The organism is Azospirillum sp. TSH100, from assembly GCF_004923295.1.
GTDB lineage: Bacteria > Pseudomonadota > Alphaproteobacteria > Azospirillales > Azospirillaceae > Azospirillum.
Genome location: NZ_CP039638.1, coordinates 57,672 through 112,708, shown reverse-complemented (window position 1 = coordinate 112,708; position 55,037 = coordinate 57,672). Strand labels below are relative to the sequence as shown.

Sequence of the window (55,037 nt, the reverse complement as noted above, 5' to 3'; positions counted from 1 at the left end):
AAGCCGAGGAAACCGAAATTTCCGGGATAGCGGACGACGGATAACGAGGCCACCGGCTGCCCGTCCAGCAGCCCGACCAGAAAGCCCGCCGGATCGACGGCATGGAAGGCGCCGGCATCATGCAGTCCGGGGTTCCACCCCTCCAACCGCGCCCAGTCCGCCGCCAGATCAAGCTCGGCCCGGCTCATCACGCGAACCCGGTAGCCGTCGGTCCCCTGCGCCTCGCTGCGCTCCATCTTCGCCCCCCTTCGACGAGTCCCGGCAGGAAGCGTAACCGTCAGCGTCGCCTCAACGCAATCGACGGCAACCGTCGCCCTCTCCCGCCCCCCGCACAAACTTTGTTTGTGCTGACGGCGTCAGGCGGGGCGAAGATCCGCTGAGAGCACTGGGAGAGGGAGCCCATGCGACCCGTTCCTCCCGCGATTTTCACCCACCCTTTCCCCACGCCTGCACAACCATGATAGGAATACCATCCTGCCAGCCAACAGGAAGGAACCTCATGCCCCGCCGGATGCCATTCACCGGATCTGCGTTCCCCACCAGTGGCTTCACCCCTGATGAAACAGTGGAACACCTCCGGAATCCTGTTTCACGCTGTTTCAAACGTCCAGTCCGGTCCCATCCCGCCGCCGCCCCGCCCTCGGATGAAACGATGGAACAGCCCCCCAGGACCTGTTCCACGGCGTTTCAAATGTTCAGCGGAGCCCTCAGCTCCCGCCAACCGCGCGTCGTTGCTTTCACAGCGGGAGTGCGGTTAAGTCCCCGCCGGTTTCCGCTGATCCGCGTCGAGTTCATGCCCGTCGACTCCCTGGACGCCCCCGCGTCGCGCCCCGCCCCCCCACCCTCCGCCCCCGCCGGCGGTGTCGATGCCGTGTTGCGCGGACTGGCCGGGATCGCTGCCCTGGCACTGGGGCCGCTGGCAGCCCTGGCGCCGCGCGGGCTGCCCGTCTGGGCCATCCTCATTCTCATTCTGTCGCTGGCGGGCCTGGCCCGGCGCGGCGCCCTCGGGCGCATCCTGCGGCTGACCCCGGCGGTCGCCGCCGTCGGCGCCTTCCTTCTGCTGGCCCTGGCCTCCACCCTGTGGAGCCCGTCGGACCGCTCGCTCGCGACGGTGCTGGAGATCGGCTACATCGCGCTCGGCGCGCTGACCGGCGGCGCCTGGATCGCCGGGCTGCCGACGGCCGACGCGCGGCGGCTGGCCGGGCTCTTCCTGGCCGGCGGGCTGGCCGGTGGATTGCTGTTCGCTGTGGAGGCGGCGATGGACTTCCCGCTGAACCGCTGGTGGAACGCCGTCCCCGACGACCAGCTGCCCAACCTGCTGAACGGCAATGTGCCGAAACGGACGGCGGCGCTGCTCTGCCTGCTGGTCTGGCCAGCCGCCCTGGCGGTGGACCGCTTCGGGCGCAGGGCTCTGGCCCCGCTGGTGCCGGTCGGCTATGCGCTGGCCTGCCTGCCGCTGACCAGCCGGTCGGCCATGCTGGGTATCGCCGCCGGGCTCGCCACACTGGCCGCCGCCCGCGTATCGGCCCGTTGGACCCGCAGGCTGTTCGCCGCCGTGGTGACCGCCGCCTTCCTGCTGGTGCTGCCGGCCGCCCTGCTGTTCTCCGGCCCGCTCGACCTCGACCATTCCAGCCTGCTTTTCCGCTCCGCCCAGCACCGGGTGGAGATCTGGGGTCATGCGGCGGACCGCGCCCTGCGCACGCCGGTATTCGGCCAGGGCATCGACGCCTCGCGCTCGCTGCCGCCGGAAGGGGCGGTGTCGGAGTTCTCGCCGATCGGCGACAGCCTGCTGCCGCTGCATCCCCACAACGCCTTCCTGCAGGTCTGGCTGGAAACCGGAGCGGTGGGTGCCGCGCTGGCGCTGGCTGTCCTGCTGATGCTGCTGGCCGCCACCACCCGGCTGGAGCGCCGCGACCACCCCTTTGCGCTTGCCCTGTTCGCCACGGCGATGGCGATGGGCAGCACCGCCTACGGCATCTGGCAGCCCTGGTGGATGGCAGGCTTCCTGTCGGCCGCGCTGATGCTGCGGCTGGCGACGCATATCGGGGGCCGCATCGGGGCCGGTACCGGGGAAAAGACACGATGAGCAAGCGCCAGCTCCGTATCCTGGTCATCAAGCTGGGCGCCTTCGGCGACTTCTTCCTGGCCCAGACAGCCTTCGCCGCCATCCGCCGCCACCATGCCGGCGACCGGCTGACGCTGCTGACTTTGCCCTCGCTGGCCCCGCTCGCCCGGATGAGCGGCCTGTTCGACGAGGTGCTGGAGGACCCGCGCGAGCGGTCGCTGTCCGCCTATCTGGCGATCCGCAGGATGCTGCGCGCCCACCGGTTCGACCGCGTTTACGACCTCCAGGCGCAGACCCGCACCGACCTCTATCACCGGCTGCTGTTCCCCGGCCCCTGGCCGGAATGGTCGGGCACCGCCCATGGCGCCTCGCATCCCGACCGCTACGAAGGCCGGCGCAAGGTGCCGGTGCGCGACCGTTATGTCCGCCAGCTCGCCCCGTTCGGCATCGTGCCGGACGAGACGCCGGACCTGTCCTGGCTCGACGCCGACATCTCCGAATTCGGCCTTCCGGAGCGCTTCGCCCTGCTGGTTCCCGGCTCCTCGCCCGGACGGCCCGACAAGCGCTGGCCGGTCCGCCGCTATGCCGAGGTGGCGGCGGCGCTGGCCGAGCGCGGCATCGTTCCGGCGGTGATCGGCACCGGCATCGAGCGCGACCTCGCCCGTGGCATCGCCGACACCTGCCCACAGGCGGTCGACCTCACCGACCGCACCAGCGTGCCGGAACTGGGCGGGCTGGCGCGCCGGGCCTGGGGCGCGGTCGGCAACGACACCGGCCCGACCCACCTGATCGCCGCGGTCGGCTGTCCCACCGTGGTGGTGTTCTCCGACGCCTCCAACCCGATCCACAGCACCGGCCCGCGCGTGCTGATCCACCACCGCCCCGATTTCAACGACATCGACAGCGCCGGCGTCGTCGAGGCGCTGGACCGCGCGCGGGAGTTGGGAGGCTCCTAACGGCAGAAGGGAAACGGCGCCACCTTGGGCATGTAGATCGGGATCCACTCGCAATGGGTCACCGGGTTGGGCAGCTTGCGGGTCTCAATGATCGGCCAGGCATGGGCGGCGACCACCACCAGCGCCACGCCGCCCAGGATCCAGCGCCGCGACTTGGTCCGGTCCAGCAGCCCCGGCATCCGCGCCAGCACCCAGGCCGCCGACAGGATCGCCAGCGGGTCGGTATAGGCGGCATAGGCGCGCTGGAAGCCGCGCAGCGAGAACAGCGACTCCAGCCCCCAGGCGACCAGCAGCAGGAACAGGGCCTGCGCCGCCGCCAGCCTTTCCCCCCGCCGCCACAGCACCACCGCCCCGGCCAGGGCGAACCACTCCACGATGATGGTCTGCGGGATGTTGTCGGGATGCAGCACGATGGTGCGGATCGCCAGCGTCCTGCCGATGCCGGCCAGCAGCAGGCCCAGCGTCCCCTGCCCGACCACGTTCCCCTGGCCCTGCAACTCCGCCCCATGCCGCCAGGAGGAGAAGACGAACATGTGCTCGACGAAGTTCGCGACGGCGATGGCGTTCTGCTCGTTCCAGCGGATGTCGAGCGCCAGCAGCCCGACCGCCAGCCCCAGCAGCACCGCCGCCGCCCCGGCCATCGCGCGGGCCGCCGGCACCCGGTGGACCGCCGCATGGACCAGGATGCCGACCAGCACCCAGCCGGCGACGATGCTCTGATACCCGCCGCCCGACAACCCGCCGCCGACGGGAGTATAGGGATAGACCGCCCGCCCCCAGCCGGCCAGCCCGGCCCGGATCAGCCCGAAGGCCGGCTCTGCCGCCACGGCCGCCAGCAGCCCGGCCAGCACGGCAACGCCCCAGCCGGCTCCAGACGCAGGCTCCGGTTCCGACCGCCGCCCGAACAGGATCGCCGCCACCGGCAACCCCATCGCCAGGAACACCGCCTGCACCTTGGTCACCATGGCCAGCCCGACCAGCAGGCCGCCCAGTGCCAATTGAAGGAGCGACGCGCCGCCGCAGTTCCGCCCGTCCGCCGGCCGCACCGCTCGCAGGACCAGCAGCAGCCCCAGCACGACGAAACCGGCCGACAGCAGGTCGGTGCGCATCTGCCGCCCCTGCGCCGTCAGCCCGACGCCGAAGGCCAGCAGGATGCCGGCCAGCAACGCCACCCGCCGGTCCTCCACCAGCCCGCGCAGCAGCGTGGCGTAGCTGACGGCGAAGGCGGCGGTCAGCAGGATCGACAGCGCCCGCCCGGCCTGGACCAGCGACTGCCACACGGCTTCGGTCCCCGCGATATCGCTGCCCGGCGGCAGGGCCGACAGGCTGGCGACCGGCAGCAGCCCGACCGCATGCAGCAGCCGGTACCAGAGGTCGATCACCAGGAAATAGCCGTAGCCGGGATGGTCGAAATACTCCTGCGGCAGCCCGTCGCCGAACAGCAGCCCATGATAGGCCAGCACCAGGTCCTGGTCGGAATGCACCCAGTAAGGCAGCCGGAACCCGACCAGCAGGACCGACAGGGCCATCGCCGCCGCCAGCCCGGCGCAGAGCAGCCACCAGGGTGCCGCCGCGACGCGGTCGAGCAGAGAGGGACGGGAGGCGGAGGGTGCAGACATCATGATTGGCACGGCTCACGGTTCAGGTCGGCCGCCTTGTGGCATGGAACAGGTCGGTTGGGAACCATCTCCCGTTCCACCTGGGAACCAGACGCTTGCTCCGGTGTTGCCCTCATGGAACGGCGGAGTCGGGAGTCTCCGCCTCTTTCGTGGTGCCTCGCACGAGTGGCTTTGCAACGTTGGCGGGTCGCTGCCACAAAATACGGTATGGCAGACCCGTTGGGCAGACAATTGCCGGACAGACACATGGGGAACTCGATGGCCGATACCGACGATATCCAGGAGCGTATCCGACGCCGCGCCCACGAGTTGTGGGAGAGCGAGGGCCGTCCGCACGGCCGCGATTCCGACCATTGGACCCAGGCCGAAGCGGAAGTCCGCGGCGCCAGTGCGCTGGAGCCGACCGGCAAGGTCGCCGGCTCGCGCAAGAAGCCCCCGGTCTCCAAGGCCACTGTCAAGGCGGCCGGCAAGAGCACACGCGCCGCCGCCGAATCCCTGTCGGAGGTCGCGAGCGCCCCGGCGGAGAGCGCCAAATCGGAAGCCGCAAAACCTGCTAAGGCCAAGCCCGCTTCCTCCAAGGCAAAGGCGGACGACGTCCCCAAGCCCGCAGCTGGGAAGGCTGCTGCCAAATCCCCGGCCGCCAAGCCTCCGCGCGCCTCGAAGAAGGACGGCGGCAAAAGCGCCACGGCCAGCTGATCCCCGGCCTTCCCTACCGGAACCCTGCGGCCCCGGAGCCGGTTGTCAGGCCATCCCTGCAATTTTCTCCTGAGGAACCGTCATGGCCAGCATGCCGTCGATGGACGACTGCATCCGCAACTGCACCGACTGCCACACGATCTGCCTGGAAACCGTCGCCCACTGCCTCACCAAGGGCGGTGCGCATGCGGAGGCCGGGCATGTCCGCCTGCTGCTGGACTGCGTCGATATCTGCCGCACCAGCGCGGATTTCATGATCCGCGGCTCCCGCTTCCATCACCTCACCTGCGGTGCCTGCGCCGAGATCTGTGCGGCCTGCGCGTATCAGTGCGACCGCATGGCCGACGACGCGATGATGAAGCGATGCGCCGAGATGTGCCGCCGCTGCGCCGAAAGCTGCCGGGCAATGTCGCACATGGCCGCCTGACCGGGCCGCCTGACCGGGCCGCCTGATCCAGGCAGCGCCTACTCCATCACCGCCGCTTCCTCCGGTGCCGGGGCTCCCGCCTTCGGCCGCCGGAGCAGCAGCAGCATCGGAATGACCAGAAGCGCCACATACATCATCAGCTTGAAGTCGTCGATGTAGGCGATCATCGCCGCCTGCTGGGTGACCAGGGCGTTCAGCATTGCCAAGGCCTCGGGCGCGCCGGTCACCTGCTCCGTCATCATCGGCGAGAAGGGCGTCAGATGTGCGGCGAGGCTGGCGTGATTGACCTGGGTGTTCTGCGACAGCAGGGTCATCACCACCGAGATGCCGACGCCGCTGCCCAGGTTGCGGACCAAGCTGAACAGGCTGGCGGCATCGGTGCGCAGCCGCGGCTCCAGCGTGGCGAAGGCGATGGTGCTGAGCGGCACGAACACCAGCCCCAAGCCCAGCCCCTGCACCACGCCGCTGACGATGATCGGCTCGCGGTCCATCACGATGGTGAAGCCGGTCATGTACCACAAGGACCAGCTGGTCAGCAGCACGCCCGCCAGGATCAGCAGCCGGGCGTCCACCCGGCGCACCAGCCGGCCGACCGCCAGCATCGAGATCATCGTGCCGACGCCCCGCGGCGCCAGCACCAGCCCGGTGGTGACCGTGGGATAGCCCAGCAGGGTCTGCAGCATCGGCGGCAGCAGCGCCATGGTCGCCAGCAGGATCACGCCGATTACGAAGATCAGGATCAGCCCGGTGACGAAGTTGCGGTCGCGCAGCAGGGCCGGGTCGAGAAAGGGTTCGGTCTTTGTATTGCCATGGGCGGTGGCGATGTGGATGGCGAAGACCCAGAAGGCGCAGGCGGCCAGGGCCGTCTCGATCCAGATCTCGGTCGCGCCGAACCAGTCCAGCTGCTCGCCCCTGTCCAGCAGCATCTGGAAGGCGCCGACCGCCAAACCCAGCATGGCGAAGCCGAAGAAGTCGAAGCTGCGGAGGCGACCCTTGGTCTCGTGCAGGAAGACCGCCATGCCGGCGAAGGCCAGCAGCCCGACCGGCAGGTTGATGTAGAAGACCCAGCGCCAGCTGAAGCTGTCGGTCAGCCAGCCGCCCAGCGTCGGCCCGGCGATGGGGCCGACCATGATGCCGGCGCCCCACAGCGCCATCGCCTGCCCGTGCCGCTCCTTCGGGTTGATGTCCAGAAGCACCGATTGAGACAAGGGCACCAGCGCCGCGCCGAAGATGCCCTGCACCAGCCGGAAAGCCACCATCTGAGGCAGGCTGCCCGCCAGTCCGCACACCACCGAGGCGGCGGCGAAGCCGGCCACCGCGATCAGGAACAGCCGCTTGCGCCCGAACCGGTCGGCCATCCAGCCGGTGGCCGGCGTCGCGATGGCGGCAGCAACGATATAGGAGGTCAGCACCCAGGTGATGGTGTCCTGCGCCGCCCCCAGGCTGCCCTGCATGCTGGGCAGGGCGACGTTGGCAATGGTGGTGTCCAGCACCTGCATGATGGTGGCGAGCATGATCGACACGGTGATCATGCTGCGATGCTTCACCTCATGCGGGGCTCCGGGGGATTGGGGAGCGGCCATTGGGATGGCTTACCGGATCGCCGCGACCGCATTGCCGATGGCACCCGGCAATGGGCGGCGGTAATGGGTGTCGACCTCCACCTCGGCGCTCAGGCCGGTGCGCAGCGGCACGGCGTCGCCACCAGTCCCGTCGATGCGCAGGCGGACCGGCACGCGCTGCACCACCTTCACCCAGTTGCCGGTGGCGTTCTGCGCAGGCAGGATCGAGAATTCCGATCCGGTGCCGGCGCCGATGCTCTCGACATGGGCGGTCAGGATGCGGCCGGAATAGGCATCCAGCACCACGGTCGCGGTCTGGCCGACCGCCATATGGGTCAGGTCGGTCTCCTTGAAGTTGGCTTCGACCCAGCTCGACCCGCTCATCACCAGACTGACCGCCGACAGCCCGACCGAGGCATATTGCCCGACCTGAAGCCGGCCGGTCTGGCTGACCACGCCGTCGGCCGGTGCCGTCACCACGGTGTGGTCGAGATCGCGCTGCGCGGTCGCCTTCTTCGCCAGTGCCTCCAGCACCGTCGGATGTCGGTCGGTGGGAATGTCGGGATCGCCACCAAGGGCAGCGCGGGCGCTGATCACCGCCTGCTTTTCCGTGTTCAGATCCTGCTGCGCCGCCATCAGGTCGTGCCGCACCGAATCGTAGGTTGCACGCGCGGCGACGCCGGTCTTCAGCAGGTCCTGCTGGCGCTGGAACTCGCGCTGTTCGAAAGAGACTTTTCTTCCGCGGCGGCCTGCTTGGCCTGTGCCTCTCCCAGGTCGGCGCGCAGTTGCTCCACCTTCAGGCGGGCTGAGGCCAACGCCGCGTCCGCCTGCTGCAAAGCCAACCGGTAGGGCTCCTCGTCGATTCGGAACAGGAGGTCGCCGCGATGGACCGGCTGGTTCTCATGTACCGCCACCTCGACAATCCGGCCGGAGACATCCGGGCTGATCGTCACCTTGTCCTGCTGGACGTAGGCATTGTCGGTCGAGACATAGCGTCCGCCCATGACATACTCATACCCACCACCGACCGCCACCAGCAGCGGCAGGGCGGCCATCAGCAGCCAACGACGCCAGCGTGTCCTTCGGACAAGCTTGGCAGCCGGATTCTGAGCATCCGGGCGGGTATCGGTATCGCGGTCGGTCACGGCGGTCATTGCGGTCGGATCCCGAAGGAAAAGACGGGTGCGTCAGGCTTTGGCGGCGATCTTCTCGGCAGTGATCGTCCCGGACGGATCGGCGCGACGGTCGGACAGGTTGGCGCGCATGTGGGACAACATCTCGACCAGCTTGGCTTCGGCATCCGGCGGAAGGCCGGCCAGTGCCTCCGCATAGATGTCGGAGGCAAGCGCCCGACCCTGCTCAAGCACCGCATGCGCCTTCGGTGTCAAGTGTGGCAACCGGGCCCGTCGATCGGTCGGATCAGTGCGACGTTCGAGCCATCCGCCTTCTTCCATGCGGTCGATCTGTCGGCACAGCGTGATCGGTTCGATCTCCAGCAAATCGGCCAACGTCGCCTGCTTGATCCCCTCGTTGCGGGCCAGCGTGGCGATTACCGACCATTGTGCGCGGGTCAGACCAAGATGGCGGGCGCGCTGGTCGAAGCGGACGCGCATCATGCGCGCCGTATCGGTCAGAACAGCCCCCAGGCTCATCGAATAGGGATTTACGGATCGAGGGTCCATAGAAGAGGGCATCGGCAGATCATAAGCTTACTTATCAGTTTACCAAAAATAATAAGTCTGCTTATCTTCGGCAATCCTCACGGCGTGCATGGCAGGGCCACGCCGATGTCGCGCCTCCGGCGCCTGAGACAGGATCGCGCCTCTGGCGTGCGCGACAGGAGATTGCTAAGGTGCCCACCCGTTTCGTTCCATTCCTTTCGCCAATTCGCCCAAATCGACCAGCTGAGGACCGATCCATGCCGCACTACCGTTCCCGCACCTCCACCCACGGCCGCAACATGGCGGGCGCGCGCGGCCTGTGGCGGGCGACCGGCATGAAGGACGGCGATTTCGGCAAACCGATCATCGCCATCGCCAACTCCTTCACCCAGTTCGTCCCAGGCCACGTCCACCTGAAGGATCTGGGCCAGCTGGTGGCCCGCGAGATCGAGAAGGCCGGTGGCGTGGCGAAGGAGTTCAACACCATCGCGGTGGACGACGGCATCGCCATGGGCCATGGCGGCATGCTGTACAGCCTACCTTCGCGTGAGCTGATCGCCGACGCCGTCGAGTACATGGCGAACGCCCACTGCGCCGACGCGCTGGTCTGCATCTCCAACTGCGACAAGATCACCCCCGGCATGCTGATGGCCGCGATGCGGCTGAACATCCCGGCGGTCTTCGTGTCCGGCGGCCCGATGGAGGCCGGCAAGGTCAACTGGCGCGGCAAGGTGAAGTCGGTCGACCTGATCGACGCCATGGTCGCCGCCGCCGACCCGACCGTCTCCGACGAGGAGGCTGCCGAAATGGAACGCGGGTCCTGCCCGACCTGCGGCTCCTGCTCCGGCATGTTCACCGCCAACTCGATGAACTGCCTGACCGAGGCGCTCGGGCTGTCGCTGCCCGGCAACGGCACAATCCTGGCGACCCACGCCGACCGCAAGGAACTGTTCCTCGCCGCCGGTCGCCTCGCAGTCGACCTCTGCCGCCGCTGGTATCAGGAGGAGGACGCCACCGCACTGCCACGCGGCATCGCTACCAAGGAAGCGTTCGAGAACGCGATGACGCTGGACATCGCCATGGGCGGCTCGACCAACACCGTGCTGCACATCCTGGCGGCTGCGCAGGAAGGCGGCATCGACTTCACCATGGCCGACATCGACCGGCTGTCGCGCCGCGTCCCCAACGTCTGCAAGGTCGCTCCCGCCGTCTCGGACGTGCATATCGAGGACGTGCACCGGGCCGGCGGCATCTTCGGCATCCTGGGCGAATTGGACCGCGCCGGCCTGCTGAACCGTGATACCCCGACCGTGCATGCCCCGTCGCTGGGCGAGGCGCTGGACCGCTGGGACGTGATGCGCACCCAGGACCAGTCCGTCCACACCCTCTATCGCGCTGCCCCTGGCGGCATCCCAACCGTCGTGCCCTTCAGCCAGGAACGCCGCTGGCCGGAACTGGACCTCGACCGCGAGAAGGGCGTGATCCGCAAGGCCGAGAAGGCCTTCAGCCAGGACGGTGGCCTCGCCGTGCTCTACGGCAACATCGCGGAGAACGGCTGCATCGTGAAGACGGCGGGCGTCGACGCCTCCAACCTCGTCTTCGCCGGCCCGGCTCGGGTTTTTGAAAGCCAGGACGAGGCCGTCGCCGGTATCCTCGGCGACGTTGTCAAGGCGGGCGAGGTGGTCGTGATCCGTTATGAGGGTCCGCGTGGCGGTCCCGGCATGCAGGAGATGCTGTACCCGACCAGCTACCTGAAGTCGAAGGGGCTGGGCAAGGCCTGCGCCCTGGTCACCGACGGCCGCTTCTCCGGCGGCACCTCCGGGCTGTCGATCGGCCACGTCTCGCCGGAAGCGGCGCAGGGCGGCGCCATTGGTCTGGTGGAGAACGGCGACCGCATCGAGATCGACATCCCCAACCGCATCATCCGTCTCGCCGTCGATGATCAGGAGATGCGGCGCCGTCGTGACGCGATGAACGCCAAGGGCGTCGATGCCTGGAAGCCGGCCAGCCGCGAGCGTGTGGTTTCCCCGGCGCTCCGCGCCTATGCCGCCCTGACCACCAGCGCCGACCGTGGGGCCGTGCGCGACGTGACCCAAGTTGAGAACATCGCCGTCAGCCGCTGAATGCGGTTGATCGAAGAGCGCCGGCAACACTCGAGTCAGGCACAACCGACATTCATCACAAGTAACAATCAAGGCGCCGCGCAAGTCGCGGCGCTTTCTTTTTGCCAGAAATTACATACACAGATATGTCGGTTTCCGCCTGCGCGAAAATCTTCGGGTGTCGTATCGCTCGGATGTTCGCAAAATTCGAAATGCATGCTCTAATATGCCAACGCGAATTCCGCGAGGGGGGCGGACGTGGCGGACACCATGTTGGGCGCAGCGACGGACGAAGGCCGTCCCTGGCAGGAGGCATCTCGCCTGCCGGGCGATAAGCCGCGCGAACGCAAGGTGGTCACGGCGATGTTCGTCGACATCGTCCGCTCCTCCGCCATGGTGGCAGGCCGTGATCCGGAGGACGCGGACGACCTGCTCCTCTCGATCCTGAATCGTGTGACGGAGGCGGTGCCGCGCTTCGAAGGCACTGTCACCCAAATGCTGGGCGACGGTTTCCTGGCAACCTTCGGCGCCCCGGGCGCCAAGGAGGACCATGCGCTGCGTGCCTGTCTCGCCGCACAGGACATCCTCAGCGCCACCCGCGACGAACAGGGGCGGCCGCTCTTCCAAATCCGCATCGGCATCAGTTCGGGCGATGTCGTCGCCCATGTGGTGAGCAACGGCCTGTGGACCGATTATCGCGCGGTCGGTGAATGCGTCCATATGGCCGCCAAGCTGCAACAGCGTGCGGCTTCCGACACCGCGCAGCTCAGCCGGGACACGCTGGACCTCATCCCGGTCGGCGTGGCGGTGCGCCCGATGGGAAGCCTGCGGCTGTCCGACGAGGTGGAGCCAATGCCGGCCTTCCTGCTCGACGGGGCCCGTGCGGTCCGCCGAACCGCCACCGATCTGCTATCCGCCACCGATGCCCATTATGTCGGCCGGGAGCAGGAGGTGGCGACCCTCTTCGCCATCGCCGACTCAGTGGAAGCCGGAGCACCCGCCCAGCTTCTGCTGCAGGGTGACGCCGGGATCGGCAAGTCCCGCCTCGTCGGCGAATTTCTGCGCGACCCGCGCAGCCGACGCTGGACGTTGCTGCAATGGCCGCAGATGCCGATCCGCCGGCTGGCTGATCCCGACGACCTCGAGGCGGTGGCGTTGAGCTTGGCCGAACAGGTGGCCGGTTGCGCCTGCGAGGAAGGCATCAGCTGGGTCTGTGAGGCAGCGCGCCGCCGGTCTGGTTCACTGGCAGGCGATGCCGTACGTGCGCTGTTCGGCCGGCCTGGAATAGACCCGCTGTGGAGCGGTCTGGACGCGGCGCAACGTCTGTCGTTGGGCATTGAGGGCTTGGTGGGGGCGACGCTCGAATTGGCGACCCCGTCCGAAGCCGGCAGCGGAAACGCCACGAGATGCGAGACGACGATCGAAGAGGCAAGCGGTGCGGTAGGCCGGCCGCTGCTGGTCTTGGTCGAGGATGCCCATTGGGCCCGCCCGGTCATGGTGCGGTTGCTGGACCGGCTGGCGGAGGCATTGCCGGGTTCGGAAGCCCGCCTGCTGCTGCTCGCCACCCGGCGTCCGCCCCCACTGGGGCCGGAGTCGGAGGAACGGGGTTGGAAAGGCCGTCCAGGCGGGCGACACATCGATCTGGGAATGCTGTCGCCGGATCAGGTCCAGCGCTTTTTGGCCCATTGGCTCGGCCCGGACTGGTCGCTCGTGGAATTGAAGACCCAGGTCGCCAGCCGGTGCCAAGGCGTTCCACTCTATCTGGAAGAGGTGCTGCGCACGCTGGAGGCGTCGAACGCCATTGAAGGCACGCCGGGCGCTTACCGGCTTGTCGACCCGCTGGTGGTCCATAAGCTGCCGCGCACGCTGCACGCCCTGCTCGCCGAACGCATGGACATGATGACGCTTGAACGGCGCCGACTGCTGATGAATGCCGCCGTGATCGGCACCACCTTCGACGTCGGGCTGCTCCATGCACTGACCGGGCTGGTCACGCCGATCCTGTCCGACTCCCTGGCTTATCTGGAACGCGCCGGCTTCGTGCTGCGCACCCGTCTGCTGCCCAACCTGGAATACTCCTTCAAGCACGCGCTGATCCAGGAGGTTGCCTACGCCACCCTGACCAAATCCGATCGCCGGGCGCTGCATGCCCGCGTGCTGGAGGCGCTGCGCCACCGCCGCGATCACGATCTGCCCAACCGCTTGGACCTGCTGGCACATCATGCCTTCATGGCTGAGAACTGGCCGGCCGCACATCTGTTTGGCCGGCGTGCCGGTGAAAGGGCAGAAAGTCGCTCTAAATTGGAGGATTCCAGCCGGCATTACGCCAACGCTCTCGCCGCGGTGCGGCATCTGCCCGACCATCCGAGGAATACAGCGCGTCAGATCGATCTGCTGATCGCACTTCCGCGATCCCTGCTGCCGCGCGGGTCGATGGGTGTGGACGACCATCTGCAGCGGGCCATCGCCATGGCCCGGGAATCCGGTGACCGCATCCGTTACGCCCGTGCCTGCTCAATGCTGGCGTCGTTCCTGTGGACTTTCGGCGATCTCAATCAGGGGCTGGCACTCTGCCAGGACGGCCTGTCCGCACTGGACGACCAGGACGACCGCCGCACCCGGGTCCAGCTTCTGTTCCGGTTGGGCGGTCTGCAAACGGACAAGGGGCTCTTCGTCGACGCTCTGGAAACATTCGAGAATGGCTCCGGCATGCTCACCACGTCCCGCCCATACGACCGCTACGGATTGGCAACAGTCGCGCAGGTGCATATGGGCAGCATCGCAGCACGCTGCCTTGCCCAATTGGGACGGGCAGAAGAGGCAGTGGAGGCTGGTCGCCGATCGGTCGGGATCGCCGAGGACAGCAATCACCTCTTCTCAAGATTGTTTGCCCTAACGCATCTGGGATGGACGCATATCATCTGCGGACATTTAAAAGACAGCATTCCCGCATTCGAGGCGGCACTGTCCATTGGACACGCCATACATGCGCCGCTTCTGCTGCCGCTGGTCATGGGTGGCATCGGATATGCTTCGGTCCTGACAGGAAATCGGGAGTCCGGCTTCGCGATGTTCGATCGCAGCTTTGCGCTTTTCCACCAGCAAGGCGGTGGCCATGGGCGGCTTCACCCACTTGGGCGCGTTCCCCAGGTTATGATCTGGTATGCTCAGGCGCTTGCTAACACTGGAAAGCTGGAAGAAGCCATTCAGGCCGCCCGAAACGGGCTGGAGATTGCCCGCAATACCTCTCAGACGTCATTGGTGGCGAATGCCGGAAAACTGCTGACGTCTTTCAGCACTCAGAGCGAAGGTATCATGCACACGAAAAGATCAAGAATATCTGCCCAATAATAATTGATTTTGGGGAAATTTCATATTTTGTCTCTTCCTCGGAAATAATCCAACACAAAACTGCGGATTTCACTACTCAGCGCCACGCTTTCGGAACGACGAGCATCCAGCTTTGCGCAGAGTTGCTTGGTCAACAGCCCCTCAGACTGGGCGATTGCATCCAGACCGTCCCACACTGCATTTTCAAGCCGCACGCGTCTTTGGCCACTTCCGACCGGAACGACACGAACCGACATGACGGGCCAGTCGATCAGCACGGATAAATGGCTGGACCGATCTTCACGCCGCGTGCTGGCAGTGTTCAGCATTGCATAGATCTCCTTGACCGCCGCCGTCACAGACACAACCGGCTTGATGTGCCGTGTTATCCCAACACCAATGTTCGCAAAGTGAAAAACTTCACAGCGCAAGTTAGTTAGAATTCGAAGAAATGAGCACATCACCTCATACCAAGGAGACGAACGATGTCGCTCAATCTGTCCCAGTCGTCGATGGTCCGTGGCGCCGATGGCCGTCTGTATAATGTTTCCGCTCAGGGAGTGACCGAGATCGCTGAGGTTCAGGCCTCGACGACGCGCAATCTCGTCCGCTCCGGCGACCGCAGCACCTTCGACGCCGCCGATCACGAGGCCGGCCGTTACAGCATCACCCCGGGCGCCTGATCGGGATCCCGGTTCCGGTTCTTCGGACCGTGGCCACCAGCATCAATGAGGCGCTGACCGGCCACGGACCCGGGAACGGGAGGCACCTTCGATTTTCCTCTTCCCGGCTCTCCTTTCGCCTGGACACATCGCGATGCCCTTCGATCTGCTCGATGTCAAAGCCTCCGTTTCGGATGCGGTGAAGGCCCACACGGTCGGCACCCACCGGGTCATGGCTCCCGAACAGACCCTGGCTCGGGTTGCCCCGTTCCTGCCGATCATGGGGATCACCCGGGTTGCAAACGTCACCGGACTGGATGCCGTCGGCGTTCCGGTGGTGATGGTGACGCGGCCGAACTCGCGTTCCGTCTCGGTGTCGCAGGGCAAGGGGGTGACACTCGTCGCCGCCAAGGCGTCGGGGGTCATGGAGTCGATCGAGAGCTACCACGCCGAACGCATTACCCTGCCGTTGAAGTTCGCCAGCTTCGAGGAGCTGCGCTGGACCCACCCGGTGGTGGACGTCGACCGCCTGCCCCGGTTGTCGACCGGAAGCTTCAACCCTCACAGCCCCATCCTGTGGATCGAGGGCCAGGATCTGCTGAACGGCGGCCCCAAATGGGTCCCTTTCGAGATGGTCCACCTGAATTTCACCGTGCCGATGGCTCCCGGCCACGGCGCTTTCCTGGCCGGTTCCAACGGATTGGCGTCGGGTAACCACAAGGTCGAAGCGATCAGTCACGCGATCACCGAACTGGTGGAGCGTGACGCGACCACCCTGTGGCACCTGCAGGATTCCGCAGTCCAGGCGGCTACCCGCATCGACCTCGACAGCATAGACGATCCGGTCTGCCGCTCGCTGATCGACCGCTTCGAGGCCGCTGGCGTCGCCGTCGGGGTGTGGGAGACCACCAGCGACGTCGGCCTGCCCGCCTTCCTCTGCCGCATCGTCGATCGTGAGGACCTGCCCCAGCACTCTATCCGCCCGGCCAGCGGCATGGGCTGCCATGTGGCTCGCGAGATCGCCCTGTCCCGCGCGCTGACCGAAGCGGCGCAGAGCCGTCTGACCTTCATCGCTGGCGCCCGCGACGACATGCCCCGTGCCGAGTATGAGCGCCACCTCGACCCCGCCCACCACGCCCGCTGGAAGGCTATGATCGTCGAGGGTTCAGGCAAGCGTTGCTTCCGTTACTGCCCGACCAGCGCCGCCCCCACCATTGAGGCCGACCTCGCCCATCAGCTCGACCGGCTGCGCGCCGTCGGCATCGAAGAGGCGGTGGCGGTCGACCTGACCAAACCCGAGTTCGGTATCCCCGTCGTCCGTGTCGTCGTTCCGGGACTGGAAGGTAGCGACGAATCCCCCGATTACCTGCTGGGCGAACGCGGACAGCGCGTGCTCTGCAGCCAAGCCATGGAGAAGGCGGCATGAGCGGCGTCTATATCTTTCTCGGCCCCACCCTACCGTGCGAGGACGCGGCACTGGAACTGGACGCCACTTATCTGCCGCCGGTCGCCCAGGGCGACGTTCTGCGGCTGTGCGCGGAAAAACCAGCGGCCATCGGCATCATCGACGGCTTCTTCGAAAGTGTGCCGTCGGTCTGGCACAAGGAAATACTCTACGCCATTCATGCAGGCATTCCGGTGTTCGGTGCCTCCAGCATGGGAGCGCTGCGCGCGGCCGAGCTGTATCCCTTCGGCATGATCGGTGTCGGCGCCATCTTCGAGGCGTTCCGCGACGGCCGGCTTGAGGATGACGACGAGGTGGCGGTGATCCACGGTCCGGCCGAACTGGGATACACCTCCCTATCGGAGGCGATGGTGAACATCCGCCGCACCCTGTCCGATGCGGTGGCCGAGCGGGTGCTGAGCGCGGAAACCGCCCTTCGATTGGAGTCAATCGCCAAAGAACTGCCCTACCGAGAGCGCGGTTATGGGCGGATGCTGCGGCTGGGTGGCGATATCGGTCTGCAGGCCGCCGAATTGACCGCTTTCCGTAGCTGGCTGCCGCAGGGGCGTTTCGACCAGAAGCGGCAGGACGCCAAGGCGATGCTGCGCACCATGGCACGGTGGCTGGGCCGCTCGACCGGTGAAGACGTGCCGAGCGAAGCGCGTTTTCATTTTGAACGCACCATCTTGTGGGAACGGGCCATGCGCGATGCGGCACCACTCGCGATGTAAGCGCGTTTTGGCTAGACTGATCGCGCCGGAGTGGCGATCACCGCCGAGCCGGCGCGAAACTGTGTCTGGACGGACGGATGAACGCGCCTGTGGATGTCGCGGCTGTGCTGAGGCGCAACCGACTGCTCGGGGAACTTGACGCCGACCAGATGGCGGAGATGGTAACGCTGGGCCGTATGGCTCGTTTCGATACCGAGCAGATTATTTTCGACAAGGGTGACCCGGGCGATAGCCTGTTCGCAGTTTTGAAGGGCCAAATCGCCATCCGCACCTCATCGGCGGACGGCAAGACCATGCTGCTGAACATCCTGGAAGCAGGCGATGTCCTGGGCGAGATCGGGCTGATCGATGGCCGGGAACGGACAGCCGCAGCTGTCGCCCTGCGGCCGGTCGAACTGTTCCGGATTGACCGCGCCGACTTCATCCCCTTCCTCGAACGCCACCCACGCTTGTGCACCCGCATGATGATCGTCCTATGCGACCGGCTGCGCTGGGTATCGGAGAACATTGAGGATGCCGTGTTCCACGATGTTCCGCGCCGGCTCGCCCGCCGGTTGCTGCTGCTGTCGGACAGCTACGGGCAACCGACCCCGGCCGGCTTGCGGCTGACCTTGCCCCTGTCGCAGGAGGCACTGGCGAACATGCTTGGCGTCACCCGCGAAATGGTCAACAAATGCCTCGGTGCACTGCGCCGGACTGGCACAGTGACATATGCCAAAGGTTTCATCGTGATCAACGACTTGGCTTTGCTCAAGGACATGGCCGGGGATCCCGAGCGTGCTCCCTAGGGGGAATCCTTACCTGCCTAAAGTTTTGTTCCCAAAACCGGTTTTGGTCGCGTTATAATGTGCATGCGTTGGTGGCAATCGCACGGGTAGCACGAGGACTGAAAAGCATGTCGAGCGATGGGAACAGCAAAACAGGCGTTGATCAATCCACAGGCGTTGCCTCCCTGGCTTCCCGCACGCTGAAATTGTCTGGACGCGATGTTTCGATCAGGCTGGAGCCATCCTATTGGGAAGGGCTGGATGAGATCTGCCGGCGTGAAGACCTGACTGTAGACGAGCTGTGCGAAGATGTCCGTGAACGCATGGAACAACAGGCGCGCCGATTGCCCCGGTCGGGCGTTTCGCTGGCGAACGCCTTGAGGGTTTTCGTGGTTGGTTATTTCCGGCAGGCTGCGACCGAACGCGGCCATGCCCGCGCCGGCCATGGCCAGGGCCGTCCCTTCATCGCCACCCCGTTCGACACGCTTTCGGCAATCAGCGACAACTGAGACGCGGGAAGCACAGCAGGAAACACCCCGGGGACCGACCTTTCGATCCGCCCCCGTGACGTTTCAGCACCAGTCTTATCGAGGCCGCCTTACTGAGCGGTCCAGCCACCATCCATTGTCAAAGCCGCGCCGCGCATGTTGCCGGCGGCATCAGAGCACAGGAACACCGCCAGTTCGCCCAACTGTTCCGGCGTGACGAAGGATTTGGACGGCTGCTTCTCGCTCAGCAGTTCACGTCCGGCTTCTTCCACCGAAAGGTTGCGCGCGGCGGCGAGCGCGTCAATCTGCTTCTGCACCAGGGGCGTCAGCACCCAGCCCGGACAGATAGCGTTGCATGTGATATTGGTCTCCGCCAGTTCGAGCGCCGTCACCTTGGTCAGGCCGATCACACCATGCTTGGCTGCGACATAGGCTGACTTGTTGACCGACGCCACCAGCCCGTGGACCGAGGCAATGTTGATAACTCGGCCCCAGCCGCGGGACTTCATGCCCGGCAGGGCGGCGCGGGTGCCGTGGAAGACGGCCGACAGGTTGATGGCGATCACCGCGTCCCAACGCTCGACCGGGAAGGCATCGACCGGCGCCACATGTTGGATGCCGGCATTGTTGACCAGCACGTCCAGCCGGCCGTAGGCCGCCTCGGTCGCGGCGACCATGGCCTCGATCTCCTCGGGTTTCGACATGTCGGCGCCATTGTGGGCAACGCGTACACCGAACTCCTTGGAGATCGACTGACACAGCTCGGCAATGTAGCTGGAATCGCCGAAACCGTTCAGCATCAGATCGGCACCCTGGCCCGCCAACTGCCGTGCGATCCCAAGGCCGATGCCGCTGGTGGACCCAGTGACAAGCGCTGCCTTCCCCTTCAGATTCGTCATTCTTCTTTATCCTTCGATCGGCATGGAACGGAGGTCCGGGGCGATGATCAGTTCGCACCCGGTGTTGGCGATCACCTGCTCCACCGTGACACCGGGGGCGGTTTCCTTCAAGACGAGGCCGACGTCGGTCGGCTCGATGACGGCGAGGTCGGTCACCACCAGATCGACCCGGCGGACCGAGGTCAGCGGCAGGGCGCAGCACTCGACGATTTTTGCCTCGCCCTTGGCGCTGTGCTGCATGGCGACGATCACCCGGCGGGCGCCGGTGACAAGATCCATAGCCCCACCCATGCCCGGCACCATCTTGCCCGGCACCATCCAATTGGCGAGCCGGCCTTCGCGGTCCACCTGCAGGCCGCCCAGCACGGTTACGTCCAGATGGCCGCCGCGGATCAGCCCGAAGGAGAAGGCACTGTCGAAGGACGCCGCCCCCGGAAGGGCCGAAATGGGCGAGCCGCCGGCATCGGTCAGGTCATGATTCTCCGCCCCGGTAATCGGTCCGGACATGCCGACGATACCGTTCTCCGACTGGAAGAACACATGACGGCCGGCGGGGACATAGCGGGCGACCAGGGTCGGCAGGCCGATGCCCAGATTGACGAGGTCGCCGTCCATCAGCTCCAGCGCAACGCGCTTGGCGATCAGGGTCTTTTCATCCATGGCTCTCTACTCCCCCGATCAGCGCGCCGTCGCGGCGACGATATAATCGACCAGCACCGACGGCGTCATCACCGCGTCGGGCGGAATGCAGCCGACGGGCAGGATGTCCGTGGCCTCGGCGATCACGGTGGCGCCGGCCATCGCCATCAGCGGGTTGAAGTTGCGGGCGGTCAGCGCGTAGGTCAGATTGCCGTACAGGTCGGCCTGCTTGGCAGCGACCAGGGCGAAATCGGCCTTGATCGGCATTTCCAGCAGATAGGTGGCGCCGTCGATCTCGACCTTGCGTTTGCCCTCTTCCACCGTGGTGCCGACACCGGTGGGGGTCAGGACGCCGCCCATACCGACGCCGCCGGCGCGGATGCGCTCGGCCAGCGTGCCTTGCGGCACCAACTCCACCTCGATGTCGCCGGCGATCATCTGCTTCTGCGTTTCGGGGTTCAGCCCGATGTGGCTGGTGACGACGCGGCGCACCAGCTTTTCCACCACCAGCTTGCCCAGACCGTTGTTGGGCCGGGCAGTGTCGTTGGCGATGATGGTCAGGTCGCGCTTACCCTGGCGGATCAGTTCGTCCACCAGCCGGTTAGGACCGCCGACGGCCATGAAGCCGCCGATCAGCAGGGAGGCACCGTCGGGTATGCGCGCGACGGCGTCCTCCAGGGAAATAAGCTTGTTCTTCATGGTCAGACGATCCCGGTCATGTAATAGACGGCGATCACGAAGAAGACCGCCAGCGTCTTGATGCAGGTGACGGCGAAGATGTCGCCGTAGGACTGGCGGTGCGTCAACCCGGTGACGCCCAGCAGGGTGATGACGGCGCCGTTGTGCGGCAAGGTGTCCATGCCGCCACTGGCCATGGAGGCGACGCGGTGCAGCACCTCCATCGGGATGCCGGCGGCGTTGGCGGCGGTGATGAACTGGTCGGCCATCGCCGCCAGGGCGATGCTCATGCCACCGGACGCCGAGCCGGTGATGCCGGCCAGAGCGGTGACGGTCACCGCCTCGTTCACCAGCGGGTTCGGGATGGCGGACAGCGCATCACGGATCACCAGGAAGCCAGGCAGCGCCGCGATCACCGCGCCGAAGCCGTATTCCGACGCCGTGTTCATCGAGGCCAGCAGCGATCCGCCGATGGCGGCCTTGGTGCCTTCGGCGAAACGCTGGGACACCGGCTTCCAGGCGAAGGCCAGCACCATCAGGATGCCGCAGAGCAGAGCCCCTTCCACCGCCCAGATGCCGGCGACCGAGGAGACCTGCGTCACCAGCGGCTTGGCTCCGGGGGTCAGCGCCAGCTCGTTGGTGGCACCGTACACGCTGGGGATCGCCATCGTGAACAGCTTGTTCAGCACGCCGACGGCGACCAGGGGCGACAGCGCCAGGATAGGGTTCGGCAACGCCTCCGACGCCACGGTTTCCGGCTCGTTGGTATGGCCGCTGCCATAGCCCTCGCCGCGTGCGATGGCGGAACGGACGCGCCATTCCAGATACAGCAGGCCCAGCGTCAGGATGAAGACCGAGCCGATCAGGCCCAGCCAGGGGGCGGCATAGGCATCGGTCTTGAAGAAGGTGGTGGGGATGATGTTCTGGATCTGCGGCGTGCCCGGAAGCGCGTCCATGGTGACGGTGAAGGCGCCGAGCGCGATCACGCCGGGGATCAGGCGCTTGGGGATGTCGCCCTGCCGGAACATCTCGGCCGCAAAGGGATAGACGGCGAAGACAACGACGAACAGCGACACGCCGCCATAGGTCAGCAGCAGGCAGACCAGGACGATGGAGGTCACCGCACGCTCGCGTCCGACCAGCCTGATCACGGCCGAGACGATCGACTTGGAGAAGCCGGACAGCTCGATCACCTTGCCAAACACAGCGCCCAGCAGGAAGACCGGGAAGTACAGCTTCACGAAGCCGACCATCTTATCCATGAACAGGCCGGTGAAGATCGGCGGCACAGCGGATGGATCGGTCAGCAGCACAGCCCCCAGCGCCGCCACCGGCGCGAAGAGGATGACACTGAACCCCCGATAGGCGACCAGCATGAGGAACGCGAGCGCTCCCAGGCAGATCAGGAAACTCATTTGGACGGTGCTCCCTCGGTTATTCTTGTCGGAAGACCGACCTGACGGAGATCGGTTCCGGGCCGGACGGCTGAGTCAGCCGGCTATGGCCTATCGTGACGAACCCGCTACGGGTGCATGCGCGGGTATCAGCAAAGGCTATGCCACGAGAAACGCAGCCTGATCGTCGCAGGCGAAACCTTTGATGCAACTGACTTTTTGCACTGCACACAGAACTGCGGACTGAAGAATTGTCTTTTTAAGGAGACAAATGACAAAACAGTGGTCTCAATTATGAGATTTTATCTCGATCTATAGACAGTCTGGATGATCTGAAATGCTCCCGCAGATGGGAGATTAAGGGGGCCATCGGAAACCCGCTTGACCTTCCAGCCGCTGGAAGGCGCAGCCTTCAGCAATCACTTTCACGACTGCACCGTCAAAGGAGAAGATCATGCTGACATTGAAGGTTTCCGGGATGACCTGCGGCCACTGTGCCCAGACCGTGACCAAGGCCGTGGAGGCCCTTCCCGCCGTGGAACACGCCCTGGTCGACCTGAAGGCCGGTCAGGTCATGATCGAAGGCAGCGCTGACGAATCCGTCATCCGCCAAGTCATCGAGGATGCCGGCTATGAGGTACAGGGCCGGGCGTGAAGCGTCATTACCAAAAAAAGAAAATGGGCGCCGGACCAGAGTGGCCGGCGCCCATTCTCGGTGGCGTTTTTCCCGGAAGGTTCTTTGAAGGTCGTTATTTGGTCAAAATCAGCTTGTTGGCGCGGGTCACACGCAGGCGATAGCTCTGCCCGGCGTGCTGGATCACGATCTCGCGGCTGCCCGACATCAGGGGGCCGGATTCGATCACCGGCAGGGATGCGGCGAAGGAGGCGGGAGCGGAGACGGCGCTGTCGTGCATGGCGTGTCTTTCTTGCTGAACGGACGTTGCGGTCGGCGATGTCCGGGCGTGAACCCTGGATAGGACCCTACCCTCGCTTGCCGCTAATTGCAAGTCATTCTCATTCGCTTTTGCGAGGCGATCCCGCGCCTGCCGGATCAATCCCGGATCACGCGGCGGACCGCCCAACGCAGGCCCACCACCAGAAGCTTGTTGTACTCGTTGATCAGCAGGTTGGCGGTGCCGGGCCACATCCACCAGTCGTCAAGATGGACAGTGGGAGCGACGACGGGATGGGGAACCAGTTCCATGTCCGGCATCGCCATCGACAGCTCCAGCAGACTGCGGCGCATGTGGTAGTTGGCCGTCACCAGCCGCAGCGAGCGGAACCCCTGGTCATGCATCCAGTCCGCCGTTTCATAAGCGTTGCCGATGGTGCTGTCGGCGGAATAGCCCAGCGTGATGCAGCATTCCATTTCGGTCGGGGAGCGGCGTGACAGCTTCAGCAGCTCCTGCACATCCACGCCGTCATAGACGCCGGAAACGAACAGTTTTTTCGCCCGTCCGGCGGCCAGCAGTTCCAGCCCGGTGCCCAGCCGGTGGCTGCCGCCGGTCAGCACGACGATGGCGTCGGTCGGTCGGTCGGCATCGGCGCCGCTGGGGGAGGAGCGCGGAACGTCGGCCGCATACCAGAACAGCCCGGCCAGCCAGACCGCGGCCAGCACCAGCACGCCGGCCAGCACATGCGTGATCGCCCGCGTCATCACTCCGCTGCCTCGCCGCCGGCTCATCTCGCAGGTGACCTCATGGCATGGATTCCAGCGTGCGCAGCACGGTCCAGCGCGCGGTGACGAGCGCCAGCAGGGCCAGCGCTCCCGGCACCAGCAGCAGGGCCACCCATTGCCAGGGCTGCAATGCCAGGTCGGGCAGCAGGCTGGCCCGCAACCCCTGAGAAGCACGGTGCAGTCCGTACAGCGTGCCGCCGGCCAGCAGCAGCCCGATCCCGCCACCGCGCAGGCTCCGACCCACCACATGCCGCTCGAACTGGCGGGAGACATAGCGGTCGGTGGCGCCCATCAGATGCAGCAGTTCCACCACCGGCCGATGGATGGCAAGACCGGTGCGCACGGCAAAGACCACGGTCATCACCGCCGCCGCCCCGATCAGCAGAACCACGCCCAGCGCGGCCAGCCTGATCGCCCCGGCGAAGGAGCGCAGATCGGCCAGCCACACCGCATGATCGTCCAGGGTCGCCCCCGGTGCGGCCGAGGTCAGACGCAGGCGCAAGGCGGAGACATCGACCGGCCCGTCGGCGACGACGTCGATCAGCCGCGGCATCGGCAGCAGCGGGTCGGTCGCTCCAGCCCCGAGCCAAGGCTCCAGCAGCCGGGCGATTTCTCCCCCACCCAGCAGAGTGGCCGTCCGAACTCCGGGGAAGGAGCGCAGAACGGTCAGCGCCGCCTCCGCCCGCTCGTCGAGCGGAGCCACCGGGGCGCCCGGCATCGGCGCCACCTGGACGGTCAGCCCGCCGGCCAGCCCGCTGTCCCAGCGCTGCGCCATGTCCGACACCAGCATGGCGCCGGCCAGCGCCAGCGCCGCCAGGAACGCCATCAGCGCGGTGATCCAGCCGAGAAAGCGCGAGGAGGGATCGACCGCCAGCGGCAGGTCGGAGCGGGGCCGCATGGGACGAAGCGCCATGCCGTTACTCCCACGCAGAGTCGTTGGCCCGCGAGTCCTTCGCGCGGGCCTCGACACGGCCGCGCGCCGGCAGCACCATCATCCGCCCATTGTCGAGATGCAGGCGCGGATGGTCGAAACGGCGGATCAGCGCCTCATTGTGGGTGGCGATCACCACGGTGGTCCCCAGCTTGTAGAGTTCCTCGAACAGGTAGAGCAGCCGCATGCCGATGCCGTCGTCGACGTTGCCGGTCGGCTCGTCGGCCAGCAGCAGCCGCGGCCGGTTGATCACCGACCGCGCGATGGCGACCCGCTGCTTCTGCCCGCCCGACAGGGTCGAGGGCTTGGCATGCAGGTGGTTGCCCAGCCCGACCCACCGGAGGATCTCGCTGCAATGGGCGACCACGTCGGCCTCCGGCGTGCCGGCCATGCGCAGCGGCAACGCCACATTGTCCAGCGCCGACAGATGGTCGAGCAGCGCGAAGTCCTGGAACACCACGCCGATCTGGCGGCGCAGCTCCGGCAATTCGCGGCGGGTGACCAGCGCCATGTCGCGGCCGAACAGGGTGACCAGACCGCGCGAGGGCCGGTGGGCCAGATACATCAGCTTCAGCAGCGACGATTTGCCCGCCCCGCTGGCACCGGTCAGGAAATGGAAGGATCCCGGCTGCAGGGTAAAGCTGATGTCCCGCAGCACCTCCGCCTCGGTGCCGTAACGCAGGCCGACATTCTCGAAACGAATCACGGTTCCACCACGGCTGGACAACCCTTAGCACCCCACCCCTCCACGCCGGGGACAATGCACCCGGCCGGGGGCGGAGTCCACCCTGCCCGGCAAACGCCCACCATCTCCCGTCCCCTCTCTCCGCCCGCGCGGAATACTTGAGAAGTCGGCGAAGACCTGACAAGTTGCCGGCCATGATCTGGATCCGGTCCCTTGCCTTCAACATCGCGTTCCACCTCTGGACCGCGCTGATGTGCTTCGCCCTGCTGTGGATGCTGCTGCTGCCGCGTCCGCAGATGGTCGCGGTGGTGAAATGGTATCTCGGCACCGTCGGATGGCTGGAGCGCACGCTCGTCGGCATCCGCTACGAGGTGCGCGGACGGGAGAACCTGCCCGACGGTCCCTTCCTGCTGGCGGCCAAGCACCAGTCGGCGTGGGAGACGATGAAGCTCCACCTGCTGGTGAAGGACCCGGCGATCATCCTGAAGCGCGAGCTGATGTGGATCCCGATCTGGGGCTGGTACGCCGCCAAGGCGAAGATGATCCCGGTCGACCGCGGCGCCGGCGGGGCGGCGATCAAGTCGCTGATCCGCAACTCCCGCCCGGTGCGGGACGAGGGCCGCCCCATCGTGATCTTCCCCCAGGGCACCCGCGTGGCGCCGGGTGCCTACCGGCCCTACCGGATCGGCGTCGGCGTGCTCTATGAGAGCCTCGGCATCCCTATCGTGCCGATGGCGCTGAATGCCGGCCTCTACTGGCCGCGCCACAGCTTCCTGAAGCGTCCCGGCACGGTGGTGGTGGAGTTCCTGCCGCCGATCCTGCCCGGACAGCCGCGCGCCGAAGCGATGCGCGACCTGGAGGAGCGGCTGGAGGCCGCCAGCGACCGCCTCGTCACCGCCGCCGGCGGTCCGCCCACCCTGCGCCCGTCGCAGCCGGAACCGGCACCTGACAAGCGGACGGCGACCGTCGTCTCCTGACAGTTGGCGTAAGGGTCGGCCGCAACGGTTAATCCCTTGAGCACCGTCGCTTATCTGCCTACCTTCGCGCAATGAATCGTCGGGAGGGCCGGTTGAACCGGCTCCGGATGACGTGCGAGAGGAAGATGACGCAGACCGTGAAGCCCCGAAGGCCTACCCGGTGTCGGAATCGCCGGACGGAGCGATGGCGCGCCGCCGCCGTCGCCCTTCTGATGCTGGTGCAGCCGCTGGCGGCACCCGTCGGCGCCGTCCTGACCGCTCCCACGGCATCCACCCCGCTCGCCATCGCCGCCACGGCGGCGGCCATCACCCTGACGCCGCAGGAGGCCGAGGCCCGTGCCGGGTCCAGCAGCCGGTCGTCGGGCGGCTATTCGCGGCCGTCGCGCACCCCATCCGTCGGCAGCAGCAGTGGCGGCAGCAGCGGCGGATATTCCCGCCCCTCCACCTCGCGCACGCCGTCCACGGGATCGTCATCGACCGGAAGTGGCGGCTGGTTCTCCGGCGGTTCTTCGAGTTCGAGCGGCGGCTATGCCCGGCCGGGCAGCAGCGCCCCGTCGGTCGCGGCACCACCGACCTCGGCCGGCGACAAGGCCTTCAGCCAGCAGGGCTCGGCCGACGCGCTGAACCGTTACCGCAGCAAGCAGGAGGCCGACCGCACCCCGCCGGCCCAGCCCGGCGCGCCGCCGCCCACCGCTTCGACCCAGGGCGGCACCGGCGGGTCCAGCAGTTCCAACTGGAGCTGGGGATGGGGCGGCTCGTCCTACCGCACGCCGTCGACGCGCCCGGCGCCGGCCAACCCCTATGGCGGCTATGGCTGGAGCCCGCCGCCCTACACCGTCAGCGCCCCGCGCCGCTTCGGCATCTGGGACGGGCTGTTCCTGTGGTTCATGCTCGACACGCTGACCCGGCCGGGCCATGCCGCCTTCTTCCACAACAATGCCGACGACCCCGGCTATCGCGAATGGCGGCAGGAGGCCGACCGGCTGGCCCGCGACAATGCGGAGCTGCGCGGCAAGCTGGACCAGCTCGACCAGTCGATGACGGCCCAGGCCGGCACCCCGCGCCAGGCCGGACAGTTGCCGCCCGACGTGCCGGCGGAGCTGGCCCGCGCCGATTCGGCCAGTTCGATGGACAGCGCCAGCGCCGTCCAGGCATCGCGCGGGTCCGGGCACGGCTTCTGGTGGTGGGGCCTGCTGCTGCTCGGCGTCGCGGTGCTGTTCCTGCTGTGGCGGGCGCGGCGCCGGATGGATGCGCCCTCCAAACCAAATCCAGTCGCCGGCAGCCCCGTTTCCACGGGTTCCGGCTCCAAGGGAGGATCGGACGTGCCCCTGTTCGGAACGCTCGGCAATTACGTGAACCAGAAGCTCAGCGGCAAGGCCTACAGCCCGTCGCTGTTCCGGCTGGGCATGACCGTCACCATCGACCCCACCCCCTTCCTGCTGGCCGAAAGCGCCACCAAGGTGAAGGCGCCGGACACCGGCACCGACCGGCTGGTGTCGATCGAGGCGGTCGGCACCGTCACCTCCGGCCCGGCCACCGTCTACCGCCTGCACCTTCCCGGCGGCGGCTTCTTCCAGATCCATCTCGGCCCGGACGGGCAGCCGGACGAGTGCCGCTATTTCACCCCGATCGACAGCGTCACCCCGGCCGACGAGGGCGAGTGGGGGTTCTGGCTGGACGATGCCGAGGGGATGATCGGCTGGCCGGAGTTCCAGACCAAGGACGGCAAGCTCTATCCCCGCATCTGGCAGCCGGGCGCCAGCCGCATCCAGCCCTTCACCCTCAGCGAGGCGCGCCAGACCCTGCGCGGGACCGAGACAGTGACCAGCCAGTCGATGCTGTACGGCGCGTCCACCGGTGCCGGGGCTCCGGCGCCCACCACCGAGTACATCCTGGTGGAGGCGGTGGAGCGGTCCGGCCGTGCCTCGGTCGAGATCGCCGCCGGCATCGATGTGAATCCCGCCTCCCTCTCCCTGTCCTAACCTCCACACGATAAGAGTGCCGGCCCCATGGAAAGCACCTTCGGTTCCATCCTGACCGCGCTCGGCACCGGCCTTCCGGTGCTGCTGGTCCAGCTCGCCGTCACGCTGGCGCTGCTGGTGGCGGGCGTCGCCGTCTACACCCGCATCACCCCCTTCGACGAGCGCCGGCTGGTGGCGGAAGGCAATGCCGCCGGCGGCCTGACGCTGGGCGGCTCCATCGTGGCGCTCGCCATTCCGCTGGCGGCGACGCTGGCGACCAGCAGCGTCGTGCTGGACATCGTGCTGTGGGGCGTGGTGGCGCTGATCCTCCAGCTGGTCGCCTTCGCCGTGGCGACCCTGCTGATCCGCGACCTGCGCGGCCAGATCGAATCGGGCAACGTCGCGTCGGCGGCGACCTTGGTCGGCGTCCAGCTGGGGGTGGCGGTGATCAACGCCGCCGCCATGGCGGGATAAGGGCGCCGGACAAGTCGCCCCCAAGAGGTAAGGATAGAGGGGTCTGGTTCCCGGATCGCCCCCACCCCATCTGTGCAGGCGAAGCGTCCGCGGTCTTTCGGCCCGGGCGCCTCCAACAACCCTCCTTCGACAGGAATCAGCCATGCTTGCCTTCATCCGCAACCTTCTGGGTGTCAAGACCGACCAGGCCGTTCAGGGCGCCATGGAGACGCTGGTGCGCTGGGATCCGAAGTCCGCGACCGAGGCGGAGCTGCGGACCATGGAACAGCATCTCGACCAGCTTGGCCGGCAGGTGGCGGAAGCCCGCGCCATCCATGACCGCGAGCAGCGCGAGGCCGACGAGATCAAGGCGCTGTCGAGCCAGCGCATGGCCGCCGCCGAGCATCTGCAGCAGCAGATCGACGGCGAGACCGACCCGGCGCGCAAGGCCGGCCTGGAAAAGAGCCTGGAGACCATCGTCGCCATGCTGGAGGAGATGGCCCCCGACATCGAGCGCGAGGTCCGCGACGCGGTCGAGGCGCGCGAGTTCCTGGAAATGCTGGAAAAGAGCTACGCCGACGCCGGCGCCAAGCTGAAGTCCGCCCGCGCCGAGCTGACCCGCGCCCAGCGCGACATGGGCCGCGCCGACCAGCAGCGCGCCATGGCCGAGCGTCAGGCCGAAGCCGCCCGTCAGGCCGCCGGCCTTGCCGGCGCCACCAGCGGCCTGACCGTGGCCCTGAAGGCGATGCAGGACACGGCCGCCAAGGATCTGGCCGCGGCGGAGGCCGCCAACGCCAAGGCCAAGCTGCTGCGCCCGTCTGCCCCGGAAAAGGAAGACCCCAACATCGCAGCCGCCCTGGCCGCCGCGTCGGGCAAGACGGCGCCGACCAGCCTGTCCGACCGTCTGGCGGCGCTGAAGGCCAAGCAGGGCTGAGGGTTCGACTGAGTGTTCGGGGGATCGGCGGGGGAGGACTCAGCCGATCCTTACCTCCTGGGGGCCTTTGGGGGGATGGAACAGCGTGGAACGGTTTCCGGCAGCTGTTCCATGCCCACCGGCGCACCCTCTAGCCCGTCCGCCTCACAGACGGCCGAAGGCGGCCTTGCCGCCCTGGCGTTCCAGCGCCGAGCCGAGGGAGGGATAGGGATCGTCCGGGTTGACGGTCCAGGGATAGACGCCCTTCGGCCCCGCCGATTCCGGTCGGGCGAGGATGGCGGCGACGGCGCGCGGATCGGGCGGGGTGCGTTCGCGGAAGGCGCCGGGGATGCTGTCGTCGTCAATTTCGGGGACGATGTCGGCGGAGGAGGCGGCGGACGGGTCTTCCGACGGCTGCGAGGGTTGCGGCTGTTGAACCGGCTGTGGCGCCGGCTGGGCTGCCAGCCCGTCGAGGATGCCGAGCCGGTCGGCAAGCCAGCGCACGGTGGACGGATCGCCGGAGGAGACCAGCCGTTCGATCTGCTCGACGACCAGACTGCGCAGCGAGGAGAGGCGCAGGTCGGCCTCGCGGTTCAAAGCCTGCCGCTCCCACCAGACCCTGTGACGAAAATCCTTGGAGCCGTAATAGGCCCGCCACAGGGTGGTGCGGCTGCATCCCATGGCGCGGGCGACATAGAGGAAGCTGCTGCCGCGCGCCAGCATGCCGGCGGCCATGATCCATTGTTCCTCGTGGAATTGCGAACCGGGGACCAGCGAGCCTTCGGCGGGCGCCGGCGGCTCTTCGGCCCAGAGGGGGAACTGGTCGTCGGCAAGGGTACGGTTGTCGAGGGGCATGGCGTGGCTCCGCAAGGGGGTGGGACAGGGTGCGGAGAGGGTATAGGAATTTTGTCCCTTCACGGGGATTTTTGTGCAAAACCCAGAGCGATCAAGGGGTTGAGACCGTTGCCTTGCCTGGATATGGAATGACGGCACGGAAGTGATCAGATTGTCCTGGATGTAAAGCACGGTCATAATGTGTGCCCCTACCATCCGTGGCGCCAAATTGTCATAACATCAATCAGTATGCGTAAGAGACGCTTCATTACCTATCGAAGAGAGAAAAAGTCTTTGTCCGGCTTTGTCTATATCACATGTGCACCGACATTCGTTTTTCCTTACGATGATTGACAGGTTCCATAGATTCGAAAATATGCATATACTTCGGCGAGGGGGGAGCCATGAAGCCTTGCCGTATTGCCGACCGTCTCAAAGTGGTGATCGTCGCCACCACGCTGTGCTCCAGCGAAGCGATGTCGGCTGCCGACGCCCCCAGGGACGATGCGCCGATCACTTTTGATCGAAATCTCGGCAAGACGATCACATACCAAACCTTGTCATCACTGAATGACTTTGCTTTCGGGCTGGTGTTCGCAGGAGGGGTTGTGGCGGGCGGCGTGTTGGCTGTGGCTTCGACTGTGACTGAACCTATATTCTACTATATTCATGAAAATATATGGGATGCCTACCAACCCCGTTCTGAAGATGAAGGGGTGAATACCGTTGCTGCAAAGACCGCAACATATACATCTGCCAATATGATGAGGATTTTTGCCACAGGGTGGATCGTAACAGGGAATCCCGCCCTGGCCACCGGATACGTGGCGTTTAATTCAATGGCGGACTCTTTAACATACGCAACCAACGATGCTATTTGGATGTACGTATGGCCACGCGCCAATACTGACAAAGAAACTTCTGATGACTTAATAAAAGTCAGATCAGTACTCCACTGATATCGAGATCGCGACGGGTTTTATGGAAAGCCCCGGGGGGCGGACGGCTGTCCGCTCCTAATCATCCTCCCACGATCACTGCCTGTCGGTGGTCAGCGATCCCTCCAGACGGCGCAGCAGGGCGGCAAGCTGCTCCTGCTCGGCATCCGACAGGCCGGCGAGAAGCCTCGCCTCCAAAGCCATATCCTCCCGGAAGGCCGCTTCGGCTTTCCGCCTGCCCGCTTCGCTCAGTTCTACCAGAAGGCTCCGGCCATCCTCCTCGGCCGGCCGGCGTTCAATCAGTCCCGCCTTCGACAGCTTGCTGAGACGGTGGGTCATGCCGCCGGAGGAGACCATCATCGATTTGAACAGTTCCGTAGGGCGGAGCCGATAAGGCGGCCCGGCGCGAAGCAGGGTGAACAGGACATCCGCCTCGCCGGCATCCAAACCATGCGACGCAAGAACCGCGTCGATCCGTGGACGGACCAGAAGCGTCAGCCGCCGGGCGCGGCCGAGAACCGCCATGCCCCGCGTGTCCACATCCGGAAGCTCGCGCGCCCACTGCTCACGACGGTCGTCGACGCCGTCGCGCCCGTTCGCTGATTCACACTGTTGTCTTGACACAAAGATAACTCCGCAGATTATCTTCCCACCAAGATACCTGTGCGGAAGGATGGATCAAGGCCATGGAGCGTTCCCGGACCGAAGCGGCCTGTGCGCCCGACTTCCTGCCGCTGATCCTGTTGTGCCTGTGCGGCTTGCTGTTCGCGTCGAAGATCATGGTTTCCAAGGCGGCACTCTCGGCCGGAGCCGACCCGTTCCAGCTCGGCATCATCGGCAATCTGGGCGCCGGCCTTCTGCTGTGCGGATGGCTCGCCGCACGGGGAGAGTCGCTGTCGTCGGCCTGCCGCCCGCCGCTTCTCCATCTGGTTCTCGGCATCGTTTCGGTCGCGCTTCCGACAATCCTGTCCTTCCATGTCGTGGAGCGGGTCGGTCCGGCCTACACGGCGACGGTCTATTCGCTGTCGCCCATCCTGACCATGAGCTTTGCCGCCGGCTTCGGCATCGAACGGATGTCCGTCCGCAGGTCCGCCGGCGTCGTGACCGGACTGTTGGGCATGATGGCGCTCGTTCAGCAGCAGCTGGCGGCCATCGACTTCGCCCAGCCCGTCTGGGTGATGATCGGCCTGCTGATTCCGGCCTGCACGGCAACCGGCAACATCATCCGCTCGGCCTTCTGGCCGACGGGCGCCTCGGCGCTGGCCTTCGCTTGCGCGACGCTGTTCACGTCCAGTCTGGTGATGGCGATCCTGTCGCCGCTGTTCGGATCCGTCGGCCGGTGGCGCTTCACCGATCCGGTTCTCGGACTTTGGTTTGCCGGATTCGTTCTGGTCTCGGCGCTGTCCTACGTCCTGAATTTCCGCCTGCAAAAAGTCGCCGGATCCGTCGTGTTCAGCCAGATCGGCTATTGGGGGACCGGCTTCGGCGTTCTGCTTGCCGCCTTGCTGTTCGGCGACGTGCTGACCGCGCCGTCGCTGATCGGTCTTGCGGCGATCATCACCGGCGGGGTGCTGGCGAACCGGAGTAACAGCCGACCAGCTGTTCGCTCTTAATCATCCACCCCTCGCAGGGTTACGACACAGCAGTGCCCAGATTGTCCCTCGACGTAAAAAAACAGTCAGAACATGCGCTCCTGAACCTCATAGTGCCGGCTTGTCATAACGCCCGTTCCCACATCCCGGACAATCTGTGCACTTTCGTGTGCTGCCCCCTATCCGATCCGCAAACCGTTGGACAGGACAGCCGAGAATGGGTGTTCGCGGCCGTTCGGCCTCTCCCGAGAGGGAAGACCTCAATCCGTTGAAAACGCCATCAACTCCGCGATGCAGTCGGCGACGATGCGGGATGGACGACGGTTCGGTGGCAGAAGGAGCAGAGTGCGCGATCGAATTTCCGGTTCGAACGCGCAGGCGACCAAGCCTCGCCCGAGAAAGGGTTCGGCGGTCAGCGGACTGACCAGACCGCAGCCGATGCCGGCCTGCACCATCGCGCATACGGTCGTCGAGTAGGGCGTCTCCAGCACGATTTTCGGCATCACGCCATGGGCGGCCAGCACCCCGTCCAGCCGGCGGCGCGCGGTGTCCTCGGGAGCGAGGGCGATGAAGGGCGTGCCATGAAGATCGGCGGGGTGGAGAACCTCGCGCTGCGCCAGCGGGTGATCGGCCGGGACGGCAATCACCAGGCGCTGCCGCATGAAGAGCGTCGCATCCACCCCCGTCACGTCGATTTCGTCGGCCGCCAGTCCGACATCGAACTGGCCGGAGGCGATCAGATCCTTCACCACGGACGACATGCGCGCCTGCACCGTGATCGACACGTCGGGATGCCGCAACTGGAAGGCACGCAATGCTTTCGGCAGGATGGTGGTGCTGACTGCCGAGTGGCACGCCACCCGGATTTCGCCTGAGCCGAAGTCGCGGATGCGGGCGGCGGCGGCGCGCAGATGGATCAAGCCGGCAAAGGACGAGGCCACTTCCTGGAAGAACAGCCGCGCCTCCTCCGTCGGGAGCATGCGCCCTTTGGCGCGATGGAACAGCGAAAAGCCGATTTCCCGCTCCAGCTCCTGGATTGCCTTGCTGACGGCGGGTTGCGAAATGCGCAGCACCTTGGCCGCGCGCGACGCGGTGCCGTTGGTCATCACCGCGTGGAACACCTCAACCTGCCGCAGGTTCATGATGGCCTCCCTATTTCTACTGTGTCATAAGTTCGTGTTTTCTGTGGCAGCATGGACATCGCTCAAGCGATCGGCTCAGCGTTCGCGCGATGGCGATGCGCAGGGTGGCGATGGAGGTCGGGACGTGCCGTTCAGGGCGCAGCGGTAGCACCGCGCGGTCGGTAACCTTCGGGTAGCGCAGGTGCTTCGCGGCGCCCGGTTCGAGGTGGAGCCGAGGGGGGAATCGCGGCCCGCTCCCGGACCAGGAAGCCGTAGGCAGCGATGCACAAGGTGGCATGGTGGTGAAAGCCCCGCCAGCCGCGGCCCTCGTAATGGCCCAACCCGAATTCCTGCTTGAGTTCCAGGTAATCGCGCTCGATCCGCCAGCGTCCCTTGGCGGTGCCGACCAGATCATCCAGCGACGTGGTGTCCGGCTGGGTCGACAGCCAATACTTGGTCGGCTCGTCTTCATCCTCGGGCCACTCGACCAGCAGCCATTCGGCCGGCCGGAGTTCGGCGCGTTCATTGTCGCGGTGGGCGGGATGGACCCGGACGGCGGCAAAGCGGGAGGTGAGCGGCGCGTTCGTGCCTTCGCGCCAGGTGACGGTGTGCCAGGCCGCCGGCGCCAATCCCTGGGCCAGGGCCTTCGCCGCGACCGGTTCGTGCCCCGGCCCCCGGCGCAGCAGCTTCGGCGGCCGCCCTGTGCCACTCCAGGGTTTCGGCGGCAACGGCATAACGCCCGGCGGCCAGAGGCTGGTCGATGACTGGATGCCGGCAACATAGATCAGCCCCAGTGCGCCGATGCCTGCGCGCAGGTCGGTGTCGGTGCCGTAGCCGGCGTCCATCAGCACCACGCCCGGCGGCAGCCCGGCCGCCACCGCCGCGCGGATCTGGTCGAGCGCGATGGCCGGCTTGGTTTGGAAGGCGACAGCATCCGGAATGCCCGCCTTGGCGCGCCGGATCGGATCATTGGCCCAGGTCTCGGGCAGATAGAGCCGGCAGGCAATGGGCAGGCTGGCATGATCGGTGGCCAGCGACAGCGAGACGGCGACCTGGCAGTTGTCCTGCTTGCCGATCTGGCCGCAGTACTGGCGCGCCACGCCGACCGAGTGGCGGCCCTTCTTGGGCATTCCGGTGTCGTCGACGATCCAGAACCGGAGCGGGCCGCCTTCAAGCAGGGCGGGAAGAACCAGATCGCGGACCGCGTCCAGAACGGCACGATCGTCCCAGGCGGCCTTGGCGACGAAATGATGCAAGGATTGGTGGGCGGCGCCGACCCGGCCCGGGTCTACCCGCGCCGCCATCGGTTCGACGCTCTTGCGCTCGCCCGGCAGCATCAAGCCGGTACAATAGGCCCGAAACGGTGCCGCGCGGTCGGCGTGGCCGAGCGCTACCGCGAGGCGCTCGACATATGCTGTGAAGCGTGATTCGCTGGTGCTGTCCGGTCCGCAGAGATCCATGACGCCTCCTGAACGGAGCATGAATCTCTTTCATACCAATCGCCGGCCGCCAATGCCATGTTTATGACACAGTAGAACTATAACCCAGGGGAATAAACTAGCTTGAAATCCATATTGGACGAAATAGGGCTGGGGGCGTCATATCGGGGAAGTGTCAGTCAAAGGACGCCTCTCATGAAAGATCTCACCCAATGCGTGGTGAATCCTTCGGTTGCCGCCGAAGGATTCGACAGCCTCAGCGTGCCCGTCCATCGTGGATCGACAATCGTCTTCGCCAATGCCGAAGCTTACGCGGCACGAGGCGACCGCGGACACACCGGCTATAGCTACGGTCTTTACGGAACCCCGACGACCCGGACGCTGGAAGCCAAACTGACGGCGCTCGAGAACGGAGCCTGGACTTTCCTTCTACCGTCGGGGCAGGCAGCCAACAGCTTTGCCGTGCTGCCCTTCCTGCAGGCTGGCGACAGGATGTTGATCGCCGACACCTCCTATCCACCGATGCGCGACTTCGCCAACCACGATCTGGTCAAATTCGGCATCGAGGTCGACTATTACGACCCGACCGACGTCGCCGATCTGGAGCGGCGGATCGACGGACGCACCAAGGTGGTCTGGTGCGAATCCCCCGGCTCCACCACCATGGAGGTCCAGGACCTGCCGGCCATCGCGGCGGTGGCGCACCGCCATGGTGCCCTGGTCGGCTGCGACAACAGCTGGGCCACCCCGCTGAACTTCAAGCCTCTCGACCATGGCGCCGATCTGGTGACCGAAGCGCTGACGAAGTACATCAGCGGCCATTCCGATCTGCTCATGGGATCCCTCACCGTGCGGAACGAGGCCCTGATCACGCCGATCCGCAGCGCTCTCGGCCGCTACGGGATCGGTGTTTCGCCCGATGACGCCTCGCTGGTGCTTCGGGGAATAGAGACACTGGGCGTGCGGATGCGGCAGGCGTCGGACGGGGCGATGGCGATGGCCGAACGGCTGGCCGGCCATCCGCTGGTGGAGCAGGTTCTGTATCCAGCACTCCCCGGCTCTCCCGGCCATGCGGTGTGGAAGCGCGACTTCCTCGGGGCCAGCGGCGTCTTCAGCGTCGTCTTCACGCCCGCGGCGACGCCGCATGTCCAGCATGCCCTCGACATGTTGCGCACCTTCGCCATCGGCGCCTCCTGGGGCGGAACCCGCAGCCTGATGGCGCCGATGCCGGTCAAGCGCAACCGCACCGCCCGCCCCTGGACCGGCGAGGACCTGATCCTGCGCATCAGCGTCGGGCTGGAGGATCCGGCCGACCTGCAGGACGATCTCACCGCCTTCCTCGACGACATCACCGTACGGACGGCCAAGGCGGCGACTGCCTGACGGCGGCGGACGCAAGCATGCTTCCCCGGTCAAGGTGCAACCGGGTGTTGATCGTCTCGGAAACGGGACAGCCTTGTTGAGCAGTGCAGCCCCAAAAGGCGCCCCATCCTTACGTCCCGGGGGAGGCCGCCTTCGCCGCCTTCGCCTTGCGGGCCGCCACCTCGAAGGCGACGTCCTCGATCATCCCGGCGGTCAGCGAGGACAGGGCCGACTTCAGGCTCGGCCAGTGGTTCATGCGGGCGGTGTCGGCGACGGCGGCGGTCTTCGCCTTCAGCACGAGGCGGCGGCCGCCCTGGGGGGCTTCCTCCACCCGCTCCGGCTCCAGTTCGGCCAGCAGCGGGGCGGGGACCTTGCCCTTCAGGGCGTGCAGGACGGCGGCCCACAGAGCGGTGACGTCGTCGGCGTCGGGCAGCGGGCCGAGGTCGGCGAGGCCGGCCTCCACCGGATCGGCCGGGGCGACGGTGTCGACCTTGCCGATGCGGCGCGCCCGGCGGCCGGCGCTGTGGCGTTCGCGCTCCAGATAGGTTTCGGCCGCCTCCTCCTCGTCCTTGGCGAGGAATTCCAGCGTCACCGCCTCGATCTTGCGGCCTTTCCGCTTCATCTTGTCTTCCGGCATGCTGACGCGGAAGGGAGCCAGCTGGTTCACCTCGGCGATGGCGCGGTCGATGGTGCGGGTGCGCAGGATGCCGAAATCCTTGTAGGCGCCCTCCGGCACATTCATCAGCTTGCGCAGCGTGTCGATGTCCAGCTCCAGCGACGGATAGTCCATCTGGTAGCGCTGCATGCCGATCTCGTAGAGCTTCAGCGCGTAGGTGCTGGTGACCTTGACCATCGCCGGGCCGGACAGCTTGGCCCACAGCTGGGACGAGCGCTGGATTTCCAGGAAGGCGTCGGTGAACTGGAAATGGATGTCGGCGGCGTCGCTGTCCTCCTCCTCCTCCGGCCGGACATAGCTGGAGAGGATGCGCAGTTCGGCACGCGACCGGCGGCCGCGGAAGGGGCCGATGACCACCAGGCTGGAATCGAAGATTTCCTTCAGCGCGTCGAAGATGCGCTCGTTGCCCTTGTGGTTGCCGCGCACCACCCGCTTGGGCAGGCGGTAGAGCTTGTTGGCGAAATTCTGGCTGCCGGCCAGATGGATCATGAAGTTCAGCATCTTCTGCGCCGGCAGCGACAGGCGCGTGCCGTTGGCCGGATAGCTGTAGACCGCCTCCGCCGCCTTGATGAGATGCTTGTAGCCGTCGCGCTCGAAGGTGGCGCTGGCGACGCGGGCGGTCAGGCCGGCGACCGGGGCCGTGGTTTCCGCCGCGACCGACGGCAGGGTCGCCGCCGCGCCGTCACCGTCGATCACCGCACCGCCGGCCAGATCCTCCGGCCCGAGAACGACGAGGCCGGATCCCGCCTTTGCGGAGCCTTTCATGGGCGCAGCCGCGTCCGACGGGACGGACTCCTCCGCCACCGTGCTGCGCGCCTTCCTGCGCCCCGTCCCCGCCATCACCGTCCTCCGCCGAAATCGAGGGAGGCTAAATCAATCCTTACCGGAAAAACAAGTAAGGAAAGGGTCGCGCGACAGAATCCTTTTCATCCTTACATCCTGGGGGCGGAACCCTTACGCCCCGGGGGGTGTGCGACTCGCCCCCACCCGGTAAGGCTGTTTCCCCCAGGCTGTAAGGAAGATTCGCTGCGACTCGCGGACTCCCCTGGAGATTCGCGCCGACGAATCCTCTTAAAAGGGAAAGGGAGTCGCGAACGCCTGCCAAGTGACGGATCCGGCAGGACTTCCAAACCGCGAATCTCGACCGGAGGTACCCTCCGACACCCTTCCGCGGCCAGAATCAGTGCGACTCGATTCGCAAAAGCCCCTGCACAGGAGAGGCTCCATCCTTACTCCCTGGGGGCGTGCCGGCATTTTTGCTGTTCGGAGGTCCGTGGGCAAGCGCCATCCTTACGGCTTGGGGGCACTCGAAGCCGGATCCAGGCCCCCAGGAGGTAAGGATCGGCGGATCCAGCGGATCTCCTCACGCGATTCCAGGGGCAGGCAAGGAGTCACAAGGGCTTACAGGCCCCCAGGATGTAAGGAAGCCCGCCCCCGAGCCGTAAGGATCGGAAAGCGGGCTTGTCGGCTGCATCGGGGCGGGATCCGGCCCCCAGGGAGTAAGGATAGGAAGGGGAGTAAGTTTAAGTAATTGATTTAAAATGTTTTTTAATGGGCAGCCAGCAGGAACAGGCCCTGGCCGAGATAGACGCTGGCGGTTCCCATCACCAGATAGCGGCTCCACAGGCGGAACTGGGCATCGCTCATGCGGTCGAGGACGCGGCGGGAGAGATTCGTGCCGAGCAGCGCCATGGCGATCGACATGACGATGACCGTCGCTTCCACCGTCTCGTCCGCACCGCCGGCGACCAGGGGAGCGAAGTAAGCGATCTTCACCAGATGGCCGACCGACTGGATGGCGGCCTTGGTGGCGACCACGCTCTGCCGGGTCATGGCGCTGCGGATGAAGAAGGTGTCGAGCAGGGGGCCGGAGATGCCGGCGACCAGCTGGACGCCCATGCACAGGAAACCGCCCAGCACGCCATGCAGCGGCTTTTGCGCGTTCAGCGCCCAGCGGGCGGGCACCGCCAGCGCCAGGAAGGGCGACAGTCCCAGAATCAGCAGCGACACCGCCCGGTCCGGCACGGCGCCGACCAGGGCGAACAGCAGTCCGGCGACCGAGCCGCCCAGCGCGAATCGCAGGATGACCGGCCAGACGACATGCCGGCGCCACAGCCACGCCCGCCAGCCGTTGGAGGCGAACTGCGTCACGCCATGCAGCAGCATCGCCGACGGCACCGGCAGCAGGATCAGCAGCAGGCCCATCAGCACCATGCCGCCGGCCATGCCGAACAGGCCCGACAGAAACGAGGTCACGAGAACGGTGAGCCCAAGCCCCACCATCAGCGGAAGCGTCAGCATGAATTGCCCGAATGTCAGAGAGGATGAGGGGAAAACTCGCACGCGCGCGGTTGCGCCGCAAACGGCATTGTTCGATGCTCAGACTCAGGAAAAGTTGGGGTGAAGTAAGGATGGGACCATGCGCCGCCTGCCCTCGCTGAACGGTCTGCGCGCCTTCGAGGCGGCCGCCCGCCATGGCAGCTTCACCGCGGCGGCGGCGGAGCTGCACGTCTCGCAGGCCGCGGTCAGCCGTATGGTGAAGCTGCTGGAGGAACGGCTGGGCTTCGCCCTGTTCGACCGGCGGGCCAACGCGCTGCTGCTGACCGAGCGCGGCCGGGCGTTGCAGCCGGCGCTGACCGAGGCGTTCGACGGCATCGCCCGGCGGGTCGAGCAGGTGTCGGCGATGCGGGCCGGGCCGGTGCTGACGGTCGGCATGGGGGCGACGGTGGCGGTGCGCTGGCTGATCCCGCGGCTGTCCAGCTTCCACATCGCTCATCCGGAGATCGAGGTGCGGATCGCCACCGGCGGGGCGGGGGCGCCGATGAACGACGACTGGACCTGCGCCGTGCTGCTCGGCGACGGCCAGTGGCCCGGCTATGAGGCGGAGCGGCTGTTCTCCTCCAGCCTGCAACCGGTCTGCGCACCGCGGCTGGCGGCGGAGTTGGGCAAGCCGGCGGATCTGGCCGGCGCCACGCTGCTGCACGTCTCCCATTGGGGGGAGGACTGGCCGCGCTGGCTCGCCGCCGCCGCCGGGGCGGCGGATCAGAAAGCGGAGCCGGGAACGGATTTGGGAATAAGGGGGCTGTCCTTCGGCAGCTACGCCATGACCTTGCAGGCGGCCATCGACGGCGTCGGGGTGGCGCTGGCGCCGCGGCTCTACAGTGCGGACGACATCGCCGCCGGGCGCCTCGCCGCGCCCTTCGAGCTGGCGGTGCCGATGGTCCACTCCTGGTATCTGGTCTATCGCGCCTCGCGCCGCGAGGATGGCGGCTTCGGCGCCTTCCGCGACTGGCTCTACCGGCTGCGCGCGGAGATCGCGTGACTGGCGCGGCTCATCGCGAGCCTGCCGGGCAGAGCTGGTCCGGGCCGGGGGTGGAGAACCAGGCGGCGGGCCTGCCGCGGTCGTCAGCCAGATCCTCGGCGCTCACATAGCGACGGGGCGGCGGCGGCCGGCCGGCGAACGGGCGGAGCCCGTCGGGCTGAAGGCGCATCCATCGGCCGGACAGGACGATGCCGGATGAGGCGTCGCCGCGGCAGTCCTCCTCCGGGATGGCGATCAGCAGGTCGCAGCCGGGCTTGCCGTCCAGGCGCCGGGCGAGCGTGCCGGGGCCGTACTCGGCGGTCTCCGCGTGGGCGAGCTGGCGGAAGGGCGGCTGCGGCTCCAGCAGCGTCAGGGTCCAACTGTGAACCCCGACGCCGTTGCTGACCGCATCCAGCTCGGCGATGACCAGCGCGGGATTGCCGGTGCCGGACAGATCCGCCAGCGCCACGTCCATCGGACCCATCTGCTCCGGGATCAGGTCGTCGAGCGGCCTGCTCCATTGCCGGCTGCCCTGCCCGCGCCTGACGCTGTAGGTCGCCGTCCAGCCCGAGGAGGAAGTTGCCGGGCCGCCGATGCAGCGGCAGACGCTGAGGTCGCGCAGCGGGGCGGCGCAGTGGGTCATGCGGCAGGCGCCGGCGGAGGCGGTCTCTTGCGCCTGGATGACCGGAACCGGGCAGGACTGGAGCGCCGGTTGGGGGGCCGCCGCCAGCAGGACCGCCAGCGGCACTCCGGGGAGGGGAACAGGAAACGGCATGGCGGTATCCGGGGGCGGCTGGCCTGATCGAATCTTGTCCGATTTTCCGGCCGGCGGCCATGCATTCCTCCGGTGCGCAAATCGGCGGTGCAACATTGGAGGGGGCCGACATAGGCTGCGCGCTGTTCTGTCACAGGTTTGAACAGTCATGACTCCACAGGACCGCGCGATGCCGCCCACCGTTGCCTCCCATTCGGCCGAAGACGCCGCCCATCCGGCGCTGTCCCGTTCGCTCGTCATGCTGATGGCGCTGGCCTGCGGGGTGGTGGTCGCCAACATCTATTATGCCCAGCCGCTGGTCGGGCTGATCGGCCCGGCGGTCGGGCTGTCGCCGGAGACCGCCAGCCTCGTCGTCACCCTGACCCAGGTCGGCTATGGCGCCGGGCTGGTGCTGCTGGTGCCGCTGGGCGACCTGCTGGAGAACCGCCGGCTGGTGGTGGTCACCCTGTGCAGCACGGTGGCGGCCCTGCTGGTGGCGGCGGTCGCCCCCACCGCGTCCCTGTTCCTGGCGGCGTCCTTCCTGATCGGCGTCACCTCCGTCGCCGTGCAGATGCTGGTGCCGCTGGCCGCCCACATGGCGCCGGAGGCCTCGCGCGGGCAGGTGGTCGGCACTGTGATGAGCGGGCTGCTGCTCGGCATCCTGCTGGCCCGCCCGGTGTCGAGCCTGATCGCCGACAGCCTGGGCTGGCGGGCTGTCTTCGCCCTGTCGGCGGTGGCGATGGTCGGCTTCGCGGTGCTGATGCGGCGGGTGCTGCCGCAGCGGCGGCCGAAGGCGCAATCGAGCTATGGTGCGCTGCTCGGTTCGCTCGGGCGGCTGCTGGTGCGGACGCCGGTGCTGCAACGGCGGACCGTCTACCAGACGATGATGTTCGCCGCCTTCAGCCTCTACTGGACCTCCGTCCCGCTGCTGCTGGCGGGGGCGCCCTTCCATCTCAGCCAGCGCGGCATCGCGTTGTTCGCCCTGTCGGGGGCGGCGGGTGCCTTGGTGGCGCCGATCGCCGGGCGGATCGCCGACCGCGGCTGGACCCGGCCGGCCACCGGCTTCGCGCTGGCGATGGCGGCGCTGTCCTTCTTCGTCGCGCGCGCCGGCGAGGGTTCCATCGCGCTCTTGGTGCTGGCCGGGCTGCTGCTCGACATGGGCGTGCAGATGAACATGGTGCTGGGGCAGCGCGCCATCTACTCGCTGGGGGCGGAGACCCGCAGCCGGATGAACGCCATCTATATGGCGATCTTCTTCCTGGGGGGTGCCGCCGGCTCGGCGCTGGCCGGCTATGCCTTCGCCGTCGGCGGCTGGGCGCCGGTGACCTGGATCGGCTTCGCCTTTCCCGCCATCGGCCTGCTGTTCTACCTGACCGAATTCCGCGGGCGGCCTGCCGCCTGACCGGTGATCTTCAAAGGAGATGATGGAATGGATCGACGTACACTGGGCCGCAGCGGCCTGTCGGTGTCCCCGCTCTGCTTCGGCGGCAACGTGTTCGGCTGGACCGCCGACGAGGCCACCTCCTTCCGGCTGCTCGACGCCTTCGTCGATGCCGGCTTCAACTTCGTCGACACCGCCGACGTCTATTCGGCCTGGGCCCCCGGCAATTCAGGCGGCGAGTCCGAGACCATCATCGGCAACTGGATGAAGAGCCGCGGCAACCGCGACCGCATCGTGCTGGCGACCAAGGTCGGGTCGGAGATGGGGCCGGGGAAGAAGGGGCTGTCGCCCGCCTGGATCCGGACGGCCGTGGAGGACTCGCTGCGCCGGCTCCAGACCGACCGCATCGACCTCTACCAGTCGCACTGGGACGATCCCGAAACCCCGTTCGAGGAGACGCTCGGCGCCTACAAGGAGCTGATCGACCAGGGCAAGGTCCGGGCCATCGGCGCCTCCAACCTGACGGCTCCCCGCCTGCGCGAGGCGCTGGAGGTCAGCGCCCGCACCGGCCTGCCCCGCTATGAGACCCTGCAGCCGGAATACAACCTCTACAGCCGCCAAGGCTACGAGGCCGAGCTGGAGGGGCTGTGCCGGGAGAATGGGCTGGGCGTCATCAATTACTATTCGCTGGCCGCCGGCTTCCTGACCGGCAAATACCGCTCGGCCGGGGATGTGGGCAAGAGCGCGCGTGGCAACGGGGTGGTGTCGAAATACCTGAACGAGCGCGGCCGGGCGATCCTGGCGGCGCTGGACGAGGTCGCCGGCCGGCATGGGGCGACTCCGGGACAGGTGGCGATCGCCTGGTTGATCGCTAGGCCCGGCCTGACGGCGCCGATCGCCAGCGCGTCGAAGCCGGAGCAGATGGGCGACCTGATCGCCGCCGCCCGGCTGCGGCTGGACGCCGGGGACATCGCGCAGCTGGACCGGGCGAGCGCTTACTGAGGGCGCCTACTGAGGTGTCGGGTCACGGCGACGGGATCGCCGCCGCCTTGGGCGGGGCCGGCTTGCCGGCCTCGTCGCTTCGCAGCACCGCCAGGAAGGCTTCGGCCATGGCGTGGTAGACCGAGTGCGGGCAGACCAGCCGGGAGAGCGTGGTGGCAAGGGCGGCGCTCAGCATCAGCGGCAGCAGCATGTCGGGCGAGGCGCTCATCTCCGTCACGATGACGACGGCGGTCAGCGGCGCCTGCACCACCCCGGCGAAATAGGAAACCATCGCCAGCAGCACCACCGCCGCCAGCGACGTGTCCGGCAGCAGCCCGCCGATGATCGAGCCGATGCCCGCCCCCACCGACAGCGAGGGGGAGAAGATGCCGCCGGGAATGCCGCAGATGCCCGACAGGGCGGTCGCCAGCAGCTTTGCCGGGGCGTAGTACCAGGGCAGCGTCTCCACCCCGTCGAGCACGGCGCGCGCCTCTTCGTAGCCGGTGCCGAAGGTCAGGCCGCCGGTGGCGGCGCCGATCATCGCCAGGGCAAGGCCGCAGCCGAGCGCGACCAGCACCGGGTGGCGCCCCAGCCCTCCGCCCAGGCCGCGGCGGATCCAGCGCGACAGCCACAGCAGCAGGCTGCTGAACCCGCCGCCGGCCAGCCCGCCGACGATGCCGGTCGCCAGCACGGCCTTCCAGTCCTGCCAGCTGGCCGACGTCGCGGTATGACCGAAATAGGCGTAGTTGCCGAGCAGGGCGACGGCGACCAGACCGGCGGCCACCACCGCGACCAGAACGAGGCCGCTGGTCCGCTTCTCGAAGCTGCGGGCCATCTCCTCGATGGCGAAGACGATGCCGGCCAGCGGCGTGTTGAAGGCGGCGGCGACGCCGGCCGCACCGCCGGCCAGGATCAGTCCCGGTTCCCGCCCCAGCCCGGCGATGGAACCGGCCATCAGCATGATCGAGGCGCCGACCTGAACCGTCGGTCCCTCGCGCCCGATGGAGGCGCCGCAGGCCAGCCCGACCAGGGTCAGCAGGATCTTGCCGACGGCGATGCGCGGCGACAGCAACCGGCGCTTGGCCGCCGGATCCTGGACATGGCGCGCGGCGATGGCCTGGGGGATGCCGCTGCCCTGCGATCCCGGCACCAGCCGCAGCGCCACCCAGGCCGAGAAGGCCAGCCCAAGCGGCGTCAGCAGGAAGGGCAGCCAGGGCGATGCCGCCTCCGCCAGCCGGAACAGCTGTTGGGCGTAATCGGCGGCGCGGGCGAACAGGACGGCGACCAGACCGACCACGCCGGCACCGGACCAGAACAGCAGGCGCCGACGCCAGTTCCTGGGCGACATCCAGACATGGCGGGGGATGCGCAGCCGATTGGGCAGCCGATGGGGCAGACGGTTGGTGGAGGGCATTGGACGGGCCGGAAGCGGGTGAAACGAACCGATGGAACGGCGGAATGCCGAGTTTAGGTCCGTCCTGCTTCCCAGAACCAGCCACGGTCACGCAGATCTGGGATCACGCGCGAAGATAAGGCGTCAGCGGCGGACGACGCTCACCGGCTTTGCAGCGGAACGGTTGCCGCGCGAGGCGATGGCGGCGCCCTGGAGGGTGCGCTGGCTGCGGCGCGCCTGCGCCTGCTCCACCTCGCGGCGGAAATTGGGGCCGAGAGCCTCGTAGGCGGCCTTCAGCTCCGGGTCCTTCATCCAGAATTCACGGCGATCCATGGTTTCCTCTTATATTGGCTGGCCGCCGGCCGAATGCCGGACAGACCTGCGGCATGCCGCTCCTGGAGACGATGCGTCGCGGGCGGGTCATCCGGCGTTTTTATCGGGAGGACGCTCGCGTTCCTTTTGGGAGGGCTGGGGCGGCATGACGACTGACAGGTTGGGGTGGTCGGTCTTCACTTCAAGATACGCCCGGTGTCGGATCGGACGACTTTTCAAAAGCCATAACGCATTGCCTACCCCAAGGTTCCAGGCGGGCCGTCCTCGGCCGCTGGTTCTAGGACCAGGGGTGGGTGAGATCCCCCTCTCCCCCCAGGGAGAGGGTCGGGGTGAGGGGGATGCACAAGGTGGATTCGGTGGAGAGTGGGAACCGCGCGACGCTTGAAAATCCTCGCCGCGCGACCCCCTCACCCTAACCCTCTCCCCGCTTTCGGCGGATCTTCGATCCGCCTGTCGCGTCAGCGCAAACTTCGTTTGCGCGTGAGCGGGGGGAGAGGGGATCTCGCGGTGGGGAGCGGAATCAGCCGTGCAGCAGGCCGATGTCGCTGTAGGCGATGTGGTCGAAGCCCAGGCCGTAGACCGGCGAGTTGGACGCCAGGCTGAAATCGTCGGCACCCGGATTGACGAAAGCCGGGTTCAGCGTGACCGAGCCCTTGTCGTAGCCGGCGGCCTGCCAGTTCGCCAGGGTGCCCCAGGCGCCGCTCGACATCACCTGCGGCCAGGCGTCGAACTCCTTCGCGGCGGTGTCGAGGCTGCTGTAGAAATTGTTGTGCAGGTTGCCGACATTGGCCGGGCCGTAGATGTGGACGGCGGTGCCCTCGCGCACGTCGATGACGTTGCCCGAAATGTCGTTGCCGGTCATCGTGTGGCCCTTCCAGCCGCTCCAGGCGACATCCTGCTGGAGGCCGATCTGGGCGCCGCTGTTGCCGGCGATGACATTCTCGGTGACCGTGTTGTTCCAGCCGCCATGCAGGAAGACGCCGCCGATGTTGTCGTGGACGACGTTGCCCTTCACCGTGGTGCCGCTGGTCCAGTCGTCGAGATAGATGCCCCAGCTCGCCACGCTGCCTGACGGGTTGGTCGCGGTGGTGCCGGACACGTCGTTGTTGACGACGGTGTGGTTGGCCAGATCCTGCTGGCGGTTGATCAGGTAGATGCCGCCGCCGTCGTTCGATTCCAGGTTGGCGTTGATGACCTTGTTGTAGGAAATCGTCACGCGATAGCTCGCGTCGCTGCCGTCCGTCTGGACCGAGCCGACGGCGATGGCCTTCTCCGGCGAGTTTTCGATCTGGTTGTGGGTGACCTTCACGTCGGAGCTGCCGTTGATCCAGATGCCGGCGTCGCCGCGGTCGGCGGCGTTCGGGTGGCGGATCAGGTTGTCGGACACCAGCGTGGCGTTGGAGCCGGCCTTGACGAAGATGGATTCGGCGCCGGTGCTGTCGAACTGGTTGCCGGTGACCTTGCTGTTGGCACTGTTCTGCACCGTGATGCCGTAGCCGCCGCCCTTGACCACATTGTTGGCGAAGGTCAGGCCGGAGGCGTTGTCGGCATAGACGTAATGGCCGCCGACGACGCCGTCGGCGAAGCTGAGCCCCTCGATGGTGACGTTCTTGGCGCCGCCGAGGCCGAAGGACACCGTGGCGTTGGAGCCGCCGTGGATCACCGCCTTCTCGCTGCCGTAGCCGGCGAAGGTCACGCCGGAATCCCGGCTGTCCAGCCAGAGACCGTTCTGATGGTAGTCGCCGCCGCGGATGTAGGTGGTGTCGATGGTGGAGTCGGCGCGCATCGCCGCCTGCGCCTTGGCGAGGCTGGCGAAAGGCCCGTCGGTGCCATCGGCGTTCGGGGCGGCCAGCTTGCCCGACCAGCTGTCCTTGCCGTTGGTGGCGACGTAGAAGGCCGGGCCGGCGGGGGTGGTCGGCGTCGTGGGCGTGGTCGGGGTGGTGGTCGTGGCGCCGGCCGGGAAGTCGGAGGCCGGGGCGTTCACCACCAGCGTGCCGTTCCACCACATCCCCTTCTGGCCGGCGATCACGTCCTTGCCGTCGAGCGCGCCCTTGTCATAGGTGACGGCGCTGCTGGTCGGGGCATAGCTGTGGCCGTTGATCGAGATGCTGTTGACGGTCAGGCTGCGGTCCTGGCCGTTGATCACCGCGTCGTTGTCGTACTGGACCTGCACCTTGTGCGCCACGCGGTCGGCGACGTCGGTGGTGAAGCTGAAATCCTTGGCGGCGGTGCCGGCGGTGCCCTCGCCGATCTGCTTGCCGTCGACCAGCACCTTGAAGTGGGCGTTGACGCCGCCCGCCGGGGTGCCGGAGGCGTTCACCACGATGGTGTCCTTGCCCGAGGCCGGCGTCGCGGTGACGGCGGCGGGGAAATAGCCCTTGTCGGCGTTGACGACCAGCGTGCCGTTCCACCACAGGTTCGACTGGCCGGCGACGACGTCCTTGCCGTCGAGCGCGCCCTTGTCGTAGCTGACGATGCCGGCGGTCGGCGCGATCGTCTTGCCGCCGATGCTGATGCTGTTGACGGTCAGGCTGCGGTCCTGGCCGTTGATGACAGCGTCGTTGTCGTACTGGATCTGCACCTTGTGCGCGACGTCGCTGGTCAGCACGGGCGTGAAGACGAAATCCTTCGCCGTCGTGCCGGCGGTGCCCTCACCCACCTTCTGGCCGTCGACCAGCAGGGTGAAATGGGCGTTCACGCCGCCTGCGGCCTTGCCCAGGGCGTTCACGACGATCTTGGTAGCGGAAGTGGCCATCGGTTCGGTGTCCTCGCCTGATGTGCCCGTCAGCCTCGGCCGCCCCTGGGGGCGGCCGGCTTTCGGGGCCTGATGTCCGTTTTGGGCCTGAACCCGGATGCGGGACGCAGGATGGCGAGGGGCGGCGGGATCTTTGTGTGATGTTTACGCTAAAACCGGCGGAATCTGCGACAAATTGTGGCTATTCGGGCTGGGGCCCGGTTTCCGGCATTGTCGTGATTGCAGTGCAGCATTTCCGCAACAGCGCCCCGTGCGAAAATTGCGGCTTTCCCCTATTGTTGAAGGAAGCCGTTGAACGAAAGGTGCTTTTCCCGGATTGTTTGGAATGGCTACAACTGTTTGCCGCCGGCATGAGACGCGGCGACCGCGAGGCATCGGAAACCCCATATGTCCCCCATATGTCCGATGCCGGAGCGGAACAAGGATTGACCGAGAGATGCACGAGTACAGCGAGCGGCCGCGCCGCGCCGACGACCACCCCAGCCACCGGCCTCTGCCGCCGGGCTGTTTCCGGGTGCAGCGGCCCATTCGCTTTTCCCACTGCGACCCGGCCGGAATCGTCTATTTCCCGGTCTATTTCGACATGTTCAACGGCGCGGTGGAGGACTGGTTCACCCAGGGGCTGGACATCGACTATGCGACGATGATCCTGCAACGTCGCCTGGGCCTGCCGATCGTGCATGCCGAATGCGATTTCGTGATCCCGAGCCGGATGGGCGACACGCTGACGCTGGGCGTCCTGCTGGAGCGGCTGGGCCGCAGCTCCGTCCAGCTGCGCATCAACGGCGAGCATGAGGGGCAGGTCCGGCTGTCGGGCAGCCTGACGCTGGTCACCACCTCGCTCGACGACTTCGCCGCCGTGGCGATCCCGGAGGACATCCGGGCGGCCATGGAGCGCTATCAGGCGGGCTGCGAGGGGTAAGGGGGCTGCGCCTCTCCCCCTCTCCCCCGTGACGGACCCCATGGACGACCTCGACCGCCGGCTGATCGACCTGTTGACGGTGAACGCCCGCACCAGCACGGCGGCGCTGGGCCGGGCGCTGGGGCTGTCGCGGTCGACCGTGCAGGACCGCATCGCCCGGCTGGAGCGGCAGGGCGTGATCGCCGGCTATACGGTGAAGCTGGGGGATCCGGCGCCGCGGCGCGGCGTGTCGGCGCTGGTGATGATCAGCGTCAGTGCCAAGCTGGCCGACCGCGCCGTCCATGCCCTGCGCAAGATGCCGGAGGTGATCCGGCTGCACAGCATCAGCGGCCAGTATGATCTGTGCGCCACCGTCGGCACCGAGACCCACGACGCGATGGACGCGGCACTGGACGCCATCGGCCGCCTGCCGGGGGTGGAGCGGACGATGTCGTCGATCGTGCTGTCGACGAAGATGGAACGGTAGAAAAATACCCCCCGCCCGGTGAGGGCGGGGGGCCTCTTTCGACCTTACGCCTTGCCGTCCATGTGGATGACGCGCAGGTTGTTGGTGGTGCCGGCCTGGGCAAACGGGATGCCGGCGACGACGACCATGGTGCCGGTCTTGCCGGCGAACTCCTCGGCCCGCCCGGTGGCGATGGCGCGGTCGACCATCTCCTCGTAGGTGCGGATGTCGTCGGACAGCACGCTGTGGGCGCCCCACAGCAGGCAGAGCCGGCGCGACACCGCGGTGTCGGGGGTGATCGCCAGGATCGGCACCTCCGGCCGCTTGCGGGCGATGCGGGCCGCGGTGGTGCCGCTGGAGGTGAAGGCGACGATGGCCGAGGAATGCAGGGCGTCGGCCAGATCGGCGGCGGCGGCGGCCACCGCGTGCGGCGGCGTGTGCTCCTCGCCCGGATGGGTCGCCTGGATCAGCGAGCGGTAGAGCTTGTGCTGCTCGGTGGAGCGGATGATGCGGTCCATCATGGTGACCGCCTCGACCGGATACTGGCCCGACGCCGATTCGGCCGACAGCATCACCGCGTCGGCGCCGTCATAGATGGCGGTCGCCACGTCCGACGCCTCGGCCCGCGTCGGGGTCGGGGCGGACACCATCGAATCGAGCATCTGGGTGGCGACGATCACCGGCTTCACCGCCAGACGGCAGGCGCGCACCAGCTCCTTCTGGCGGCCGGGCACGTCCTCGTGCGGGATTTCGACGCCGAGGTCGCCGCGCGCCACCATCACCGCGTCGGACAGGCGGATGATGTCGTCGATCTTCTCCAGCGCCTGCGGCTTCTCGATCTTCGCCATGATGCCGGCGCGGTCGCCGATCAGGCCGCGGCCTTCCAGGATGTCGCCCGGCTTCTGCACGAAGGACATGGCGACCCAGTCGACGCCCAGCTCCAGCCCGAAGGCGAGATCGGCGCGGTCCTTGGCGGTCAGCGGCGACAGGTCCAGGATGGTGCCCGGCAGGTTGACGCCCTTGCGGTTGGAGATGACGCCGCCGACGACGACCTTCGCCTCGATCCAGTCGTCGCCCAGCTCAACCACCTCGACGCGGACGCGGCCGTCGTCGATCAGCAGATGGTGGCCCGGCATGATGGCGGCGAAGATTTCCGGGTGCGGCAGCGGGATGGAGCGCTTGTCGCCGTCGGTCCCCTGGAGCACGAAGCGGATCTGCTCGCCGGTGGCCACCGCGATCTTGCCGTCGCGGATGGTGCCGACGCGGATCTTCGGACCCTGGAGATCCTGGAGGATGCCGATCGGGCGGCCGACCTCGGCCTCCAACTCGCGGATGGCGCGGTGGACCTTGGCGTGGTCGTCGTGGGTGCCGTGGCTGAAGTTCAGCCGGAAGGTGTCGACACCGGCCAGGAACAGGGTTTTCAGCATCTCCGGCGAGTTGCTGGCCGGTCCGACGGTGGCGACGATCTTGGCGCGGCGATGACGGCGCATGTGGTTCCGGCCGCGGGGGCCGTCCTCTGTTGGCTGGGCCGTCCGGTGCGCCGGCACAAGCGGCGGTCACCTTGGGAGGACGGCGGGGTGACTGGTCAGCAGCGCGAGCGACCGGTGCAGGCAACCCCTTCGGGCGACCCGTCGACCGTTCGCGTGCCATACCAGGGTGTCGCGATTGTTGCCGGAAAGCAAGGCGGCTTGCGGGTTTAGAGTTCTTCCAACTGGTCGTGCAGATCCTCGATGGCGCGGATGCGGGCGCGGCCGGGCTCGCCGGTCAGCGGGATCAGCTCGGCGGCGAGCGCATGGATCACCGCCAGGGCGGCGACATGGCTGTCGAGCGCCGCCAGGCTGCGGGTCTCGCAGCGGAAGGTCAGCGGCGGCGGCGGCGCCTCCAGCGCCGAGTGGCTGTCGGCGATCAGGATGGTTGGAATGCCGCGCTCCCCCGCTGTGCGCAGCAGGCGGACGATGGCCGGCGGACGGCGGCGGATGCCGACCAGGAACAGCAGGTCGCCGGTGCCGAGATCGGCGAGCGTCTCCGCCATCGTCTCGCCGGAGGCCGCCAACTGGTGGACCTCGCCGCGGACCTGGATGAACTGCCAGCGGGCATAACCGGCCAGGAAGGCGCTGTTGCGCGCGCCGCAGACCCAGATCCGCCGGGCACCGGCAAGCGCGCGGGCCGCCTGCGCCAGCAGAGCCGGGTCGATCTGCCGCGCGGTGGCGGCGAGCGCCTCGGCGCTGCGCCGGAAATGCGCCTCCAGCGGCGGAAGCCCTGCATCGGGGGCGGGAGCCTGGGCCGGACCGGCAACACCGGGCGGCAGCAGGAACAGCGGCGAGCCCCAGTCGCCGCCGCGCCGGGCGGCCAGACGCGCTTCCTCGAAGCCGGCATAGCCGAGGCGGCGGACCAGACGCGACACCGTCATCTTCGACACGCCGGCCCGGCCGGCCAGCTCGGTCGCCGAATAGCCCGACAGTTCGCCCGGACAGGCGAGAATCACATCGGCGAGCTGCCGCTCCATGGGGGTGAGGTCGCCGTAGCGGTCGCGGATGCGGGCGGTCAGCGACGGATCGGCGGTCTCCATCACCGGACCTGCCTGTTTCCTCAGCTGTTTCTCTGCCTGTTTCATGGGCTGATCGCCTCGTTATCTCAATAACCGCACAAAATATGGGCGGTTCAGGTGCGGCGCAGGTGGTGTTACGATTGTAACGAAGACGTCAAATGGCGGGATAACCGTAACATTCCAGCCCTTTGGCGCACATCGGAATTCGTAGGACGAAAGTGGCACATGGTTTGAAGAGGGAGGTTCATCGTCTTTCGGTTCGGAGATCAGGTGCCATGCGGTTCGCGAAGATTCTGGGTGCTCTCGGCCTTGCCACGGCGGTTCTGGCCGGGGGGCTCGCCCCGACCCATGCAAAAGCCGACGCGCTGGAGCGCATCGCCAAGGAAAAAGTGCTGCGCGTCGCCGTCCCGCAGGACTTCCCGCCCTTCGGCTCGGTCGGCACCGACCTGAAGCCGGTCGGCTACGACATCGACGCCGCCACCCTGATCGCCAAGGAAATGGGTGCCAAGGTGGAGCTGGTGCCGGTGACCAGCACCAACCGCATCCCCTACCTGACCACCGGCAAGGTCGATCTGGTGATCTCCAGCCTGGGCAAGAATGCCGAGCGCGAGAAGGTCATCGACTTCTCCACCGCCTACGCCCCCTTCTACAACGGCGTCTTCGGTCCCGACGACATCAAGGCCGAGAAGGTCGAGGATCTGGAAGGCAAGACCGTCGGCGTCACCCGCGGCTCGGTCGAGGACATCGAGCTGTCGAAGATCGTCACCGACAAGGTGACCGTCCGCCGCTACGAGGACAACAACGGCACCATCTCCGCCTTCCTGTCGGGGCAGGTCCAGCTGGTCGCCACCGGCAACGTGGTGGCCGCCGCCATCTTCGAGCGCAACCCGCCGCGCCAGCCGATCCTGAAGTTCCTGATCAAGAACTCCCCCTGCTTCGTCGGGCTGAACAAGAACGAGGGGCCGCTCCTGGAGAAGGTCAACGCCATCATCGCCAAGGCGAAGGAGGACGGCTCGCTGAACGAGATCGCCAAGAAGTGGCTGCATTCGCCGCTGCCGAAGGATCTGTGAGGTAAGGCTGCCCTCTTCTCCCTCTCCCCCCGGGGAGAGGGGATCCTTCCCGCTTCGCAAGATTCCGGCATCATCAATCCGGCACGGGACCGCATCATGGCCTACAGTTTCGATTTCTCGTCCCTGTTGGACTACACGCCCGTGCTGGTGGACGGGGTGGCGACGACCATCGGGCTGACCGCGGTCAGCACGGTGCTGGGGGTGGCGCTCGGCATCGGCGGCGCGGCGGCGCGGACCTCGACCGTGAAGCCGCTGGCGATCGTCGTCGGCGCCTATGTCGAGCTGATCCGCAACACCCCCTTCCTGGTCCAGCTGTTCTTCATCTTCTTCGGCCTGCCGTCGCTGGGCATCCGGCTGGCGGAATGGCAGGCGGCGGTGCTGGCGATGGTCATCAATCTCGGCGCCTATTCGACCGAGATCATCCGCGCCGGCATCGAGGCGACGCCCAGGGGCCAGATCGAGGCCGGGGCCAGCCTGGGCATGACCGGGCCGCAGATCTTCCGCTATGTCGTGCTCGGCCCGGCGATGGCGAAGATCTGGCCGGCGCTGACCAGCCAGATCGTCATCGTCATGCTGGGCTCGTCGGTCTGCTCGCAGATCGCGGCGGAGGAGCTGAGCTTCGCCGCCAACTTCATCCAGTCCCGCAACTTCCGGCCCTTCGAGGTCTATTTCCTGGCGACCGCGCTGTATCTGGCGCTGGCGGTGGCCCTGCGCTGGGTCTTCAGCCTGATGGGGCAGCGGATGTTCGCCAAGGGGGTGTCGCGTGCTTAACTTCACCCTGTGGGACATCCTGTCCAACCTGCTGCTGGCGGCGCGCTGGACGGTGCTGCTGTCGCTGATCGCCTTCGTCTCCGGCGGGATCGCCGGGCTGCTGCTGCTGGTCGCCCGCGTGTCGCCGGTGCCGCCGCTGCGCGTCGCCGCCCGGCTGTTCATCGAAATCTTCCAGGGCACGCCGCTGCTGATGCAGCTGTTCATCGTCTTCTTCGCCCTGCCGCTGATCGGCATCGAGACCTCGGCCTGGACCTCGGCCGCCGTCGGGCTGACGCTGTTCACCGCCGCCTATCTCGCCGAGATCTGGCGCGGCTGCGTCGAAGCGGTGCCGAAGGGCCAGTGGGAGGCCTCGGCCAGCCTCGCGCTGACCTTCGGCGAGCAGATGCGCCACGTCATCCTGCCCCAGGCCCTGCGCATCGCCGTGCCGCCCACCGTCGGATTCTCGGTGCAGGTGGTGAAGGGCACGGCGGTGACCTCCATCATCGGCTTCGTCGAGGTGACGAAGGCCGGGACCATGATCACCAACGCCACTTTCCAGCCCTTCCTGGTCTATGGGCTGGTCGGGCTGATCTATTTCGCCCTGTGCTACCCGCTGTCGCTGTCGGCCAAGGCGCTGGAAAGGAAGCTCAATGTCGCCCGTTAACATGTCCGCCACCGGCCGCCCCCTGGTGAAGCTGTCCGCCATCCGCAAGTCCTTCGGCCC

55 protein-coding genes (2 of these 55 cut by a window edge) are annotated in these 55,037 nt (G+C 67.0%); 28 read left to right on the top strand and 27 right to left on the bottom strand.

The window, feature by feature from the left end; genetic code table 11:
* Positions 1-236 carry the 5' end (the start) of a GNAT family N-acetyltransferase gene (locus E6C72_RS25935; protein WP_109443906.1) on the bottom strand. It extends 631 nt beyond the left edge of the window, so the window shows 236 of its 867 coding nt (coding positions 1-236); the start codon lies at positions 234-236; its stop codon lies off the left edge, out of view.
* A 557-nt stretch (positions 237-793) separates the two neighbouring features.
* On the opposite strand from E6C72_RS25935, the gene E6C72_RS25930 reads away from it, so the two are divergent.
* Positions 794-2,086: an O-antigen ligase gene (locus E6C72_RS25930; protein ID WP_136700850.1), complete on the top strand. Its 1,293-nt coding sequence runs from the start codon at positions 794-796 to the stop codon at positions 2,084-2,086.
* Positions 2,083-3,021, top strand: a complete 939-nt coding sequence (locus tag E6C72_RS25925; RefSeq protein WP_109865299.1) for a glycosyltransferase family 9 protein — start codon at positions 2,083-2,085, stop codon at positions 3,019-3,021. Before E6C72_RS25930 ends, E6C72_RS25925 begins: the two co-directional genes overlap by 4 nt.
* Here the strand turns inward: E6C72_RS25925 and E6C72_RS25920 are convergent.
* The gene (locus E6C72_RS25920) at positions 3,018-4,643 is read right to left on the bottom strand and encodes a glycosyltransferase family 39 protein (RefSeq protein ID WP_109865300.1); all 1,626 of its coding nucleotides are present in this window, start codon (positions 4,641-4,643) and stop codon (positions 3,018-3,020) included. The two genes, E6C72_RS25925 and E6C72_RS25920, sit on opposite strands and share 4 nt — an antisense overlap.
* Positions 4,644-4,898: 255 nt before the next feature.
* Here E6C72_RS25920 and E6C72_RS25915 point away from each other — a divergent pair, with 255 nt between their 5' ends.
* A complete protein-coding gene (locus E6C72_RS25915; RefSeq protein WP_109865332.1) occupies positions 4,899-5,336 on the top strand; it encodes a DUF2934 domain-containing protein in 438 nt (145 codons plus the stop codon).
* An 82-nt stretch (positions 5,337-5,418) separates the two neighbouring features.
* The gene (locus tag E6C72_RS25910) at positions 5,419-5,763 is read left to right on the top strand and encodes a four-helix bundle copper-binding protein (protein WP_109865301.1); all 345 of its coding nucleotides are present in this window, start codon (positions 5,419-5,421) and stop codon (positions 5,761-5,763) included.
* A 38-nt stretch (positions 5,764-5,801) separates the two neighbouring features.
* Here E6C72_RS25910 and E6C72_RS25905 read toward each other — a convergent pair whose 3' ends face one another.
* The 4 genes from E6C72_RS25905 to E6C72_RS25890 are packed head-to-tail and all read right to left on the bottom strand — an operon-like array spanning position 5,802 to position 8,941.
* Positions 5,802-7,310 carry a DHA2 family efflux MFS transporter permease subunit gene (locus E6C72_RS25905; RefSeq protein ID WP_247876146.1) on the bottom strand — a complete coding sequence of 503 codons (1,509 nt, stop codon included), beginning with the start codon at positions 7,308-7,310 and terminating at the stop codon, positions 5,802-5,804.
* 45 nt (positions 7,311-7,355) lie between these two features.
* A complete protein-coding gene (locus E6C72_RS25900) occupies positions 7,356-7,976 on the bottom strand; it encodes an HlyD family secretion protein (RefSeq protein ID WP_109865303.1) in 621 nt (206 codons plus the stop codon).
* Positions 7,977-8,011: 35 nt separating this feature from the next.
* Positions 8,012-8,479 carry a biotin/lipoyl-binding protein gene (locus E6C72_RS25895; RefSeq protein WP_109865304.1) on the bottom strand — a complete coding sequence of 156 codons (468 nt, stop codon included), beginning with the start codon at positions 8,477-8,479 and terminating at the stop codon, positions 8,012-8,014.
* Between the two features lie 33 nt (positions 8,480-8,512).
* Entirely contained in the window at positions 8,513-8,941 is a 429-nt protein-coding gene (locus E6C72_RS25890; protein WP_247876147.1) for a MarR family winged helix-turn-helix transcriptional regulator, read from the bottom strand.
* A 302-nt stretch (positions 8,942-9,243) separates the two neighbouring features.
* On the opposite strand from E6C72_RS25890, the gene ilvD reads away from it, so the two are divergent.
* Positions 9,244-11,109 (top strand): dihydroxy-acid dehydratase, encoded by a 1,866-nt coding sequence (gene ilvD, locus E6C72_RS25885; RefSeq protein WP_109865306.1) that lies wholly within the window; start codon positions 9,244-9,246, stop codon positions 11,107-11,109.
* A gap of 237 nt (positions 11,110-11,346) precedes the next feature.
* Complete coding sequence (locus tag E6C72_RS25880) at positions 11,347-14,439, top strand: AAA family ATPase (protein ID WP_109865307.1); 3,093 nt, start codon at positions 11,347-11,349, stop codon at positions 14,437-14,439.
* Between the two features lie 20 nt (positions 14,440-14,459).
* On the opposite strand, the gene E6C72_RS32405 is transcribed toward E6C72_RS25880, so the two are convergent.
* Positions 14,460-14,747, bottom strand: a complete 288-nt coding sequence (locus tag E6C72_RS32405) for a ribbon-helix-helix domain-containing protein (RefSeq protein WP_247876148.1) — start codon at positions 14,745-14,747, stop codon at positions 14,460-14,462.
* 156 nt (positions 14,748-14,903) lie between these two features.
* On the opposite strand from E6C72_RS32405, the gene E6C72_RS25870 reads away from it, so the two are divergent.
* The 5 genes from E6C72_RS25870 to E6C72_RS25850 all read left to right on the top strand — a co-directional run bounded on the left by E6C72_RS25870 (position 14,904) and on the right by E6C72_RS25850 (position 18,531).
* Positions 14,904-15,101, top strand: coding sequence for a hypothetical protein (locus E6C72_RS25870; protein ID WP_109865308.1), 198 nt, complete (start codon positions 14,904-14,906; stop codon positions 15,099-15,101).
* 133 nt (positions 15,102-15,234) lie between these two features.
* Positions 15,235-16,506, top strand: a complete 1,272-nt coding sequence (locus tag E6C72_RS25865; RefSeq protein WP_109865309.1) for a YcaO-like family protein — start codon at positions 15,235-15,237, stop codon at positions 16,504-16,506.
* Positions 16,503-17,255, top strand: a complete 753-nt coding sequence (locus E6C72_RS25860; protein ID WP_109865310.1) for a TfuA-like protein — start codon at positions 16,503-16,505, stop codon at positions 17,253-17,255. Before E6C72_RS25865 ends, E6C72_RS25860 begins: the two co-directional genes overlap by 4 nt.
* 77 nt (positions 17,256-17,332) lie before the next feature.
* Entirely contained in the window at positions 17,333-18,043 is a 711-nt protein-coding gene (locus E6C72_RS25855; RefSeq protein WP_109865311.1) for a Crp/Fnr family transcriptional regulator, read from the top strand.
* Positions 18,044-18,150: 107 nt separating this feature from the next.
* On the top strand, positions 18,151-18,531 hold the full coding sequence (locus E6C72_RS25850) for a ribbon-helix-helix domain-containing protein (RefSeq protein WP_109865312.1): 381 nt from the start codon (positions 18,151-18,153) through the stop codon (positions 18,529-18,531).
* An 89-nt stretch (positions 18,532-18,620) separates the two neighbouring features.
* Here the strand turns inward: E6C72_RS25850 and E6C72_RS25845 are convergent, their stop codons facing one another.
* The 4 genes from E6C72_RS25845 to E6C72_RS25830 are packed head-to-tail and all read right to left on the bottom strand — an operon-like array spanning position 18,621 to position 22,141.
* The gene (locus tag E6C72_RS25845) at positions 18,621-19,409 is read right to left on the bottom strand and encodes a 3-hydroxybutyrate dehydrogenase (RefSeq protein ID WP_109865313.1); all 789 of its coding nucleotides are present in this window, start codon (positions 19,407-19,409) and stop codon (positions 18,621-18,623) included.
* 6 nt (positions 19,410-19,415) lie between these two features.
* The gene (locus E6C72_RS25840) at positions 19,416-20,069 is read right to left on the bottom strand and encodes a 3-oxoacid CoA-transferase subunit B (protein WP_109865314.1); all 654 of its coding nucleotides are present in this window, start codon (positions 20,067-20,069) and stop codon (positions 19,416-19,418) included.
* An 18-nt stretch (positions 20,070-20,087) separates the two neighbouring features.
* Entirely contained in the window at positions 20,088-20,747 is a 660-nt protein-coding gene (locus tag E6C72_RS25835) for a CoA transferase subunit A (protein WP_109865315.1), read from the bottom strand.
* A 2-nt stretch (positions 20,748-20,749) separates the two neighbouring features.
* Positions 20,750-22,141, bottom strand: coding sequence for a GntP family permease (locus E6C72_RS25830; RefSeq protein WP_109865316.1), 1,392 nt, complete (start codon positions 22,139-22,141; stop codon positions 20,750-20,752).
* Positions 22,142-22,574: 433 nt separating this feature from the next.
* On the opposite strand from E6C72_RS25830, the gene E6C72_RS25825 reads away from it, so the two are divergent.
* Positions 22,575-22,775, top strand: a complete 201-nt coding sequence (locus E6C72_RS25825) for a heavy-metal-associated domain-containing protein (protein WP_109865317.1) — start codon at positions 22,575-22,577, stop codon at positions 22,773-22,775.
* A gap of 94 nt (positions 22,776-22,869) precedes the next feature.
* Here E6C72_RS25825 and hemP read toward each other — a convergent pair whose 3' ends face one another.
* The 4 genes from hemP to ftsE form a co-directional block, all read right to left on the bottom strand.
* Positions 22,870-23,034, bottom strand: a complete 165-nt coding sequence (gene hemP / locus E6C72_RS25820) for a hemin uptake protein HemP (protein WP_109865318.1) — start codon at positions 23,032-23,034, stop codon at positions 22,870-22,872.
* A gap of 137 nt (positions 23,035-23,171) precedes the next feature.
* Positions 23,172-23,804, bottom strand: coding sequence for a YdcF family protein (locus tag E6C72_RS25815; RefSeq protein WP_109865319.1), 633 nt, complete (start codon positions 23,802-23,804; stop codon positions 23,172-23,174).
* A gap of 13 nt (positions 23,805-23,817) precedes the next feature.
* On the bottom strand, positions 23,818-24,711 hold the full coding sequence (locus E6C72_RS25810) for an ABC transporter permease (protein ID WP_109865320.1): 894 nt from the start codon (positions 24,709-24,711) through the stop codon (positions 23,818-23,820).
* Between the two features lie 4 nt (positions 24,712-24,715).
* Positions 24,716-25,435, bottom strand: coding sequence for a cell division ATP-binding protein FtsE (ftsE, locus tag E6C72_RS25805; RefSeq protein ID WP_109865321.1), 720 nt, complete (start codon positions 25,433-25,435; stop codon positions 24,716-24,718).
* 173 nt (positions 25,436-25,608) lie between these two features.
* On the opposite strand from ftsE, the gene E6C72_RS25800 reads away from it, so the two are divergent.
* The 4 genes from E6C72_RS25800 (at position 25,609) to E6C72_RS25785 (ending at position 29,739) form a co-directional block, all read left to right on the top strand.
* On the top strand, positions 25,609-26,391 hold the full coding sequence (locus tag E6C72_RS25800) for a 1-acyl-sn-glycerol-3-phosphate acyltransferase (RefSeq protein ID WP_109865322.1): 783 nt from the start codon (positions 25,609-25,611) through the stop codon (positions 26,389-26,391).
* 125 nt (positions 26,392-26,516) lie between these two features.
* Positions 26,517-28,373, top strand: a complete 1,857-nt coding sequence (locus E6C72_RS25795) for a DUF2491 family protein (RefSeq protein ID WP_247882179.1) — start codon at positions 26,517-26,519, stop codon at positions 28,371-28,373.
* A gap of 27 nt (positions 28,374-28,400) precedes the next feature.
* The gene (locus E6C72_RS25790) at positions 28,401-28,826 is read left to right on the top strand and encodes a DUF350 domain-containing protein (RefSeq protein ID WP_109865324.1); all 426 of its coding nucleotides are present in this window, start codon (positions 28,401-28,403) and stop codon (positions 28,824-28,826) included.
* Between the two features lie 142 nt (positions 28,827-28,968).
* Complete coding sequence (locus tag E6C72_RS25785) at positions 28,969-29,739, top strand: hypothetical protein (protein WP_109865325.1); 771 nt, start codon at positions 28,969-28,971, stop codon at positions 29,737-29,739.
* Between the two features lie 144 nt (positions 29,740-29,883).
* On the opposite strand, the gene E6C72_RS25780 is transcribed toward E6C72_RS25785, so the two are convergent.
* Complete coding sequence (locus E6C72_RS25780; protein ID WP_109865326.1) at positions 29,884-30,573, bottom strand: hypothetical protein; 690 nt, start codon at positions 30,571-30,573, stop codon at positions 29,884-29,886.
* A gap of 383 nt (positions 30,574-30,956) precedes the next feature.
* Between E6C72_RS25780 and E6C72_RS25775 the strand changes: the two genes are divergently transcribed.
* Complete coding sequence (locus E6C72_RS25775) at positions 30,957-31,511, top strand: DUF2061 domain-containing protein (RefSeq protein ID WP_109865327.1); 555 nt, start codon at positions 30,957-30,959, stop codon at positions 31,509-31,511.
* A 75-nt stretch (positions 31,512-31,586) separates the two neighbouring features.
* Here the strand turns inward: E6C72_RS25775 and E6C72_RS25770 are convergent, their stop codons facing one another.
* Positions 31,587-32,015 carry a MarR family winged helix-turn-helix transcriptional regulator gene (locus E6C72_RS25770; RefSeq protein ID WP_247876151.1) on the bottom strand — a complete coding sequence of 143 codons (429 nt, stop codon included), beginning with the start codon at positions 32,013-32,015 and terminating at the stop codon, positions 31,587-31,589.
* 161 nt (positions 32,016-32,176) lie between these two features.
* Between E6C72_RS25770 and E6C72_RS25765 the strand changes: the two genes are divergently transcribed.
* The gene (locus E6C72_RS25765) at positions 32,177-33,103 is read left to right on the top strand and encodes a DMT family transporter (protein ID WP_109865329.1); all 927 of its coding nucleotides are present in this window, start codon (positions 32,177-32,179) and stop codon (positions 33,101-33,103) included.
* 239 nt (positions 33,104-33,342) lie between these two features.
* On the opposite strand, the gene E6C72_RS25760 is transcribed toward E6C72_RS25765, so the two are convergent.
* Entirely contained in the window at positions 33,343-34,224 is an 882-nt protein-coding gene (locus E6C72_RS25760) for a LysR substrate-binding domain-containing protein (protein WP_109865330.1), read from the bottom strand.
* A gap of 131 nt (positions 34,225-34,355) precedes the next feature.
* Complete coding sequence (locus E6C72_RS25755; protein ID WP_109444219.1) at positions 34,356-35,663, bottom strand: IS701 family transposase; 1,308 nt, start codon at positions 35,661-35,663, stop codon at positions 34,356-34,358.
* 174 nt (positions 35,664-35,837) lie between these two features.
* Between E6C72_RS25755 and E6C72_RS25750 the strand changes: the two genes are divergently transcribed.
* Positions 35,838-37,025: a PLP-dependent aspartate aminotransferase family protein gene (locus E6C72_RS25750; protein WP_109442429.1), complete on the top strand. Its 1,188-nt coding sequence runs from the start codon at positions 35,838-35,840 to the stop codon at positions 37,023-37,025.
* A gap of 109 nt (positions 37,026-37,134) precedes the next feature.
* On the opposite strand, the gene E6C72_RS25745 is transcribed toward E6C72_RS25750, so the two are convergent.
* Both E6C72_RS25745 and E6C72_RS25740 read right to left on the bottom strand, forming a co-directional pair.
* Positions 37,135-38,445 carry a replication initiation protein gene (locus E6C72_RS25745; RefSeq protein WP_247882178.1) on the bottom strand — a complete coding sequence of 437 codons (1,311 nt, stop codon included), beginning with the start codon at positions 38,443-38,445 and terminating at the stop codon, positions 37,135-37,137.
* A gap of 783 nt (positions 38,446-39,228) precedes the next feature.
* Entirely contained in the window at positions 39,229-39,981 is a 753-nt protein-coding gene (locus E6C72_RS25740) for a TSUP family transporter (protein WP_109442431.1), read from the bottom strand.
* 118 nt (positions 39,982-40,099) lie between these two features.
* Here E6C72_RS25740 and E6C72_RS25735 point away from each other — a divergent pair, with 118 nt between their 5' ends.
* Positions 40,100-41,002: a LysR substrate-binding domain-containing protein gene (locus tag E6C72_RS25735; RefSeq protein WP_109442432.1), complete on the top strand. Its 903-nt coding sequence runs from the start codon at positions 40,100-40,102 to the stop codon at positions 41,000-41,002.
* 10 nt (positions 41,003-41,012) lie between these two features.
* On the opposite strand, the gene E6C72_RS25730 is transcribed toward E6C72_RS25735, so the two are convergent.
* On the bottom strand, positions 41,013-41,756 hold the full coding sequence (locus E6C72_RS25730; protein ID WP_136700849.1) for a hypothetical protein: 744 nt from the start codon (positions 41,754-41,756) through the stop codon (positions 41,013-41,015).
* A 169-nt stretch (positions 41,757-41,925) separates the two neighbouring features.
* Between E6C72_RS25730 and E6C72_RS25725 the strand changes: the two genes are divergently transcribed.
* Together E6C72_RS25725 and E6C72_RS25720 are read left to right on the top strand one after the other, a co-directional pair.
* Entirely contained in the window at positions 41,926-43,137 is a 1,212-nt protein-coding gene (locus E6C72_RS25725; protein ID WP_109442434.1) for an MFS transporter, read from the top strand.
* A gap of 27 nt (positions 43,138-43,164) precedes the next feature.
* On the top strand, positions 43,165-44,118 hold the full coding sequence (locus tag E6C72_RS25720) for an aldo/keto reductase (RefSeq protein WP_109442435.1): 954 nt from the start codon (positions 43,165-43,167) through the stop codon (positions 44,116-44,118).
* A gap of 22 nt (positions 44,119-44,140) precedes the next feature.
* Here E6C72_RS25720 and E6C72_RS25715 read toward each other — a convergent pair whose 3' ends face one another.
* The 3 genes from E6C72_RS25715 to E6C72_RS25705 all read right to left on the bottom strand — a co-directional run bounded on the left by E6C72_RS25715 (position 44,141) and on the right by E6C72_RS25705 (position 48,578).
* Complete coding sequence (locus tag E6C72_RS25715) at positions 44,141-45,511, bottom strand: chloride channel protein (RefSeq protein ID WP_109442436.1); 1,371 nt, start codon at positions 45,509-45,511, stop codon at positions 44,141-44,143.
* Between the two features lie 123 nt (positions 45,512-45,634).
* Positions 45,635-45,823: a hypothetical protein gene (locus tag E6C72_RS25710; RefSeq protein ID WP_109442437.1), complete on the bottom strand. Its 189-nt coding sequence runs from the start codon at positions 45,821-45,823 to the stop codon at positions 45,635-45,637.
* A gap of 520 nt (positions 45,824-46,343) precedes the next feature.
* Positions 46,344-48,578, bottom strand: a complete 2,235-nt coding sequence (locus tag E6C72_RS25705; protein WP_109442438.1) for a right-handed parallel beta-helix repeat-containing protein — start codon at positions 48,576-48,578, stop codon at positions 46,344-46,346.
* Positions 48,579-49,014: 436 nt separating this feature from the next.
* Between E6C72_RS25705 and E6C72_RS25700 the strand changes: the two genes are divergently transcribed.
* A complete protein-coding gene (locus tag E6C72_RS25700) occupies positions 49,015-49,500 on the top strand; it encodes a thioesterase family protein (RefSeq protein ID WP_247875871.1) in 486 nt (161 codons plus the stop codon).
* Positions 49,501-49,540: 40 nt separating this feature from the next.
* Complete coding sequence (locus tag E6C72_RS25695; RefSeq protein WP_109442439.1) at positions 49,541-49,966, top strand: Lrp/AsnC family transcriptional regulator; 426 nt, start codon at positions 49,541-49,543, stop codon at positions 49,964-49,966.
* Between the two features lie 44 nt (positions 49,967-50,010).
* On the opposite strand, the gene pyk is transcribed toward E6C72_RS25695, so the two are convergent.
* Together pyk and E6C72_RS25685 are read right to left on the bottom strand one after the other, a co-directional pair.
* Positions 50,011-51,435 carry a pyruvate kinase gene (gene pyk, locus E6C72_RS25690; protein ID WP_109442440.1) on the bottom strand — a complete coding sequence of 475 codons (1,425 nt, stop codon included), beginning with the start codon at positions 51,433-51,435 and terminating at the stop codon, positions 50,011-50,013.
* A 206-nt stretch (positions 51,436-51,641) separates the two neighbouring features.
* Positions 51,642-52,559, bottom strand: coding sequence for a MurR/RpiR family transcriptional regulator (locus E6C72_RS25685; RefSeq protein WP_247875872.1), 918 nt, complete (start codon positions 52,557-52,559; stop codon positions 51,642-51,644).
* Between the two features lie 209 nt (positions 52,560-52,768).
* Here E6C72_RS25685 and E6C72_RS25680 point away from each other — a divergent pair, with 209 nt between their 5' ends.
* The 4 genes from E6C72_RS25680 to E6C72_RS25665 form a co-directional block, all read left to right on the top strand.
* Positions 52,769-53,563 carry a transporter substrate-binding domain-containing protein gene (locus E6C72_RS25680; RefSeq protein WP_109442442.1) on the top strand — a complete coding sequence of 265 codons (795 nt, stop codon included), beginning with the start codon at positions 52,769-52,771 and terminating at the stop codon, positions 53,561-53,563.
* Positions 53,564-53,659: 96 nt separating this feature from the next.
* On the top strand, positions 53,660-54,334 hold the full coding sequence (locus E6C72_RS25675) for an amino acid ABC transporter permease (RefSeq protein WP_109442443.1): 675 nt from the start codon (positions 53,660-53,662) through the stop codon (positions 54,332-54,334).
* A complete protein-coding gene (locus E6C72_RS25670) occupies positions 54,327-54,977 on the top strand; it encodes an amino acid ABC transporter permease (RefSeq protein WP_109442444.1) in 651 nt (216 codons plus the stop codon). The genes E6C72_RS25675 and E6C72_RS25670 overlap by 8 nt, the downstream gene beginning before the upstream one ends.
* Positions 54,964-55,037: the 5' portion of an amino acid ABC transporter ATP-binding protein gene (locus tag E6C72_RS25665; protein WP_282183301.1), read on the top strand. Its footprint extends 691 nt past the window's final position; only the first 74 of its 765 coding nucleotides appear in the window; the start codon lies at positions 54,964-54,966; its stop codon lies off the right edge, out of view. The genes E6C72_RS25670 and E6C72_RS25665 overlap by 14 nt, the downstream gene beginning before the upstream one ends.

Coding starts and splice junctions, on each gene's coding strand:
- E6C72_RS25930 (WP_136700850.1), top strand. CDS start 794: ATGCCCGTCGACTCCCTGGACGCCCCCGCGTCGCGCCCCGCCCCCCCA.
- E6C72_RS25925 (WP_109865299.1), top strand. CDS start 2,083: ATGAGCAAGCGCCAGCTCCGTATCCTGGTCATCAAGCTGGGCGCCTTC.
- E6C72_RS25920 (WP_109865300.1), bottom strand. CDS start 4,643: ATGATGTCTGCACCCTCCGCCTCCCGTCCCTCTCTGCTCGACCGCGTC.
- E6C72_RS25915 (WP_109865332.1), top strand. CDS start 4,899: ATGGCCGATACCGACGATATCCAGGAGCGTATCCGACGCCGCGCCCAC.
- E6C72_RS25910 (WP_109865301.1), top strand. CDS start 5,419: ATGGCCAGCATGCCGTCGATGGACGACTGCATCCGCAACTGCACCGAC.
- E6C72_RS25895 (WP_109865304.1), bottom strand. CDS start 8,479: ATGACCGCCGTGACCGACCGCGATACCGATACCCGCCCGGATGCTCAG.
- E6C72_RS25890 (WP_247876147.1), bottom strand. CDS start 8,941: ATGATGCGCGTCCGCTTCGACCAGCGCGCCCGCCATCTTGGTCTGACC.
- ilvD (WP_109865306.1), top strand. CDS start 9,244: ATGCCGCACTACCGTTCCCGCACCTCCACCCACGGCCGCAACATGGCG.
- E6C72_RS32405 (WP_247876148.1), bottom strand. CDS start 14,747: ATGCTGAACACTGCCAGCACGCGGCGTGAAGATCGGTCCAGCCATTTA.
- E6C72_RS25870 (WP_109865308.1), top strand. CDS start 14,904: ATGTCGCTCAATCTGTCCCAGTCGTCGATGGTCCGTGGCGCCGATGGC.
- E6C72_RS25865 (WP_109865309.1), top strand. CDS start 15,235: ATGCCCTTCGATCTGCTCGATGTCAAAGCCTCCGTTTCGGATGCGGTG.
- E6C72_RS25860 (WP_109865310.1), top strand. CDS start 16,503: ATGAGCGGCGTCTATATCTTTCTCGGCCCCACCCTACCGTGCGAGGAC.
- E6C72_RS25855 (WP_109865311.1), top strand. CDS start 17,333: ATGAACGCGCCTGTGGATGTCGCGGCTGTGCTGAGGCGCAACCGACTG.
- E6C72_RS25850 (WP_109865312.1), top strand. CDS start 18,151: ATGTCGAGCGATGGGAACAGCAAAACAGGCGTTGATCAATCCACAGGC.
- E6C72_RS25845 (WP_109865313.1), bottom strand. CDS start 19,409: ATGACGAATCTGAAGGGGAAGGCAGCGCTTGTCACTGGGTCCACCAGC.
- E6C72_RS25840 (WP_109865314.1), bottom strand. CDS start 20,069: ATGGATGAAAAGACCCTGATCGCCAAGCGCGTTGCGCTGGAGCTGATG.
- E6C72_RS25835 (WP_109865315.1), bottom strand. CDS start 20,747: ATGAAGAACAAGCTTATTTCCCTGGAGGACGCCGTCGCGCGCATACCC.
- E6C72_RS25830 (WP_109865316.1), bottom strand. CDS start 22,141: ATGAGTTTCCTGATCTGCCTGGGAGCGCTCGCGTTCCTCATGCTGGTC.
- E6C72_RS25825 (WP_109865317.1), top strand. CDS start 22,575: ATGCTGACATTGAAGGTTTCCGGGATGACCTGCGGCCACTGTGCCCAG.
- hemP (WP_109865318.1), bottom strand. CDS start 23,034: ATGCACGACAGCGCCGTCTCCGCTCCCGCCTCCTTCGCCGCATCCCTG.
- E6C72_RS25815 (WP_109865319.1), bottom strand. CDS start 23,804: ATGAGCCGGCGGCGAGGCAGCGGAGTGATGACGCGGGCGATCACGCAT.
- E6C72_RS25810 (WP_109865320.1), bottom strand. CDS start 24,711: ATGGCGCTTCGTCCCATGCGGCCCCGCTCCGACCTGCCGCTGGCGGTC.
- E6C72_RS25800 (WP_109865322.1), top strand. CDS start 25,609: ATGATCTGGATCCGGTCCCTTGCCTTCAACATCGCGTTCCACCTCTGG.
- E6C72_RS25795 (WP_247882179.1), top strand. CDS start 26,517: ATGACGCAGACCGTGAAGCCCCGAAGGCCTACCCGGTGTCGGAATCGC.
- E6C72_RS25790 (WP_109865324.1), top strand. CDS start 28,401: ATGGAAAGCACCTTCGGTTCCATCCTGACCGCGCTCGGCACCGGCCTT.
- E6C72_RS25785 (WP_109865325.1), top strand. CDS start 28,969: ATGCTTGCCTTCATCCGCAACCTTCTGGGTGTCAAGACCGACCAGGCC.
- E6C72_RS25780 (WP_109865326.1), bottom strand. CDS start 30,573: ATGCCCCTCGACAACCGTACCCTTGCCGACGACCAGTTCCCCCTCTGG.
- E6C72_RS25775 (WP_109865327.1), top strand. CDS start 30,957: ATGAAGCCTTGCCGTATTGCCGACCGTCTCAAAGTGGTGATCGTCGCC.
- E6C72_RS25770 (WP_247876151.1), bottom strand. CDS start 32,015: ATGGCGGTTCTCGGCCGCGCCCGGCGGCTGACGCTTCTGGTCCGTCCA.
- E6C72_RS25765 (WP_109865329.1), top strand. CDS start 32,177: ATGGAGCGTTCCCGGACCGAAGCGGCCTGTGCGCCCGACTTCCTGCCG.
- E6C72_RS25760 (WP_109865330.1), bottom strand. CDS start 34,224: ATGAACCTGCGGCAGGTTGAGGTGTTCCACGCGGTGATGACCAACGGC.
- E6C72_RS25755 (WP_109444219.1), bottom strand. CDS start 35,663: ATGGATCTCTGCGGACCGGACAGCACCAGCGAATCACGCTTCACAGCA.
- E6C72_RS25750 (WP_109442429.1), top strand. CDS start 35,838: ATGAAAGATCTCACCCAATGCGTGGTGAATCCTTCGGTTGCCGCCGAA.
- E6C72_RS25745 (WP_247882178.1), bottom strand. CDS start 38,445: ATGAAAGGCTCCGCAAAGGCGGGATCCGGCCTCGTCGTTCTCGGGCCG.
- E6C72_RS25740 (WP_109442431.1), bottom strand. CDS start 39,981: ATGCTGACGCTTCCGCTGATGGTGGGGCTTGGGCTCACCGTTCTCGTG.
- E6C72_RS25735 (WP_109442432.1), top strand. CDS start 40,100: ATGCGCCGCCTGCCCTCGCTGAACGGTCTGCGCGCCTTCGAGGCGGCC.
- E6C72_RS25730 (WP_136700849.1), bottom strand. CDS start 41,756: ATGCCGTTTCCTGTTCCCCTCCCCGGAGTGCCGCTGGCGGTCCTGCTG.
- E6C72_RS25725 (WP_109442434.1), top strand. CDS start 41,926: ATGCCGCCCACCGTTGCCTCCCATTCGGCCGAAGACGCCGCCCATCCG.
- E6C72_RS25720 (WP_109442435.1), top strand. CDS start 43,165: ATGGATCGACGTACACTGGGCCGCAGCGGCCTGTCGGTGTCCCCGCTC.
- E6C72_RS25715 (WP_109442436.1), bottom strand. CDS start 45,511: ATGCCCTCCACCAACCGTCTGCCCCATCGGCTGCCCAATCGGCTGCGC.
- E6C72_RS25710 (WP_109442437.1), bottom strand. CDS start 45,823: ATGGATCGCCGTGAATTCTGGATGAAGGACCCGGAGCTGAAGGCCGCC.
- E6C72_RS25705 (WP_109442438.1), bottom strand. CDS start 48,578: ATGGCCACTTCCGCTACCAAGATCGTCGTGAACGCCCTGGGCAAGGCC.
- E6C72_RS25700 (WP_247875871.1), top strand. CDS start 49,015: ATGCACGAGTACAGCGAGCGGCCGCGCCGCGCCGACGACCACCCCAGC.
- E6C72_RS25695 (WP_109442439.1), top strand. CDS start 49,541: ATGGACGACCTCGACCGCCGGCTGATCGACCTGTTGACGGTGAACGCC.
- pyk (WP_109442440.1), bottom strand. CDS start 51,435: ATGCGCCGTCATCGCCGCGCCAAGATCGTCGCCACCGTCGGACCGGCC.
- E6C72_RS25685 (WP_247875872.1), bottom strand. CDS start 52,559: ATGAAACAGGCAGAGAAACAGCTGAGGAAACAGGCAGGTCCGGTGATG.
- E6C72_RS25680 (WP_109442442.1), top strand. CDS start 52,769: ATGCGGTTCGCGAAGATTCTGGGTGCTCTCGGCCTTGCCACGGCGGTT.
- E6C72_RS25675 (WP_109442443.1), top strand. CDS start 53,660: ATGGCCTACAGTTTCGATTTCTCGTCCCTGTTGGACTACACGCCCGTG.